Origin of the sequence: uncultured Algibacter sp., from assembly GCF_947490405.1 — a bacterium.
Classification (GTDB): domain Bacteria; phylum Bacteroidota; class Bacteroidia; order Flavobacteriales; family Flavobacteriaceae; genus Algibacter_B.
This window is the reverse complement of sequence record NZ_CANLGU010000003.1, coordinates 346,028-403,698: the sequence shown is the minus strand read 5'-3', so window position 1 is coordinate 403,698 and position 57,671 is coordinate 346,028. Positions and strand designations below refer to the sequence as shown.

Sequence of the window (57,671 nt, the reverse complement as noted above, 5' to 3'; positions counted from 1 at the left end):
CTTTATTGGAAAAGTTTAAGTTAAATGGAATGAGATTATCTCTGGATATTCAGAATCCATTTATTTTCACAGATTATGAAGGACCAGACCCAGAAACAGGTTTACAGAACTCTTATAGTTCTGCTTATTTGACTAAAACCGTGTTATTTGGATTAAATGTATCACTATAAATATTAAATTGTTAATTAAGATGAAATCAATTTTTAAAATACAATATATAATCATAGCTCTGGGGTTAATGTTTACCGCATGTGATGATTATATTGAAGAGGAGTTTTACGGCGGTTTAGTTGTAGAAAACTCAATAGACGAAAATAATGCGGATGAATTGGTTGTAGCGATTTATGCTAATTTAAGAAACCTTTATAAGCAATATAACATCATGTTTTCTGGAACAGACATGTTTACATCACAAGATGATGTTAGAAGCAATACTCCTTTAAACGATTATTTCGGGCTTACTGCAAGTGATGGTGACTCTGGCAATTTTTGGGCGGCTAATTATGCTTTAACTTCAGAGGCGAATACTGTTATTAATCGTTATGAAAACCAAATTTCTTGGAGTGAAGCTACTTTAGATGATAGAGATTATGGTATTGCTCAAGCAAAAGCTTTAAGAGCTTTAGGATTTTATAACCTAGCGAAACATTTTGGAGGCATCGTATTAGAGCTAAATGAAACAAATTCTATTCGTACTGATTATGTAAGATCAACTGAAGACGAAACTTTTGCACAAATCATAAAAGATTTGGAAGAAGCAATTCCTAATCTATTAGATAACCCACAGACTGGAAGGTTCTCAAAAAGAGCAGCACAACATCTATTGGCGGATGTGTATTTAACTAGAGCGTATAAGTCTTTTGGTAGTGCATCAGATTTTACAACTGCATCAACTTTGGCAGAACAGGCTATAGGGTCTTTTGATATTAGAAGCCAAACTTATGCTCAAGTATTTGATTATGGCAATCAAGTAAACCCAGAAATATTATTTGCAGTACAATACGGACCTGGAGGTAATTTTGACGATAGGAATAATTCCAAGCATGGTATTTTTATGAATCCTGTTAATGATTATGTAGGTATAGGTCGAGGTAATCCTTATGGAGCTAATAATACAAGCTTAATGCCAACACCACGTTTTTATGAATTGTTAGCAGATAATGATTCCAGAGATGAAGTTACATTGCACAGAGTGCTATTTGCAGACGAAGCAGGTGAATTTACTTCTCCTGAAGGAACAGATAACATAACTGTTGGTGATACCATTGTGTATTATCCTAAAACACCTATAGATGCTACTGAATTGGCAGATAAATTAGACCGTTACTGGGTATACCAACCTGACCAATATCTATTTGGACTTCCAGATAATATTCCGGGTGTGGTTTATCAATATTCTTCAAATGTTATCAGGACTAATTTTCCAATATTTAAAAAGTTTGATGATATAGGTATTGATGCTGAAAATGGGGGGTCTCGAGATACTTTTGTATTTAGAATTGCAGAAACTCACTTAATTGCTGCGGAAGCACATTTAGGAGCAGGAAATACAGGTAATGCTTTAAATCATTTAAATAGAGTTAGAGAACGTGCTACAGGAGTTGTAAATCATTATACTTCTGTGGATATCGATACTATTCTTGATGAGCGGGCTATAGAACTTGCTGGTGAGGAAGATCGATGGGCAGTCTTAAAACGAACAGGTAAGTTACAGGAGCGTATAAACATGCTTAATCCTCACAATATAGATCATGGAGCATTTAATGCGAATACGCATTTGGTAAGACCAATCCCTGATAATGAAGTAGGTCTGTCTGAGGGGTCCATAAGTCAAAATCCAAATTATTAAGACAATTTTTTTCCATATGTAATACAAATTTTGTGTTACATCAGTTTTGAGTTAGTTTAGTTTTATAAAGGCAGATGAATTTAGTTTGGTTGTCTGCCTTTATTTTTTAACTTCATTATGCGCATATACCTTACACTTGTTTTTCTTAGTTTATTCTGTTGTAAAAGACAAAATAATACAGTTCCTCAACCAGAGGAAAAGCAAAGCAATGCAGTATATATTAACCCTTTTATTTCTACCGCTAACGACCATGGGCAAACAGATGTTGCTGCCAGTGTTCCTTTCGGAATGGTAAAACCATGTCCAGATACAAACCCAATAGCACATTCTGGGTACGATTACAGTGCTAAAGAAATTATTGGTTTTTCAAATACCAGATTTTCTGGTGTTGGATGTAGAGGCGTTGGAGGGAATTTAAGAATATTACCTTTTGTTATTTCAAAAGGAGATTCAATTCCTAAAGGTTTAACATATTCAAAAGAAAGTGAAAAAGCTAAAGCTGGATATTATTCAGTGAACTTAAACAACGGTGTAAAAACGCAGCTTACTGCAACTAGGCAAGTAGCATTTCATCAATATACATTTCCAGAATCTAACAATGCTGGATTTACCATAGATTTAGCAAGTAGTTATGCAGGTCCCGTATCTCATAGTTATCATATAGAAAATGGTATCATTAGTGGCAAAATAACAAGCGTTAATGTTTGTAGAAAAGGTAAATACACATTTTACTATGCCATTAATTTTAATCATGAAGTGTCAGAAGTAACTGAAGATGATTCTAAATTGATTTTTAAGTTTTCAACTAAAAATAATCAAGATATTTTATTACGATGTGCTTTATCGGTTGTTGATGAAAACAGTGCCATTCAAAATTTAAATTTATCAGAAAAATTAAACTTTTCTGAAGTTAAAGAGCAAGCATTTAAATCATGGAACAATCTTATGGATGTTGTTCATGTAGAGACTGAAAATGATACACTAAAGGAATTATTCTATACACATTTGTACCACGCAACACAATCGCCATTTATTATAAATGATGAAAATGGAGTGTTTAGAGGTAGTGATGGTAATCAATACAAATCTAATTCATCGCATTATCACGGTTGGTCTGTATGGGATACGTTTAGAACAAAACTTCCTTTATTTTCATTTTTATATCCAAATAGATATAAAGACATGTTAACGTCTTTAAAAGCATTGTACAAACAAGGAAAACCTGATTGGGCAACAGAAACAGAACCTTTTTTAACCATTAGAACAGAGCATACCATAGCTATTGTATTAGATGCATATGAAAAAGGAATTTTGCCATTTCCATTATCTGATATTTATGAAGAAATGAAAGTAGAAGCTGAACATTTACCGTTTAAATCGCCAGATAATGTACTAGAATCGAATTATGATTTATGGGCGCTTTCAGAAATTTCTAAAATCTTAGGAGAAGATGCAGATGCTAAATTTTATAGAGATAAAGCTTTTGAATATAAAACCCTTTGGAAAGACAAGTTTTTAACTATGGATGAAAATTCAGATATCATGCATGGAGACGGATTATACGAAGGCACGTTGTGGCAATACCGATGGTTTGTACCTTTTGATATAAAGGGAATTCAAACCATGATAGGTGGTAAAGATGAGTTTGAAGCTCAATTAGATTATTTCTTTGAAAACGAATTATTTAACATAGGTAACCAACCCGATATTCAAGTACCGTATTTGTATAATTACACAAATTCACCATGGAAAACGCAAAGATTAGTCGACCAATTGTTAAACAAGAAAACGAATAATTGGTACGGAACACACCATAAATTAGAACAACCCATTACGCGTAAAATTTTTACTAATACGCCCAATGGTTATATCAAAGAAATGGATGACGATGCAGGCACTATGTCGTCATGGTACGTATGGTCTACAATGGGGGTATATCCTATTTTTCCAGGAAGTACTCAGTTGGCATTAACTACACCACAATTTGATAAAATTACTATAAAAACAAATGATAAACCGTTGCAAATAATTACAAACGGTAGAACATCAAAAAAGATATACATTCAAAAAGTAACATGGAATGGAGAAGAAATTAACTCAAGTATTATAGACTTTAATTTAATTTCTAAAGGCGGCATTTTGCAATTTGAATTAACAGATACACCCAATAAAGACTGGGGTAAACAAAATTAAACATGGCATACAAGACAAAATGTAGTACTTCTGTTTTATATGTTTTTTTACTGATTTTATTTTTTTGGTCATGTAAAGAAGCAACTGAAACAACTGTAAATGTCTCTCAAAGTGAAGTTAAAAAAGAGTATCTAAAAAAGACTAATAATAAAGAATATTTGGTTACAGATTATGGTATAGTTGGTAACAGTAAAATATTAAATACAGTTGCTTTACAAGAATTAATAGATAAAGTTCATCAAGCCCATGGTGGTACTTTAGTATTTCCTAAAGGAGAATACCTTTCTGGTAGTCTTGTAATGAAATCTAATGTAAGCTTGTATTTAAAAGCAGGTGCTGTTTTATTAGGGAGTACAAATCCTTACGATTATAAAGATGTGCCAATGCCAGAACGACCTGAATCTCCAAAGAGAGACGATTACTCGAATATGGCATTTTTAGTAGCCTATAAAGCCAATAATTTTAAAATTTACGGCAAAGGTAAAATAGATGGACAAGGGAGAGCTTTGGCACTAAGTATAGATAGTTTACACCATTCAGGAGAACGTATAGACCCAAAGTATAATTACAGACGTATGCGTCCCAATGAAACGGCAAGACCTAAATTATTCAGGTTTTCAATGTGCAAAAATGTAGATGTCTTGGATTTAAATCTTCAAAATGGAGCATGCTGGGGACTTTCTTTTGAGCTATGTGAAAAACTAAAATTGGATAACCTTAAAATAATTAATAGAGCCTTTTGGAATAATGATGGGATGGATATTACCGATTGTAAAAATGTACAAATAACCAATTGTGATGTAGATTCTGCCGACGATGGCATTTGTTTAAAATCGTATTTTCCAAAGTATTATAATGATAGTATATATATTGCAAATTGTACGATTAAAAGTAGTGCAAGTGCACTAAAATTTGGAACCGCTTCTTACGGTGGATTTAAAAATGTAACTATCGAAAATATTAATGTTTTTGATACATTTCGTTCTGCAATAGCTATTGAAAGTGTTGATGGAGGTGCTATAGAAAACATTAAAGTATCCAATATTGTTGCTAAAAATACAGGTAATGGTATTTTTATTCGCTTAGGTCATAGAGGTGGAGAACAACCGGGAACCATAAAAAATGTACATATAAAAGATGTAAAGGTTGAAATACCTTTTGGAAGACCAGATATAAATTACGATTTAAGAGGACCAGAGGTCGATTTTTTCCATAACCCTTTTCCATCTTCAATTGTAGGTATTCCTGGGCATAATATAGAAAATGTAATTATAGAAAATATAGATATTACGTATCCTGGTAGAGCATCAAAAGGAATGGCTTATGTGCCTTTAAGTAGATTAGAACAAGTGCCTCATAAAATAAAAGATTATCCAGAGTTTTCAATGTTTGGAGAACTGCCTGCTTGGGGGTTTTACGTTCGCTATGCAAAAGATATTACTTTTAAAAATGTAAATTTAAAACTAGAAAACAAAGATTTTAGACCAGCATTTGTATTTGATGAAGTAAACGTTTTAAATATAGAAAATGTGGTTTTACCAGAAACTAATCACAAACAATTTGCATTAAAAGGAACGCATGAGGTAACAAAAGATGATGAATTGAAAACGGCTACTGCCATTATTAAATAGGCCCAATGAGATATTGTAAATTTTTTATATTGTTTATACTATTATCAGTTTTTGCTTGTAAAAATGATAGTAAACAAATAATCACAGATGAGGTTTATAAAGAGGTCGATTTTTCAAATATGGTCTATCCTCAACTAGATACAGAAAATTCTAGATGGTTTTTCTTTTCGTCTGCATGTCGTCCTTTTGGAATGGTAAATTTAAGTCCAGATAACGAAATAGATGGAGCTTGGGGCAGTGGTTATCGTTATAAAACAGATACAATAAAAGGATTTAGCCATATTCATGGTTGGCAAATATCTGGTGTTTCTGTAATGCCAGTTACCTTTTCCGAAGAAAATAAAAATAGCATTTTTACCGATTTTTATTCAAAATTTAGTCATGATAATGAAGTGGTAAAACCAGGTTATCATAGCTTAGAACTTCAACGGTTTAATATTAAAACAGAATTAACAAGTACCAAACGTGTCGGTTTTCATAAATATACATTTCCTGAAAAATCTGAAGCAGGAATCCTATTAAATTTAAATACCGTTTTAGGGCCAAGCGATAATGCAAATGGCATATTAAAACAAATTAACGATAAAGAATTTATTGGCTCTGTAGTAGCTACGCCAACGCATAGGAGACCAAAAGATTTAAAAGTATTTTTTAAAATAGCTTTAAATCAGTCTGTAAATCATCTTCAAAAAGATGAAGAAACAGGGAATTACATGTTGCATTTTAAGGATTTGAATACGCCGCTTTTAATGAAAGTTGCTATTTCATATACCTCAGAAGAAAATGCTAGTTTAAATATGAAAACAGAATTACAACATTGGGATTTTAATGCTGTAGTTTCAGATTCAAAAGACGAATGGAATAGCCTTTTAGGTAGAATAAAAGTTGAGGGTAATACCGAAAAACAACAAAGGAGATTCTATACAGACTTGTGGCATGCGCTTCAAGGAAGACGAACCATAAGTGATGTAAATGGTGCATATCCAGATAACACGGGAGAAAGCTTTAGAATAGGGCAATTGCCTTTAAAAGAAGATGGAACGCCTAAGTTTAATCATTATAACTCAGATGCTTTTTGGGGCGCGCAATGGACAATAAATACTTTATGGGGCTTAGTATATCCAGAAATTTATGAAGAATTTACATGGTCTTTATTGCAGTATTACAAAGATGGTGATTTAGTTGCTAGAGGACCATCAGGAGGAAATTATACTTATGTTATGACGGGAAGTTCGTCCACACCATTTTTTGTGAGTGCCATTCAAAAAGGTATTCTAAAAAATAATTTAGAATATGTATACGAAGCTTTAAAGAAAAACCATATGCCAAATGGTATTATGGAAAAGGCGGGCTATGAGCATAAAACACAAAAAGGAGGTGGTCTTAAATATTATTTAAAAAATGGTTTTGTGCCACATCCAAATCCAGAAGGTAAATTTGGAGGGCATCAAGATGGTGCAGGTTTAACTTTAGAATATGCGTATCAAGATTGGACGTTAGCCCAATTGGCATTAAAGTTAGGCAAGAAAGCAGATTACGATTATTTTATGAAGCGTTCTAAAAACTATCAGAACCTATTCAATAAAAAAATAGGGTGGATGCAACCCAAAAATATAAAGGGACAATGGCAAGCTGACTATAGTCCTTACAATTACGAGGAAGGTTTTATAGAAGCCAATGGCGCACAATCCACATGGTTTGTACCTCATAATATTCCAGAATTAGGAGAATTAATGGGAGGAAAAGATGTGGCTGCCGATAAATTGAATACCCAATTTGAAGAAGCAGAAACCTTAAACTTTACCTCTGGAACGTCACATGCATCAGAATTACATCCAGAATATAGAAAGATTCCAATAAACTATGGTAATCAACCCTCTATACAAACAGCTTTTGCTTTTCATAAACTGGGCAGACCAGACTTAACACAGTATTGGTCTCGAAAAGTAACATCTACCGTTTTTGGAGGTTTAGCACCATCAACAGGTTATAATGGAGACGAAGACCAAGGATTAATGGGAAGTCTTGCTGTGTTAATGAAAATCGGTTTATTCCAAATAAATGGCGGAACAGATGCAGATGCAGAATATCAAATTGGAAGCCCTATTTTCGATAAAATTTCCATTCAATTGCATCCCGATTATTATTCAGGAAAAACCTTAGAAATTCTAGCCACTGATAATAATGAAGCCAATGTTTTTGTAAAAGAAGCAAGCTTTAATGGTAAGTCATTAAAAGAATTTACCTTGTTTCATAAAGACATAACAAGTGGTGGTGTGCTTAACATGAAAATGGAAGCCAGAGATAATTAAAGTGTATTATCTTTAGTGTATTAGGATGATATCTATTTTCTTAGAGGCACTATCCTTATTTTATTCGTACCATTTTCAGAGGCTAATTCTTAAATAAATGACAACAAGAAGAAAATTTATAAAACAAAGTGCTTTGGGTGTTGCTGGACTTACAGCATTAAACTGTTCTGCTTTAGGAGTAGCTCATAATTTTCAAGCGTATCCTACCAACAGACCCATTCCTTCTAAAAGAACATTTGTTAGTGATGCTGTTGAAAAAACTATAAAAAATGTAAAAAAAGGAATCAATAATAAAGAATTGGCGTGGATGTTTGAAAACTGTTTTCCAAATACTTTAGACACCACAGTAGATTATGAGATTATTGATGATAAACCAGATACATTTGTTATAACAGGCGATATTGATGCCATGTGGTTGCGAGATTCTACAGCTCAAGTTTGGCCATATTTACCTTTGGTTCATAATGATGAAAAACTAAAAAATTTATTTAAAGGCTTAATAAATAGGCAAACCAAATGCGTGTTGCTAGACCCTTATGCCAATGCATTTTACAAAGATGTTACAAGACCAACAAAATGGAAAGACGATAAGCCAACGCCACAGTCAGGTATTCACGAACGTAAATGGGAAATAGACTCTTTATGTTATGCCGTTCGTTTGGCTTACGGATATTATAAAGAAACAAGAGATACTTCTGTTTTTGATGCAGATTGGGATAAGGCCATGCGATTAGCAGTAGAAACCTTAAGAACAGAACAACGCAAAAACGGCACAACACCGTATTATTTTGAGCGTGTTAGAAGAAATAAAAACGTTACAGCACCTTTTAGTGGAAAAGGCAGACCAATAAAACCAGTAGGACTCATTTGTTCTGCATTTAGACCATCTGATGACGGCACAATGTACCCCTTTTTAATTCCATCAAACCTGTTTGCAGTAGAGTCTTTAGCACAATTAAGTAAGGTTTATAAAACGGTTTTTAAAGACGATTTGTTTTCTAAAGAATGTGCTTCATTTTCTAGCGAAGTATTGCAAGCAGTAAATAAATACGCTATTTCAGAACATTTACACTATGGCAAAATATATGCCTACGAAATAGATGGTTTTGGTAATAAAGTATTTATTGACGACCCTAATATTCCGTCATTAATCGCTATGAAATATTTGATGAATGAAGCGTTTTACGATTCCGAAGTCTATAAAAATACAAGAGCCTATTTGCTAAGTGATGATAACCCTTATTATTTTAAAGGGAAAGCAGGCGAGGGGCAAGGTGGTCCACATGCAGGTTTAGATACCATTTGGCCTATGGGCATTATTTTAAGAGCTATGACGAGCGATAGCGATGAGGAAATAGTTTGGTGTATCAAACAATTGATGAATACGCATAATGGTTCAGGGTTTATGCATGAAACCTTTCATAAAGATGATGCTTCTAAATTCTCTAGGTCTTGGTTTGCTTGGGCGAATACCTTATTTGGGGAGCTGATTTTAAAGCTATACAACGAAAAACCGAAACTTTTAAAATCTATTTAAATGAAACAACGGGCTCTTTTATGTCTGATTATTGTTATCTGTTTTGGGTGTGCAAATGAAACACATTTAAAACTGAATGATATTCAAGTTATTGGAAGTCATAATTCATATAAAATAGGTATAGAAAAACCATTGTTAAATTATATTGAAACTATTGATTCTAGCAAAGCAAAATCTTTAGAATATGAGCATATTAGTATTAAAGAACAGCTAAATCTAGGTTTGCGAAATTTAGAATTAGATGTGTTTTACGACCCAAAAGGTGGTCATTTTTCCAATCCGAAAGGTTTAGAAATTGTAAAACAATCTGGAGCTATTCCAATGCCTTATGATGAAGATAATACTTTAGAAGCATCCGGATTTAAATTGTTTCATATTCAAGATATCGACTTTAGAAGTCATCATTTGCTATTCAAAGATTGTTTAAGCGTGATGAAGCAATGGTCGGATGAAAACCCAACACATACACCGATTATCATTTTAATGAATACGAAAGATAAAGCACTACCACAGTTAACAAAGCCATTGCCATTTTCAGTCAAAGCCTATCAAGAATTAGATGCTGAAATACGTTCGGTTTTTTCAAAAGACGATTTGATAGTGCCAGATGACGTGCGGAAAGATTTTAATAATTTAGAAGAAGCAGTCCTAAAAAACGGCTGGCCAAAATTAGAAGACTGTAAAGGGAAATTCCTTTTTGTTTTAGATGAAAAAGAACAAAAAAACAAGCTTTACATTAATGGTGATAACACACTAAAAAACCGCGTATTTTTTGTGAATAGTAAAGAAGGAAATCCTGAAGCTGCGTTTAGAATTGTAAATAATCCCATTACCGATTTTGAATATATAAAGCAGTTAGTTGCAAAAGGGTATATGGTGCGCACGCGTGCCGATGCAGGAACTAAAGAAGCTAAAGCAAACGATTACACCAAATTTGAAAAAGCAAAAGCATCGGGAGCGCAAGTAATATCTACCGATTATTATAAACCATCAACATTATTTAAATCTGATTTTGAAGTGAAGTTTGATGATGGCACTTATGAAAGGATTAAAAAAGCAGCAGAATACAATGACTAAACTATATAAACTCTTATTCTTAATGTTTTGTCTTTCCGCATGGGGGCAAAATACGGTTCAATTCCCATTGGTTAAAAATGGAGAAATAGCTTCAATACACATTGATAAAAAAGACGCAGAAGTGGTTAGAATTGCTTCTGTAATTTTAGCAAACGATGTAAAAAATGTTTCAGGAAAAACAGTTGCAACTCATCAAAATAAAGCAGCATACCAAATTATAGCAGGCACATTAGGGAAAAGCAAAGTAATTCAGCAATTCGTTAAAAATCATAATATTGATGTTTCTCAAATTAAAGGCAAATGGGAAACATATAACATTCAAGTTATAAATAATCCTTCAAAAGGAATAAAAAAAGCATTAGTAATTATCGGTTCAGACCGAAGAGGAACTGCCTACGGACTGTTAGAAATATCTCGAAAGATTGGTGTATCTCCGTGGGAATGGTGGGCAGATGTTAATCCAGAAAAGCAACAAGAATTAGTTTTAAACATAAAAAACAAGATTTATGGTGCGCCATCAGTAAAATATCGAGGCATTTTTTTAAATGATGAAGATTGGGGCTTACAACGGTGGGCTGCATTAAATTACGAACCAGAAACGGGAGATATTGGTCCGAAAACGTATGCAAAAGTATTTGAGCTTTTATTGCGTTTAAGAGCCAATACCATTTGGCCTGCAATGCATAAATGTACAAAGGCATTTTATCATTATCCAGAAAATAAAATAGTTGCCGATAATTATGCTATAGTTATTGGGAGTTCGCATGCAGAACCCATGCTGTGTAATATAAACGCAGAATGGCATCATGAAACTATGGGAGATTATAGATACGATACGAATTCAGAATCCATAAAATCATTATTTAAAAAACGAGCAAAAGAAACGGCAAATTTTGAAGGTATTTATACCGTTGGAATGCGTGGAGAACACGATTCACCTATGATAGTTGGCGAAGATGATACCGATTCTCAAGTAAAATTATTAGAAAAAGTAATAACCGATCAACGCGAAATTCTTAAAGCTAATACAACGCGAGGAATCACAAAACCACAGGCATTTGTGCCTTATAAAGAGGTGTTGCATTATTACCAGAGTGGTTTAGACTTGCCCGAAGACGTTAGTTTGGTTTGGACAGATGATAATTACGGATACATGCGCCAATTGAGTAATGAAGATGAACAAAAAAGAAGTGGAGGGGCAGGAGTTTATTACCATACCTCGTATTGGGGAAGACCCCACGATTACCTATGGTTAAATTCTACAAATCCTGTTTTAATGTGGGAGGAAATGACGAAAGCTTATGAGTTTGGGTCTCAAAACATTTGGATTCTGAATTGTGGTGATATCAAACCACACGAATATAATATCGAGTTATTTTTAGATATGGCTTGGAATATTGATGCTTTTAAAAATGATGATTCAGTTAGAAAACACCATCTAAATTTGAGTGCTAATGCATTTGGAAAAGAAAACGCAAAGGCTATTACCAATTTGATGTTTAAATATAACCAATTGGCCTTTCAACGCAGACCAGAATTTATGGCTTGGAGTAGTGTAGAACCGGTTACCAAATCAGGAGAAACGGAGTTGACACAATATCATTATGGAGATGAAGTTGGTAAGCGCATTCAAGCGCATCAAAATTTAATTAGTGATGTAAATGAAATTCAAAAGAATATTTCAACATACCGAAAAGATGCCTTTTACCAACTAATTCATTATCCCATTACAGGCGCATCAAATTTAAATCTTAAATGGCTTTACAGTTATAAAAATAAATTTGTTGCAGCTCAAGGAAGAGAGAGTGCTAGCGACTTTGCTACAAAATCTTTTGATGCATTTAAAGCAATTCAAAAAGAAACGGACTATTTTAATAATACGCTTCAAAATGGAAAGTGGAAGCATATTATGACTATGGCGCCAAGGCACTTGCCTGTGTTTGCTGAACCAACGGCAACAATACCTTTAAAAGAAAAAACGAGTACTTTGGGTATGGCTTTAGAAAGCTATCAAATGGAGGTAAATGATGAGGTTATAAACTCCTATGCCGATGTTTTACCCGTTTTTAATGCATACACCAAAAACAAGTATTACATCGATTTATTTTTAAATGGAAAAGATGAATTGGAATGGGAAGCAGTGCCTAAAGCAGATTGGATTATAATCTCGAAAACATCAGGAAAACTAAATAAAAACCATTTAGAAGAGCGTATTTGGGTAACTATAGATTGGGATAAAGTCCCGAAAGGAGAAAGCAAAAAAGAAGCACCTTTGGGGCACGATTATCAACTGATACCACCAAGTTTTAAAGTAAATTCTGGAATAGATTTTCTTTCAAAAGAAAAGAAAACGCATATTGGGGTGTCTGTTTTTAATCCAAAATTAAAGGAGTTGGAAGATTACAAAGGATTTGTTGAAGACAAAGGATTTGTTTCTATAAATGCAGAAAATTTTTCTCGTAAAGTTGATGGGAAAGAAGCAAAATGGACTGTTTTTAATGGTGTCGGTTACACAGGAAATGTGAGTGTGGCATTACCACGAAAAGCAAAGTCTGAAACAGAATTGGAAGCTATAAAACAAAATAGTCCTATTTTAGAATACGATTTTTATGCGTTTAATTTTGGAGAGGTTGATGTGTTTTTACAAGCCATTCCAACACATGCGCCTAATAACAAAACAGGTGTGCGTTGTGCTATAGCTATTGATGATGCAGAACCTGTTATAGTCGATTTTCAAACTTTTGGGAGAAGTGATGCTTGGAAACAAAATGTATTAAAAAATGCATCCGTACAATCTGTAAAGCAAATTGTAAATACAGCAGGAAAACACAAATTAAAAATTTGGATGGTAGATGCTGGCGTAATGATAGACCAAATTTTAATCGACTTTGGAGGATGGAAAAAGTCGTATGCATTTCCTTCAGAAACTAAAATGTAGTATCTAAATGTTCAAAAGACTTACTGTCATTTTTATTGGTTTGCTATTGTTTACTTGTAATGAGAAGCAAGGAAAAATAGATAAGAGTTTTAAAGTGGCTTTTATGGCAGATGTGCATTTGCAAGATATTTACGGAACGTTTTCAGATAATGAGTATAAAGGTGTTTTAAATCCAGCAACAGGCAAATATACCTTGGTAAGAACCATGCAATCGCAATTGCAATCTACGCGATTATTCAACGAAAACTATTTTGCTTTTTTAGCTGCTTTAGATGATGTAGCGTCTCGTAACATAAAATACGTGGTGCTGCCAGGGGATTTTAGTGACGACGGACAAATGCTGAATATAAAAGGGCTAAAACAAATATTAAAAAAGTATTCAGAAGCGCATGATATTGAGTTTATACTTACAACAGGTAATCATGACCCTGTGCGCCCGTTTTACCAAGAGTCGGGTAAATACGATTTTCTTGGAGAAGGCGGAAAACAACAACCTATTTTTAGTTCCGAAAAAGCGTTTAAAGCTGAAGAAAATCAAGAATTGAACCCCATTTTTACCAAAGATATTGCTAAGTTGGGGTATAAAGAAATACTTTCCGAATTAAAGGATTTTGGCTTTTTTCCAAAGGAAAAAGATGTGTATTGGGAAACACCGTTTTCAGATTATACGTATTCAAATTATCAATTTAATGAGGCAATACAACAGGCCGATTTATTGAACAGAAATTATGAAATCCTGCCTTTTGGCAACAAAATTCCAGATGTAAGTTATTTAGTAGAACCCACGGATGGACTTTGGTTTTTAGCTATTGATGCGAATGTTTATGTGCCAAAAAATTCAAATAATTATGGTAGTGCAAGTATTGGTTATAATAATGTTTTAACCCATAAAAAACACTTGTTAAATTGGATTAAAACTGTTACACAACGTGCAGAAAAATTAAATAAAAAACTAATTGTTTTTAGTCATTATCCAACTGTAGATTTTAACGATGGTGCCTCAAAACATATTCAAAATTTATTAGGAGAAACTAAAATGCAATTGCACAGAGTACCTAAAGAAGCTGTAGCAAAAGCTTTTATAAATGCTGGTGTAAAGGTCCATTTTGGCGGGCACATGCATATTAACGATACGGGCGTTGCAACTTTTAAAAATGGTAGTTTGATAAACGTTCAAATTCCATCATTAGCAGCATATATTCCAGCGTATAAAATAGCAACAGTAACAGCCAAAGAATTTAAAATAGAAACTATTGTAGTGGATAATGTTCCTAGATTTAGGGAGTTATTTCCGCTATACAAACAAGAGTATGAATATTTGAAAGAGAGTAATTCAAAAACAGTATGGAATTCTACTATTTTACAAGCTAAGAGTTATAAAGATTTTACCCAATTTCATTTAAAAGAATTGGTACGATTACGATTTTTAGAAGAAGATTGGAATATTTCTTTTACTGATTTTCTAGTAGAGGCAACAGAGGAGGATTTACTAAAATTTGCTTCAGAGGATACTAAAAATAATACTGAATTTAAAACTTGGACAGGTTTTGATATGCTTTTTGATTTGTATTGTTTACGTTCTGCCGATGCTCTTGCTTTTAGTGATATTGGAGAAAAAAGATTAGATAATTACAAACAAATCATTGAACTGTTTCAGGATAAATTCCAGCATTTAAAAACACCTTCTAATAGACAAAAAGACTTCAATCAGTTTTGTTTCATCTTTAAAAAGTTTTTAAATGGTGAGCCATCTGAAAATTTTGTGATAAATTTAGAGGAGCACAAAATTATAGTTAACTAAATATCGAGCACTAATTTGAAAACGAATAGACTGTTTATATTTTTCATTTTTATTTGTACTTGCATAACAAGTGCTCAAGAACTCGTTTTTGAACATTATAATGAAGTAAATGGACTGTCTCATAACTCAGTAAGATCTATTGTACAAGATAGTAAAGGCTTTTTGTGGATTGGTACATTTGGAGGAGTAAACAGATTTGATGGTTACGATTTTAAAACCTTTGAAGTTAAAGTTGATGATCCTAATTTTCTGAATAGTGATGATATTTTAGAGATTGTTGCAGACAAGCACGATAATCTTTGGATTGCAACAGACTTTGGTTTAACTAAATACAATATTCCTACACACACATTTAAAACGTATCATAGCAATAAAAAAAAGAAGAATGCAATTGTAGGAGATAAAATCAGGTCTATTTTTATTGATAACTCAGATAGACTTTGGGTGGGTACCATGCAAAATGGAATATGTTATTTTAATAAAAAAGAAGAACGTTTTTATAAAGTCAATGCAGATGGAGCTAAGAATATAAGGTCAATTTATCAGACTAGCGATGGTAAAATATGGTTTACAACTTTTAATAAAGGTGTTTTTAGTCTTACCATAGATGAAAATAATAATATATCTAATTTTAAAAATTATAAACTATCTCCAAAAAAAGAAGCGTTTATTAATGATTCGGATGCGTATTTTATTTTAGAAGATAAATTACATGACTTATACGTAGGAACAAAAGATGGATTATATCAATTTGATAATAATGATAATGAGTTTAGCCTGATTCATAAAGATAATTCTGCAGATTATTTTAGATGTTACACTATAGCACCAGACGGAAAATACTGGTTTGGAACACTTAATGGTATTATAGAATGTGAAAGTATTGATGATATAAAAAACAATACATTTAGCCGTTATGTTCCAGATATTAGAAACACAAGCTCTTTAGTAAATAACTATATTCTTTCACTTTTTTTTGATCATTCAGGAATATTATGGATAGGAACTGAAAACGGTTTAGATAAGTTAGATCCTTATGAAAATCAATTTAAAACCATAAAAGCAAATTTTACTACTAGTGGTAACATTCCGGTTATAAGTTGCTTTGCAAAAACATATAATAATAAAGTTTTAGCAGGAACTCACTCTAATGGATTATACATTAAAGATGGAAATCGATTTAGCCAAATACTAAAAAAATATAAAAAAATTAGTAGTATTTATACAACTAATAATGTTGATTTTTTTATTGGATTATGGAATGGAAAAGTTCTGAACTATAACATAAAAACAAACAAACTCAAAGAATTAGATGTTGGTTTTAAATCATCCCCAATATCAACCTTTTATAAGATATCTAACACAAGATTATTAATAGGCTCTGTGGGTGAAGGTTTAATGGAATACGATTTAAATAGAAAAACGTTTTCTAAAATTAATCCAGAACTAAATGCCATGCAAGACATCAATAAAATTGTTCCAGATAGCGAAAATGTTTTATGGCTGGCTACAGAAGAAGGTATTATTAAATATAATATCGTTAACAAAGAAACAAGACATTATAAATCTGAAGAAAATAAAAGAAGATTATCTAGTAATAAAGTAAAAGATATTATTATTGACAGCAAGGGGACAGTATGGGCTGGAACAAGAAAGGGGCTCAATTTCTACGATACTTCAAGAGATGATTTTTTTGTAAAAGAAGACCCTGTTGAATTAAAAAATAGTTGGATAACAGACATGACTACTGATGTTCACGGTTGTTTATGGCTAAACATGAACTACAATAAAATTGTAAAATATGTTCCTGAAAAAAACGAATACAGATCATTTCATATTAATAACGGTGTGCGTTCTAATCTTATTAATAAACGTGGTTTTTTACAATATGATAATACTAGAATTTATATAGGTGGAGATAAGAATATTATCTATTTTTCTCCCATTGATATAAAGGAAAATACAAATGCCCCTCAACCTTTAATAACAGAATTTAAAATACAAAATAAAGAAGTATTACCAGGCATTGAAATTGATGATCAAATAGTTCTTAATAAAGATTTAAATTATAATAATTCAGTTGAATTAAAATATCGAAATCGCAATTTTTCAATAAAGTTTACAATACCGTCTTATGCCAATGAACGTTTAAATACATATGAATATAAACTAGAAGGTTTTGATGATACTTGGAATATTACTCCAAGCAATGCAAGAACTATTCAATACACAAATTTATATCCAGGGAATTATATTCTAAAGGTAAAAGGTTCAAATAATAATGGTTATTGGAGCGAAGTATCTACATATAAAATAACCATATCTTCTCCTTTTTGGTTAACATATCAGTTTTTTATTTTGGTACTAATAGTACTTTCAATTTTAATTTATTTTTTAAGAAAACAAATAAAATATCGTATTAAATTAAAGCAAGAACTTTTGCTTGAAAAGGTTAAAAGAGAACGAGATGAGAAATTGAATAACGAAAAGTTACGTTTTTTTACAAACATTTCTCATGAGCTGCGTACACCATTAACGCTTATTTTAGGTCCTGCAAAGCAATTGTTAAAATCACAAGATGAAGAGCATCAATCGAAACATAAAATTGGACTAATTCATCAAAATGCCAACAGACTTTTAAGATTGGTAAATCAAATACTTGATTTTAGAAGAGCAGAAACAGGAGAATTAAAATTAAAAGTTTCTGAAGTTGATGTTATACAGAGTACTAAAAGTATTTTTTATTCTTTTATAGAACTAGCACAATCTAAAGATATAAACTTCAATTTTAATACCGAGGATGATTCAATTATATGTTGGGTAGATATAGATAAGTTGAATAAAATACTTTACAATCTCTTGTCAAACGCCATGAAGTTTACAAACAATCATGGGAATGTAGATTTATTTATTGGTATTGGAGGCAAAAAAAAGAAATCCTTAATCATTGAAGTTAGTGACGACGGTATTGGTATTCCGCTTGAAAGTCAGGAGAAAATATTTTCAAGATTTTACCAAGCTAAAAACAGTATGAAAAGTACCACTGGAACAGGTATAGGCCTTTCCTTAGTTAAAGCTCTAGTCGAAATTCATAAAGGTGCTATAAAGGTAGAAAGTGCTACAAAAAAAGGAAGTGTTTTTACCATAGAATTACCTGTTTATAAAAATGCGTTTACAATAGATGAAATTCAAGAATTAGATAATGAAGACATTCAGAAAGGGACAAATGAAATCATAATTGAGGCACCTTTAGCTTTAAGTAAAACAGGTAATACAAGTTCAAGTTTAAATACAAATATTAAACATAAAATTTTAATAATAGAAGACAACTCTGAACTTCGAAAATATGTAGTAGGCTATTTATCTGAATTTTATACAGTTTATGAAGCAGAAAATGGAAAAGAAGGTTTAGAAATATGTAAAAAGATAAAACCTGCTTTGTGTGTGGTAGATGTTATGATGCCCATTATGGATGGTTTTAAATTTGTGGAAGCTTTAAAAAGTGATGAAAATATAAGTCACGTTGCAGTAATTTTACTTACTGCCTTGGCAGAGAATGAAAATAGAATTAAAGGTTATAAAATTGGAGTAGACGGTTATTTAGTAAAACCTTTTGACCCTACCTTATTAAAATCGAGAATAGACAATGTTATAAAAATTCATTTTGATTTAAAACAACGATTTTCAGGAGTTGCAGAAAGTGATGTTATGACCTTGGCACATTCTCAAATTGATATCGATTTGGTATCTAAAATTAAAGAGGTTATTGAAACTAATTTAAATAAGCCTAATTTGTCTCCAAGTTTTATCTCTGAAGAAATGGCAATGAGCTCTTCTAAACTATATAGAAAAATAAAACAACTTACAGATTTATCTCCCAATGAATTTATAAGGACCATCCGCTTAAAAAAATCAGCAGAACTTTTAAAAACCAAAAACTATAATGTATCTGAAGTTTCAGATATGGTTGGATTTAATGACCCATTATATTTTAGTAGAGTTTTTAAAAAACAGTTTGGTTACGCACCAAGTAAGCTTATTAAGTAAGAGTAAACAAGTATGTTTTATTTTTTTTCTTACTTATTTGAATTAGAGTTATTTAAGTATTAATAAATCCATGAATTTGATTAAAATGTCTGTATAAAAAAGCATTGTACTTCTGATATTTGTAGTTATTAGGAATATTAAAAATAAAACAATAATCCAAATTATGAATAAAAGTAAGACATCTATAGTGCCCAAAAACATGTTAATACCATTTATTCTGGTTACTTCATTATTTGCGCTTTGGGGATTTGCAAATGCTGTAACAGATCCCATGGTACAAGCATTCAAAAAGGTGTTAGAACTATCTAATTCTCAAGCTGCATGGGTTCAAATGGCATTTTATGGAGGTTATTTCTGTATGGCTTTACCAGCAGCAATGTTTATGAGAAAGTATTCTTATAAAACAGGAATTCTAATTGGTTTAGGTTTATACGCTGTAGGTGCTTTATTATTTTATCCAGCTGCTACAACAGAGCAGTTTTGGTTTTTTTGTTTAGGGCTTTATGTACTAACTTTTGGGTTGGCATTTTTAGAAACCGCTGCGAACCCTTATGCTCTGGCAATGGGACCAAAAGAAACAGCTACACAACGATTAAATTTAGCACAAGCTTTTAATCCTGTAGGTTTAATACTAGGGTTGTTTGTTGCACAGCAATTTGTGCTTAAAAACTTAAAATCTGATGATGTAGAAAACTTTAGTGCTTTAGATGAAGCCTCTAAAATTCTAATAAAAACATCAGACTTGCTAGTTATTCGAAACCCTTATGTTATTCTAGGACTTGTTCTTGTCGGGATTTTTATTTTGTTTTTAGTAGCTAAAATGCCACAATCTAAAGCAGAAGGAGCTATGCCCAGTATTGGAGACACATTTGCCAATTTAGCTAAGAATAACAAGTATGTTTTGGGCGTTTTAGCGCAAATATTTTATGTAGGAGCACAAATAATGTGTTGGACTTATATTTATCAATATGCAGAAGCTATTGGTATGGATAGTGTAACAGCAGGATATTATCAAATGGCTGCTTTTATACTATTCACCTTTGGTAGAGCTATTGGTACTTACATGTTAAGGTTTATTGGTTCTGGTAAGTTACTTATGTTATTTGCCATATTAGCGATGTGTTTTGTTTTAGGAACTATCTTCATAAAAGGTATTATTGGTTTATATGCTTTAGTTGGTGTGTCTTTTTGTATGTCTTTAATGTTTCCAACAATTTATGGCATCGCTCTAAAAGATTTAACCGAAGAACAATCTAAAGTAGGATCTGCAGGTTTAGTAATGGCAATTGTGGGAGGCGCTTTGATGCCTAAACTACAAGGTATGATTATAGATTTAGGTGGTAATGGCGTAGCAGATATAAAAATATTAGGTGTCTCTGAAGTATCTTTTTCTTTTATACTACCACTTCTTTGCTTCTTGTATATTACTTGGTACGGACATTCAGTTAGCAAGTCAAGTATTTAAATTTATTGGAAATAGTTTTAAGAACGAAAACGATTTTATCCAATTATTAAGTTTTAAACCTAAACAATGTTTTTAAAAAGAAACTACATAAGTACACTACATATTTTAGTTATGTGTATTGTCTTTTTTCAAGCTTGTGATACAGGAAATAAGAAACATAAAGAACAGGTTAACTATTATGCAGAAAACAAAGAGACTTTTAAAGACGAAGGACAATATTGGCATTTAGAAATGAAGGTAAAACCAAAACGGTATTGGAGTTGTTCAGAAGTAGTGCCAAAAATAAATAAGAATGAGTTAGGGCATAAAGAACTAACAAAAGGATTGCAGTACCATTTACTTTGTCAGTCTATTGCTGGATTAACGAATAGAGCTGTAGATGAAGAAAAAAGCGAAATTGCAGTATGGTTACACGATTATAGTGGTAAAAAATCTTATCGTTTAATAAAAGAAACACTAGAGAATAGTGGGGTAGAAGAGCAAGGTATGCAAACAGGAATTGAATTAGCAACCAAATCGTATCAAGATAAAAATGGAGTAAAGCTTAGTATAAAAAACTTGTTTGATGGTTATGTTTTAACAGATGTAGAAAACAATCCAGAAAGTAATATGGTAGCTACAGTAGCTTCACATGTGTATAATTCTATAATTGTAGATGTAAGAGATAGAGGTTTTTTTGAAAAATCAGGTTATAAAATGACATATGATGCATCTAAAAAAAGTACTATAGATGCATGGAAAGAATTTAAAGATAATTGTAGTAATAAAGCGTTGGTAATAATGCCAGTAGCAACTGGAGAATTAAGAGAATTGGCAATAAAAAATAATTTATTTGCTATTAATTTGAATAAGGAATACAATAATTCTAAATCTGGACAAAATGTAGCATTATTTGAAGAGATTTTAAAATGGTTGGTTCCAGGAGCGCCTATTTATGGTTGGGAACAAGATGTTTCAGAAGATTTGTTTGTAGATAAGGTTTCTGAATACGGACATATTATGATGCCTGCCGACTGGGTATACAATACAAGTTTGGCATCATTAAACTACAAAAACAGGCAAAAAGGAAGTGTAAAAGTACTAGACCCTAGTACTATTAATTTTAAAGAAGAAGGTAGAAAATACGTGTCTTATTATTTGTCTGATGGCGATAATGTGCAATGGATGTTTAATGGTTTTTATTCAGATAATTATTATACCCATCCAGATGCAAAAGCAACAAAAATGGGTTTTGGTTTACCTATAGATAACTTATCTATGATGGCCCCTGAAATGTTACAATTACTTCTAGAAAAACAAGCCCCAGAAATGTCTATTATACAAACTTTTGGTGGAGGCTACAATTATGCTGATTTATACGGAAAAAAGGCAGACAGAACTAAAAACTTAAATCGAATAGCTAAAAATATAGCTACTCACATGAAACAGCGTAATGCAAAAATTTTAGCATTAATGGCAAAAGATGTTCGCTCTCAGTCAGCTATGGAAGCATATCAAACCTATGTTAATGCAAACGATAAGTTAGAAGGTATTGTAGCAGTTCAATATTCTCCTTATGCAGGAGGAGAAGGAAACATTATGTGGGTTACCAATACTAAAGGGTATCATATTCCTGTAGTTTGTGTAAAATATGCTATCTGGAATTTTGGAGACACTAATACTCAATACGAGGGAAACCCAACACACATTGCTAAAAAATTGAATTCAGAAAAAACAGAAAATCCATTTAGTCTAATTTCTATACATGCATGGAGTAGATTTACAGATATAGGAGCCTCTAGTAATGCTATAGATGAAAATCAATTAGGAGGAATTATTGGAGCAGGAGCAGCAAAACTCAATATAAATAAATTAGATAAAGTATTTAAAATAGTAAATGTAGAGGAATTAATTTGGCGAATAAGAATGCATTATAAACCAAAACAAACTTTAAAACGAATAGAAGAAATTAAAAATTATAAAGTTCTTGGGAGTAACTAGTCTTTTTTATATTTTAGCGACTAAATCGGTTTAGTTATGAAGAGTGGCAAAAAATATTCTTTAAAAGATATTGCTAATGATTTAAACATTTCCAAAACAACAGTATCGCTTGTACTTAACAATAAGGGTAATGAAAATAAAATTAGTGCAGATACCCAAAAAAGAATAAAAGACTATGCTAAGAAAAATGATTACGTACCAAATCAGTTAGCACGAGGATTAAGTATAGGAAAGAGTGAAACTATTGGATTAATTATACCAAATATTTCAGATACATTTTACTCTAAAGTAGCTGGAATAATAGAAAGGGAAGCTCAAGAACAAGGGTACACGGTACTTTTTAGTAGTTCTTATGAAGACCCAAAAAAGGAAGGAAAATTGATACACTCTATGTTAAATAGACAAGTAGATGGACTAATTATAGCATCTACACAGCAGAATCAAAAAGAAATCGATTTTTTAAAAAAAGAGAAATTTCCTTTTGTTTTGTTTGATAGGTATTATCCAGATAAGGATACAGATTATGTTGTGGTAGACAATTATTTAGGAACAAAAAAAATTACAGAGCATCTTCTTAATTTAGGAAGAAAACGAATAGGATTAATAACATTAAAACCAGGTTTAGAACCCATTGCACAAAGATTACAAGGTTATAAAGATGCCTTGACTCAATTTAACATAAAGTCTGAAGAATCCTATATAGTAGAAATTGAACGTGAATCGTATTTTAAGGAAATAGAAAACGCGTTGGTAGGTTTAGTATTAGCCAAAGATCCAGTTGATGCCATTGTGTTTTCAACACATTATTTGGCTTCTCAAGGCTTAAGGGTACTTAAAAAGTTAGCTATAAATGTACCAAAAGACGTGGCTATTGTAAGTTTTGATGAGTTAAGTGCTTTTGATATTGTAGAGCCACCAATTACATCAGTAATTCAACCTACTAATGAAATAGGGAGTGCAGCAGTAAAAATATTATTAAATAAGATAAATGGAACAACCCTTAAAAAAACTGAAACCAGAGTATTGGAAACTAAACTTGAAATTAGAGGGTCTTGTGGTCAACTATAATGGCTAACAATACTTTTTTTGATCAATAACTAAACCGATTTAGTAAAGAAAAAATAAAATAAGTAATAATGAAAAAACATTCAATTTTAATACTGATGTTAGTTTGTGGTTTTGCGTTTGGACAAAAAGCTATAAACATTAATTATGTAGAACCTTACGAATATAAAGAGGTTACAGGCAATTTATTGGCTAAAGCCAGTCTAGATATCGAAGACATTCAATTGTTTAAAAAAGTAGTTTTTGAAAACGGAAAAACTATTAATATAAAACAAGAAGAAGGTAAAGCATGGCTTTGGTTGCCGGTTTTTGGTATGCCAGAAGATATAACGTTTGTTGCCAAGTCTAAAAAGAATTCAACAAAGCAGTTATTCACACCTTTAGTTACAACAGATTGGGGCTATTTTAAAGAAGGAACATTTCATGTTATTTCTTCATCACACCAAGATATTGCATGGATGGATACACCAGCATATTGTAGGCATGAGCGCATACACGATATTATTACACCTGCCTTAGATATGATGCAGGACGACAAAGGATTTCATTTTGGAATGGAACAAACGCTAAACCTTAAAGAATTTATAGAAGAATTTCCAGGTAGAAAAAAAGAGGTCATGTTACGTTCCACAGAAGGAAGATTTACGTGGGGAGCAACCTATAATCAACCTTATGAAGGGATGCAAACCGATGAACAATTGATTCGCGAAATGTATTTTGGAAGACGTTGGCTTAAAAAGAATTTTGAAGGTAACGATGTGGTTACCGCTTTTAATACAGATGTTCCAGGTAGAACATTACAGTTCCCTCAAATACTGGCAAAATCTGGAGTAGAAAACTTATTTGTTTCTAGGATGAAAGAAGGCTTCTATAATTGGTATTCACCTGATGGTTCATCAATACCAACATATAGCCCAGGAAATTATGGTTGGGCGGTTATGTTTTATAAGCTTTTTGAACAAGATGCCATTGAGGCGATGCACAAATTGCAATCAAGAGTAAAAATGTGGGGCGACTATTATAAAGAACGTAATCTGCCACCTCATTTTGCAATATTAATTAGTAACGATGCAGCAGGACCTGCAAATTATGGAAATATTGTGTCTGAATGGAACGCTATTATAAAGAAAACAGGTGTAAAAATGCCAATACTAAGGCATTCTACGGTAACCGCATTAATGAATGAAGTAAAAACACCAGATGCCGTTTTTGAAACAATTTCTGGAGAAAGACCAAATATATGGTCTTACATTCATGGACCAGGACATGCAAAGGCAATTACTGCTTCAAGAAAAGCAGGACGTTTGTTGCCTTCAGCAGAAATTTTTGCTTCAATAGATGCGGTTTTGAAAGGATCATTTGATGATTATCCAACAGAAGAAATTTCTAATGCCTTTGAAGAGTCCATTTATCCAGACCATGGTTGGGGAGGAAAGAACGGACATATAACCGATAGTATTTTTCGTTCTAAATTAGAATTTGCCGCTTCTGAAGCAGATAGATTAATTGAAAAATCACTTCAATCTATCACTAAAAATGTAAAAACCAAGCGTAACAACGCCGTTGTTGTTTATAACGACCTTTCTTGGGCAAGAACCACTACCGCAGCTGTAGAATTAAAGGATAATTCAAATTATTACGTTGTTGATGCCAACGGAACAGCTGTTGCTTCACAAATAACGAAACGAGACGGAAAAAGAACACTGGAGTTTGTGGCTCCGAACATTCCATCTTTAGGATATGCTACATTTTACTTAAAAAAAGGAAAAAAATCTATTAAGGTCAAAAAATCAGTATCACCTAACGCATTAAGTAATCAATTCTACACATTACGATTAGGGGATGGTGGTCTAACGTATTTGTTTGATAAGAAGTTAAATAAGGAAGTAGTAAAAACAACAAGATTTGCAGGTGGAGATGTTATTACTATGAAATATGATGGTAATGGTGCAGGGGAGTTTACCCAAATGACAGAACCTAAGATGGACGGTTTTAATAAAACAAGTCAACATATATTAAATTGGGAAATAGTAGGTGATGGGGCAGTTTATACCGAGTATAAAAACAAGGTTAAGTTTAAACATGCAGATATTGTTCAATATGTAAAAGTGCATCACCATATTAAAAAAATCGATTTTTCAGTTGATATTTTAAACTGGGATGGCACCCACAACCGTGAGTTTAGATTCATGCTGCCTTTAGATATGGAGGATTCCACAATTAAATATGAAGTACCTCTTGCAATTGCAGAAGTTGGAAAGTCAGAAATGAAAGAAGCACCACGCGGATGGGCATGGGGAGGAACTTACGATCAAAAACCTGTAGAGATTCATCCAAGAGAAGTAATGAATTTTATTTCTTCAGAAAAAGATGGTTTTGAAGTAACCTTAGCTACGGATGTTTCTTTGGCAGATTGGATAGATCCAACAAGAGAATCGGTAGAATATACGGTGCTTCAAGGTATTCTTATGGCATCACATAAAAGTTGTCATGGAGAAGGAAATTGGTATCATCAAACAGGAGATCATCATTTTGAGTTTTCAATAACATCTCATGAAGCCAATGATAAAATTTCTTATCAATTTGGAAATGGTTCAAACCACCCATTACAAGTTGTAAAACAAGACAAGAAAAACAACTCAGGTACTTTACCGTCTAGTAAAAGCTTTTTCAATATTTCTGAACCTATGGTGCGTGTTAGTACCATTAAAAAAGCTGAAGATGATAATGCACTTGTTTTAAGATTGGTAGAACTTAACGGTAAAAATAGTCAGCCAACAATCACTTTGCCTAAAGCAGCTTCAAAAGTGATTAAAACGAATCTAATTGAGGAAGAAGTTAAAACACTTGATGTAAATGGTAAGCATATAAAAATTGATTTAGGTAATAACGCTATTGAAACCTATAAACTTCTACTAAATAACTAATTGTAAATCAGAAATATGAGTGCCACTAGCAAAATTTGGAAAAATGATAAAGAGCTATTTACTATAGCTAAATCAGAATTGTTTGTTGCCTTGGTTGGCGATATTTTAGATACGCTTGGATACCAACATCAATTTCTTCCACCAAATATTAAACCGTTAAACACAGACTTTGTTTTAATAGGAAGAGCAATGCCTGTTTTGGAAGCCGATGTGTTTGAAGAATCTGCAGAAAACACGAATAATCCCATCATGAAAAAGCCTTTCGGGATTATGTTTGAAGCCTTAGACGATTTAAAGGAAGATGAAGTTTACATCTGTTCAGGTTCATCTCCAAGATACGCACTTTGGGGTGGATTAATGAGTACAAGAGCTTTAAAATTGAAAGCTGCCGGTGCAGTACTTCACGGATACTCTAGAGATACAAATGAGGTGTTAAGTCTTAATTTCCCAACCTTTTCTTATGGTGGTTATGCGCAAGACCAAGGTCCAAGAGGAAAAGTCATAGATTACCGTGTACCCATAGAAATTGAGGGCACGCGCATCAATCCTGGTGATATTATATATGGTGATAGAGATGGCGTAATTATAGTACCTAAAGCTGTTGAGGAAGAAGCATTTATGGGTGCCATAGGAAAAGCTAGAGGCGAACAGTTAGTTAAAAAAGCTTTAGAAGAAGGTATGAGTACTGTTGATGCTTATAATAAATTCGGAATTATGTAATCTATAATTCAAATTAACTAAACTAAAACCAAACATGTATGAGTACTAAAAAATCTAACTATTTATTGGGAATCAGTTTTGTATCTACCATTGGAGGATTTCTATTTGGATACGATACAGCGATTATTTCTGGGTGCAATTCATTTTTAGAACAGCACTTTCAATTGTCTGCGGCTATGTTAGGTTTGGTAGTATCATCTGCATTATTAGGTACCATTTTAGGCTGTGTTATCGCAGGCACTATAACGGATAAATTTGGCAGAAAAAAGGCGCTTATTTTAGCGGCACTTTGTTTAACCGTATCTGCCTTAGGTTCTATGCTTCCACCACAATTTTTGGGAGATTTAGATCATAGCTTTTGGATTGCATCAGACGTTACTACATCTTTCAATTTCTTAATAGTAGTCAGGTTAATTGGTGGTATCGGTGTAGGTATAACATCGGTGGTGGCACCAATTTATATTTCAGAACTATCTAAACCCGAGAGTAGAGGTAAAATGGTGTCAATGTATCAGTTATCGATTACTCTAGGAATCCTTTTGGCCTTTTTAGTAGATTGGATTGTACTAAGCAATGCAGGCGATGCGGCAGGAATTATCTCCAGTGAATCATCTTCATTTTGGAGTTGGTTATTTGTAGATGAATTATGGCGAGGCATGTTTGGAACAGAAGTACCAATCGCATTACTATTCTTGTGTTTGCTTTTTATAGTACCAGAAACCCCTAGGTGGTTAATTACCAAAGGAAGGAAAGTTGAAGCGCTAGCGATAATGGAAAAGATACTTGGTAAAGAAGAAGCGCAAGTGGAGATGAAAGAAATAGAGGCTTTGGAAAAAGAAGAAACAGGAGGCTTTAAAGAATTATTTCAACCGTTTTTAAGAATTCCACTTTTAATAGGCATTCTGCTTCCAATGTTTGCGCATTTAAGTGGTATTGCGGCAATTATGTACTACGCACCAAACATAATTAACGAGTCTGTTAAAAGTGTAGAAAGTGCTTTTTTAGGTGCGGTTTTAGTAGGTGTTGTTAATAGTGCATTTACGTTTGTAGCCATTTCTCAGATTGAAAAGTTTGGTAGAAAAAAACTACTACTTATAGGAGTTGTAGGCGCTTTTATTTCATTATCTGGTGTTGGTATATTGTTCGCTATTGGTTCACAATACGTTATCATACCGTTACTAATGTACGTCGCAAGTTTCGCATTCTCATTCGGTCCTATTGTTTGGGTTATTATTAGTGAGATTTTTCCAACAAGAATAAGAGGTTTAGCGGTATCTATTGGAAGTTTTTCATTAATGGTCACTGGTTTTGTAGTAACACTTACCAATCCTGTTTTAATAGAAACTATTAATGCCTCTGGAACCTTCTTTCTATATGCCTTTTTAACCATGCCAGCCATTTGGTTTATCTGGAAATTTGTTCCAGAAACAAAAGGAAAAACCTTAGAAGATATAGAGAAGTATTGGCGTTCAAAAATTAAGTCTAGTAACAAATCATAAAATGATTGAAACATATAAAATTGAAGGCGATGGGTATCATCCATTTTTAATAAGAGATGGATGGCAAGTAGCTCAGCTTAACTACCAAGAAGAACAGCATATAAACAATATAAAAAAATTGGATGTTCATCTACAAACAGATGAGGTTTTTGTTTTAACTAAAGGAAACTCAGTATTAATTGCAGCCAAAATTGAAGAAGGGGAGCCTGTTTTTGAACTGGAACTTATGGAACAGCATAAAGTTTATAACATTCCACAAGATATGTGGCATAATATAGCCATGGAAAAAGGGAGCGAAGTGATAATCATAGAAAAATCGAATACACACATTTCTGATTTTGAATTCTTTGAATTAAGTGAAGAGAAACAAATTGAATTAAAGGAAAAGGTTGAAGTTCTTATGAATTCAGTTAATTGTTTAGAAAAAAAGTAAACGTAAGCCTATGAAACATATTGATTTAACAGGAAAAACGGCTTTAGTTACGGGAGGAAGTCAAGGTATAGGAGCTGAAATTTGCAAACAACTAGCAGCCTGTGGTGCTAATGTTTTTATAAATTATTATAGTAATAAGGAAAAGGCAGAACTTGTTGCCAAAGAGATAAGAAAGTCTTTTGATGTAAAAGTAGCTATTGGTAGAGCAAACGTATCTAAATCTAGTGACGTTAAAGCTATGTTTAACAAACTAGATGAAGAACTCGGCAGTTTAGATATTTTAGTAAATAATGCGGGTAGTGAGAGCGTAGAGCATGTTTTAGATTTAGAAGAAGATGAATGGGATAGAGTAATAAATATCAATCTAAAAGGACCTTTTTTGTGTGCTCAAGAAGCAGGGCGAAGAATGGAATTAAATAAATCGGGTGTCATTATAAATATATCCTCCATTCATGATGCTGTACCAAGAAAAGGCTTAATTCATTATTGTTCTGCTAAGGCAGGATTAAAAATGTTTTCTAAATGTTTGTCTTTAGAATTAGCAGAGAGCAATATAAGGGTGGTTTCGGTAGCTCCGGGTGCCATAGAAACCAATATGAATAGAGAAGAAATCAACAAATTTGGTCGAGAAAAATTCAACAATTGGATTCCGTCCGGTAGAGTTGGTAGTGTTACCGAAGTTGCCAATACGGTAGCTTTTCTTGCTAGTGATATGGCAGCGTATATTAATGGTTCAGACTTGTATATAGACGGTGCGTATATGAATCAGACCATACAGTACGATCCACGCCCACCACGTAAAAAATAGGAATTCATAATTTTTAATAGAATCAATTCTCATAACAATAATGCTAAAAAATAAGGCAATATTCTATACAGGAAGTTACACACAAGCAGGCGCACCTGCCGAAAACCCAACAGGAGCTGGTATAGGATGCTTTCAATTAAACATTGAAACAGGAGAAATTAAAAACCTGCATTATACAAAACAACGTAACCCCAGTTATCTAACCATTTCTGAAGACAAAAAATATCTCTATGCTCTTGAGGAAATGTTTGAAAATTTAAATCCTAAAGTGTATGCGTATAAAATTGAAAAAGATGGGGCATTAACACTTTTAAACTCACAAAAAATAGATGGCGATTATGCATGCCATTTAGCTATTATTAAAGATAGGTTGGTACTGGCTAATTATGTTTCAGGAAATTTATTGTCTTTTCCAATTCTAAACGATGGGAGTTTAGCCCCTTGTTCACAAGAGATTAAACACAAGGGTACAGGACCTAATACAGAACGACAGGAAGCTGCACATGCCCATATGATATACCCTTTTGGAGAAGATAAAATGTATGGCGTAGACCTAACTTTAGATACTGCCATAGCCTATCAACTAAATAACACTTCTAAAGCTTGGGAGGCTAAACCAAATCTTGATATTACAATTGAGAAGGGTAGCGGTTCAAGACATATGGTTATGGATAACACCGAAGGTTTTGCTTATATATTAGGGGAATTAACAGGAGAAATTTCTGTGGCTGACTTACGAGGAAGTAAACCTGAAATCGTACAAAAACTAAGTTTTATTCCAGAAAATCATACGGGAGCTATTGGCGGCGCTGCGATTAGAATACATCCAAATGGGAGGTTTTTGTATGCTTCAAATCGAGGTTCAGAAACGATTACAATATTCAGAATTGATAATACTTCTAAACAATTGAGTTTGGTCGAACATCAATCCACTCTAGGTAAAACACCAAGGGATTTCAACATTGATAGAACGGGTAACTGGCTCATAGCAGCAAATCAAGATTCGAATACATTGGCGGTATTTCAAATCAATCCAAAAAATGGACTGCTACAGGAGAAATCAAAATTAGAAGTACAAACACCAGTAAATATTTGCTGGTTGTAAAACACAAGTAAAGCAATCTAAAATGATTGAATTAAAAGGCATTGCGTGGGATCATCCAAGAGGTTACGAACCCTTAATCGCAACAACTAAAGCATTTAAAAAGACAAATCCCAAGGTAAATATTCAATGGGATGTTCGCTCTTTAAAAGAATTTGGAGATACGCCTATAGAAGATTTAATCGATAAGTACGATTTTATAACTATTGACCATCCTTACATGGGGCAAGCCGATAAAAATGGATTGTTACTTAAATTGGAAACATGTATTCCATCAGAAGAATTGCAAATATTAAAAGCTGACGTTTTAGGCAAATGCTATGATATTTATAATTATAACAGTTGTTTTTATGCAACACCAATAGATGCAGCGGCTTTGGTGGCTTCATATAGAAAAGACCTTCTTAAAAATACAGGTTTAAACTTGCCAAAAAACCGTGACGAACTCAAAGCGTTTTATAAAAAATTACCATCACAGTTTTCAGTAGCATGGGCACTATGTCCAACCGATATCTGGTGTACATTTCTAAGCCTTTGTGCTCAGAATTATGGTAAAGATTTTATTCAAAACAAACATATAAACACGCAAGTTGGAGTGGAGGCATTAGACGATATAAAGTTTCATGCAACGCATAGTCATCCAGAGTCTTTAAATTGGAATCCTATTCAAATATTATACAAAATGGGTAATGAAGATGAAATCATTTATTCACCGTACTTATTTGGATACACCAACTATTCCCGAAAAAATTACACCAAAAACATCGTGCATTTCACCAATAGTCCAGTTGGCCGGCAACAAAACGTGTCAACAATAATGGGAGGTGTAGGACTAGCAGTGTCAGCTTTATGTAAGCACCCTTCAATAGCTGCAAATTTTGTGATGTATGCCGCAAGTGCAGCTATTCAAAAAGGTGTTTTTACTTTAAATGGAGGGCAACCCGCAAGTAAAATTGCTTGGGAAAATGCAGAGAACAACGTGCTGTGTAATAACTTTTTTAAAGACACTAAGTTAACCATTGAAAACGCTTATATACGCCCACAACATCCAGGATGGAATCAATTTCAAGAGCAAGGTGCAGATATTATCCATGAAGGGATATTGAAAAATATAAGCTCTGAAATTATCATGAAAGATTTAAACGAATTTTATAAATCGATTTAATAAATGAAAGTATTTAAAACGATACAAATTGAAGTTATAGATAAAATAGCTGTCTTGAAATTTAATCGTTCAAGTCAATTAAATGCCATGAATCGCTTGATGATGGATGAAATTGTTGAAGGTATCCGATGGATCAATTCAAATAATAAAGTAAACGTCGCTGTCATAACCGGAGAAGGAAGAGCGTTTATGGCTGGAGCCGATATTAAAGAATATGGCAGTCAAACTGCTGAAGAGTTTGATGCGTTTCAGGAAAAAGGAATGCAATTGTATGATGCTATAGAACATGCATCAAAACCATGGGTTGCCGCCGTAAACGGTTTTGCGCTAGGGGGTGGTTTTGAAATTGCCTTGTCTTGTGATATGATTGTAGCTTCAGAAGATGCCAAAATGGGGTTGCCAGAAGTGTTTTTAAGATTAATTCCTGGTGGTGGTGGCACACAACGATTGATTCAAAAGATAGGCGTAAACCGTGTTAAGGAAATGCTGTTTTTAGGAGAGCAATACGATGCTAAAACCTTAAACAATTGGGGTATTGTTAACGTCATATTTTCAAATGATGACTTTCTTTCTCAGGCTATGGATTACGCGAGTAAATTATCTAGAAGACCACGGCAGTCTATTGCGCAGTTGAAACGCTTGGTAAACTTGAGTACTACGGCAACCCCTTTTGAAGAACGCATAAACAATGAAGCACGCACCGTTAAAAAATTGTTTTTGCATGATGAAGCACAACAGGCCATTCAAAGTTTTATAAAAAAATCAGAAAAATAACTATGGAACAAAACGGACCATTAAAAGGATTAGTTGTTGCCGATTTTTCACAATTAGCACAAGGCCCTTGGGCAACACAGATGTTAGGAGACATGGGTGCGGAAATCATAAAAATAGAGCCTCCAAAAGGCGATTGGTTAAGGCATTATGCGTATGGGAATTTGTATCCAAAAGGCGAGAGTATTTCGTTTATTAGCTTCAACAGAAATAAAAAAAGTATTGCCCTCGATATGAAAACGGATGAGGGCAAACAAATAGCAAAAGATATTATTGCCAAAGCGGATATCCTTCTAGAAAATTTTCGCCCTGGCGTTATGGAGCGTTTGGGATTAGGCTATGAAGATATGAAAGTATTAAATCCCAAATTGGTGTATTGTTCAAGCTCGGGTTACGGTGCATCTGGCCCTTATTTAAAACGACCAGGGCAAGATTTACTGGCACAATCTATTAGTGGTGGGCCATTTCTAAATGGAAGAAAAGGAGATTTACCCGTAGTGACTGCCGTTGGACAAGCAGATTTATTAACGAGTTTATTTATTGTACAATCGATTTTGGCAGCTATTTATTCACGCAGCGTTACAGGAAAAGGACAGAAAATAGAAGCTAATTTATTGAGTTCGGCAGTAGGATTTCATACTCAGGAAATTACGGCGTTTTTACACAAAGGCGAAAATCCTGAACGTAGTGAAAGTGGTATTCCAAATCCGTGGCTTGGAGCGCCATATGGATTGTACGATACAAGTGATGGCTATATTGCTATAGGCATGAATTCTGTTCGAAAATTAGCCCAGGTCATCCGTTTGGATAAGTATGATAATGAAGCATTCGATTCAAATAATATTATAGAAGGAAGGGATGAGATTCGTAATGACTTCAATGCTATTTTTAAAACAAAAACTACTACCGAATGGTTAGATATATTGCTAGCAGAAGATATTTGGTGTTCCCAAGTTAATAGTTTTAAAGAGATGGTAGAAGACCCTCAGATACAGCACAACAACATGATTTTAGAATATGAACATCCTACGATAGGTAAAGTGAAAACTACAGGTTTTCCTGTTCAATTTAGTGATACACCACAAAAAATTGATAAACCAGCGCCATTATTAAATCAACATGCCGAAGAGATATTGAAACACTTTAGTAGCTATACAGATGAAGAGATTAAAGCATTTTTAAAACAAAAATAGTATAAGATGAAACTAGGATTTGGATTATACCGTCACATGCTCAATGAACAGCATTATAAGTTTGCAAAACAATGTGGTGCTACACATTTAGTGGTACACATGGTAGATTATTTTGGTAATGCAGACAACAGTAAATCTAACGCCAACCAACCTATTGGAGGCGATAGAGGTTGGGGTAAAGCAGGTAATGGCGAGCTATGGACTTTAGAAGAACTTCTTAAAATTAAAAAAGAGATAAATAGTCATGGTTTGGAATGGTATGCTATAGAAAATTTCGACCCTTCTATTTGGCATGATATTCTTTTGGATGGCCCGAAAAAAGCAGCACAAATAGAATTGGTTAAAGAGCAGATTCGTATTGTTGGTAAAGCAGGAATACCTGTTTTTGGATACAATTTTTCTTTAGCAGGCGTCTCTAGTAGAGTTGAAAAACCATTTGCCAGAGGAGGCGCTGTTTCTGTTGGGATGGAAGGTTCAGTAGATGAAACCCCTATTCCTAATGGGATGGTTTGGAACATGGTCTATGATGAAAATGCTCCGGAAGGAACAGTAGAACGCGTATCTCATGATACCTTATGGGAAAGGTTGCAGTATTTTCTAGATGAAATTATACCTGTTGCAGAAAAAGCGGGTGTGAAAATGGCGGCACACCCAGACGACCCACCAATGCCCTATGTTAGAAACACACCGCGATTGGTTTATCAACCAGATATGTATCAGCGTCTTATAGACATGCAACCCAGTGAAAGTAATAATCTTGAATTTTGCTTAGGCACCATAGCAGAAATGACAGATGGCAGCGTTTACGAAGCAACAAATCAGTATAGTAAACAAAATAAAATTGCTTATATCCATTTTAGAAATGTAGTAGGTAAGGTACCTAATTATAAAGAGGTATTTGTGGATGAAGGAGATATTGATATGTTTAAAATTTTAGAAATTTTAAAACAGAATAATTTTGAAGGCATTTTAATTCCCGACCATACACCGCAAATGAGTTGTGATGGTTCTTGGTACGCAGGTATGGCTTATGCAATGGGCTTTATGAAAGCAGCTTTAAGGGCTGTGAATGAGTAATAAAAGTAACAAATAAGCTATACATTTAGAAGAAATTTAAAAGTCTAAAAAAGAAGTTTAATATGGTTACTAGCGCTTTTAAAAATATTAAAAATAAAATCTTGGTAGTTCCTGGAATTTAAAAAAGCCAAGAATTAAATTCTTGGCTTTTTAGTAGCGAGAGGGGGGCACGATCCCCCGACCTCCGGGTTATGAATCCGACGCTCTAACCAACTGAGCTACCTCGCCATTTTGAGGTTGCAAATATAACAACAAATTTAAAGTGCGCAAACATAACTTGTGCAAAATATTATGAAAAATAATTGTAAATCTTATCAATTAATGTATATATTGAGCAACGCTTAATTTTAAAAACAAATAATGGACGACAAAGTTAAATTTGAAATAGAATTTCCTATTCATGCTTCACCACAATTATTATATCAATACATATCTACACCGTCTGGTTTATCTGAATGGTTCTCAGATAATGTAAATTCTCGTGGAGAGTTGTTTACATTTATTTGGGATGATAGCGAAGAACAGGCAAAATTATTAAGTAAGAAAAGTGGAGAGCGTGTTAAGTTTAGATGGTTGGCTGATGAAGAAGATGATTTATCATGCTATTTTGAAATTAGAATTCAAGTAGATGAAATCACTAAAGATGTCTCTTTAATGGTTACAGATTTTGCTGATGATGATGAGGTTGATGAAGCAAAAATGCTTTGGGAAAATCAAATTTCAGATTTAAAACAAGTACTAGGTTCTGTATAATTAAAACCTATTTTAATCTTATATTTGTCCGCGCTTAACGTATTAAAGTAGCGGACTTTTTTTATGATAAATTTTGATGGCTCTATTTTAGAGAATAATACTCACGTTTCCATAGCCAATAGGGGTTATGCTTATGGAGATGCTTTGTTTGAAACAATCAAAGTAGTAAATGGAAAGATATTATTTTGGGAAGATCATTATTTTAGATTAATAGCTTCAATGCGTATTATGCGCATGGAAATTCCTATGAACTTTACCATGGAATTTTTAGAAAGTGAAATTCACAAAACCATAGAGGCTAATTCATTATCTCAGGTGTCATCAAGAATTAAGCTACAAGTACACAGAAAAGAGGGTGGTTTATATACTCCAGAAACAAATCATATTAATTTTGTGATTTCAGTAAAACCTATATCTGAAGACTTTTATTTATTGAATGAAGATTTTTATGAAGTTGACTTATTCAAAGATTATTATGTGTCTCCAAGTTTGCTTTCAACTTTAAAAACGAATAACAAGGCTTTAAACGTTGTAGCTAGCATTTATGCAAAAGAAAATAGTTTGAATAATTGCTTGTTATTAAACACCAATAAACAGGTTGTTGAGGCCTTAAATGGTAATGTGTTTTTGGTAAAAGGCAATAAGATAAAAACAGCTCCTTTAAGTGATGGGTGTTTAAAAGGAGTAATGCGAACTCAAGTTTTAGGTATTATTGAAAAAACTCCAGAATTTGAGTTAGTTGAAGATTCTATCTCTCCGTTTGAAATTCAAAAAGCTGATGAATTATTTATAACAAATGTAATCACAGGCATTCAACCCGTTAGTAAGTATAGAAAAAAGATATTCAGTAATTCTACAAGTAAGACTATACTTCAGAAGCTAAATGTAAAAATAAGATTAACTTAGTTATAACTAGGGTTTTCTGGAGCATTAGACCAGATGCTGTATTCGCCTCCAAACTCAAGCATTTTTTCTTTCCAAAATGTTTCGTAGTCTTTTTCTATGATATTCTTTTTGTAAATATTTTCAGTTACAACCCAAGAACTTGCTTTTAGCTCATTCTCTAACTGACTCGATTCCCAACCCGAGTAACCCAAGAAAAACTTAATATCGTTTTCCTTTATGGTATTGTTTTTAATAAGTTCTGCAACTTTTGTAAAATCTCCACCCCAAAAAATACCTAGAGATATTTCTATGCTATTTGGAATAAGGTGTGGTATTTTATGAATAAAGTATAAGTTGTCTTGTTCCACAGGGCCTCCGTTGTATACCTTAAAAGTGGCCTCAACTTCAGGGATTAAATCATTTATATTGTATTCAAGAGGCTTGTTAAGAATAAAACCAATAGAACCTTCATCAGAATGGTCAGCAAGCAAAACGATAGAACGATTAAATGAAACATCACCTATAATTGCAGGTTCAGCGATTAATAAATCTCCTTTTTTGGGTTTTGTTGTAACCATGTTTTTTGAGGAATTAATAATTAAATCTAATATTTATTTATTAAAAATGCAACTCAAAGTAAAATATATAAAAAAAGCTTCCAATATATGGAAGCTTTTTATATGGTATAATAACTAATTAATTAGTTTACTGCACTTGATAAATCAGATCCAGCTTTAAACTTAACAACGTTTTTAGCTTTGATTTTGATTGTAGCACCAGTTTGAGGATTTCTTCCTTCTCTTGCTGCTCTTTTAGACACTGACCAAGAACCAAATCCTACTAAAGAAACTCTATTACCTTTTTGTAAAGAACCTTCAATTTCAATTAAAGCACATTCTAATGCTTTTTTTGCAGCTGCTTTAGTAATTCCAGCGTGTTCTGCCATTGCGTCGATTAAATCTGTTTTGTTCATAATATAAAATTTAATTATTAATAAATCGGTTAAACATTTTTGTTAAATCCTTTACAAATTTATACGGATTATGCAATCACGCAAGTACAGGCAAGGGAAAAACACAGTTTTGTTGATAACTTGAGACATTTGTTAATAAAGGAAGTGCTTTTTATCGATTTTTTGTCAATATCAACAGGGGTAAGGGTTTAGAGCATTTTAGCATTTTCATGAAAGGTATAACCATTTAACAGCGATTTTACATCCATAGCACGTTTCCCCGGAAGCTTAATTTCATTAATAATTATATAACCTTTTGTTACGGCAACCTTTAATTCTTTTTTTGATGCTACAATAGTCCCATTGCTTAGAGCATGATTATCCAATTCTTTATCAACTTTATATACCTTAATATCTAAATCATCATCTCCATTAATTAATGTACACCACGCAGCAGGATAAGGCGATAGTCCACGAATATGATTATAAATGTGATCAATAGAAGCCGTCCAATCAATTTTACAATTATCTCTATTAAGTTTGTAAGCCGTTTTTATGTTTTTCGTTTCAGTTTGAGGTATCGTTTTTACATCACCTTCCTCGATAGATTTTACCGTTTTTAAAACCAATTGGCTACCAATAGCCATGAGTTTATCATGTAGGCTCCCAGCATTCTCATCTGGTTTAATGTCAATATCTTCTTGAAGAATCATATCGCCAGTATCTATTTTCTCATCAATAAAAAAAGTTGAAACCCCAGTTTTTGTTTCCCCATTAATAATAGCCCAATTTATTGGTGCCGCACCTCTATAGTTAGGTAATAACGAAGCGTGTAAATTAAACGTCCCAAATTCTGGCATTTGCCAAACCACTTTAGGTAACATCCTAAAAGCTACAACTATTTGTAGGTTTGCACGTAACGCTTTTAATTCTTCAAGAAAATCTTCGTTTTTTAAGTTTGTAGGCTGCAAAATATTTAAGTCTTGAGATTTTGCATACTTTTTTACAGCACTTTCATTAAGTTTTCTACCACGTCCAGCAGGTTTGTCAGGAGCCGTAATTACACCTACAATATCATAATTATGTTCTACCAGAGTTTTTAAAGTAGCCACCGCAAAATCTGGCGTACCCATAAAAACAATTCTTAATTTTTTCATTTATTTTTATATTTTAAAATTTGGGCGTTACCCCGAAAAGGGGGCGGGCTATCCGTTACAAGTCCTCGCTTTTGCGCTAAGGCGAAAAAGCTGTGGGCTTTCCTCTACTATCCCTAACGCGGGCATATCTGCAAACTTCTGTTTTTTATTTGGATTTTTTTAATTTTTGGAGAGTTTCGTTTAGCGTTCAGTATAAGAAACGTAGGGCAGGTGAAAAGCACTATCGTTTGGGTTTATTACTTAGCCAAATATAATATTTTGCTTTTATCTTTTTTGTTGAAAATGCTATATTTTATATTTGGCGACTTTAAAAAATAAAAGGACATTCGATTAAGTACCAAATGCCCTATGTTTTTTATACATTGTTGTGTGTAGGTTTTTATTTAATACCTCCAAACGCACCAAAGCACATATTTTTGTGTAAAATTTCAGTCTTTTTGAAACCTACTTTTCTCATTAATTCTAGCTGATAAGTCATTGACCTAGGTGAATCTTCTTTCTCTACATAATCTAGAACTTTATCTCTGTATTCCTTTCCGTCTATACTTTCTAGATAATCGCCATAGCGTTCCCAAGTATATTCATTAACAGTATTAGTTTCTTGAGTTATTAAGTCTGAAATCATTAAACATCCCCCTGGTTTAAGTAAATTATATAGTTTATTAAAAGTAGTTTCCCAGTCGTTGTCATCTCGTAGATGGTGCAATACTGCTCCAGCTAATATAATGTCAAAACTTTTTTCTTTTAACTCTACTTCACGAATGTCTCCTTGGATAGTTTCTACTTTATTGTTGGTTTTGGCAGAGACTCTTTCCTTTGCTTTATCTAACATAGGTTTGCTCAAATCAACTAAAGTACAGTTTAAGTTAGCTATTTTAGTTAACATTTTCAAACTATAATTCCCTGCTCCACAACCTATATCTAATAAGTTTTTAGCATTAGGTACAATTCTTTTAGAAGCTTCGGTTAAAAGTTCAAGAGATATTTTTGCATCAATTGTAGCTACTTGACCAGTATCTAGATTTGAAAATCTTTCGACATCATTATCAAAACGTTCTTTTATTTCTTTTACTGTTGATTTTATCATTGTTTATTTTTTTATTCAAAACCTCCTGAAACACCTATTTTTTGCCCTGTAATCCAAGAAGAATCATCGGAAGCTAAAAAGACAGCTAATTCAGAGATGTCCTTAGGCTGTCCAATTCTCCCCAATGAAGTGTTTGCGACTACAAAATTTTCTATCTCTGTTCCTGCAATTTGATTTCCTTCTGTTTGAGTTGGACCAGGCAAAATTGAATTTACGCGAATGTTTTTTGCACCTAATTCTTTTGATAATGTTTGAGTAATAGAATCTACAGCACTTTTACTAGCAGAATAAACTACGGACATAGGTGTAGGTTTAACACTTGCAATAGAGCTAATATTTATAATGCTGGCACCATTTTTATTGAAAATTTTTAATGCCTCTTGAATACAAATTATTGTACTTAAAACATTGTTGCTAAATTGATGGTAAAATTCTTTTTCGGTAACAACCTCTATGGGTTCAAAATTATATACCCCAGCATTATTTATTAGTATATCAAGATTTCCAAATGCTTTATTGGATTGCTCAAATAGATTTTTTACATCTTCTGATTTTGTGATGTTAGCTTTTATAGCTATTGCAGTACCTCCGTTTTTTTTAATCGTTTTCACAACAGATTCAGCTCCGTTATGGTCTGAAAAATAATTAACGATAACTTTTGCTCCTTCTCTTGCTATTGCTTTTGCTATTTCAGCTCCAATACCTTTTGAAGCACCTGTAACTATTGCTGTTTTATTTTTTAATTTGGTCATTATCTAATTTTATTAATTTAGAATAAAACTAGAGTAATAAAAAAACAAAAAGTTTGCTCTATGACAAAAAATTACTTTTTTGCTCTTATTCGACTAAGAGTATATTGAGTGATCCCTAAAAAAGACGCAATTTGATTTTGAGGAATACGTTGAATTATTGATGGGTGTCGTTGTAATAATTTATTATATTTTGTTAGTGCGTCATCTACAAACATTTCACTTTTTAAGTTATATTTTTCAAGTAATGCTTGTTCTTTAATTAAACTTATTATTTTAGAAAAATTAACAATTTTATCTTCAAATAATTTGAAAGAGTTGTCTGTTATTGTTAGGACTGAACACCTTGTTAAAGCCTTAATGTATTCTTTTGATGGTGTTTTATTAGTAAAACTGTCTATATCTACAGCAAAATGTCCTTCTGTAGTAAAATATTGTATAAATTCATCGTCATTAGAGTTTGTTCTAACAACTTTAAACACACCATCTAATACGAAACCCAATTTTTGGCAAATTTTCCCGCGTTCAGAATAAATTTCACCTTTATTAATAGTTTCTAAATTAATATTATTTTCTATTAAATTTTGTTCTTCTAATGAAATAGGTAAGACAGAGTTTAATTTTGTTATTAATCTATTCATTTTTGGTTTTTCAGGTTTTTTTCAGCACTTATACACAGTGTTTTTACGGATATGCGTCGTTTTAATACTGAAACAAGTTCAGCACAGGTGTTTTATATCCGATGTTAAACGAAGGTAGCTGAATTTTTTACAAAGTCAAGTCATGTTATATTTTATAAATGACTTAATTTATAGGTGTTTGATGGTGTAATGCTAATAATTTGGTGCTCTAATAAGAGCTTTAAAACCGTTTTTATATCCTTGTCTTCACAATCTAAATGGGCTACTATGGCTCTGGAAGATTGTTCTCCTTTTTCTAGTAATTGAATGATGTCTTTTTTTACACTTTTTAAATCTTGTGGCTTCTTTTTCCTTTTTGTGTTTATGCAAACAGAACACACACCACAAGGTTCTAATTTTTTTTCTCCAAAATAGGCGAGGAGTTGCATACTTTTACAAACCGAATCATCCTCAATATAATCAAGCATTGCCTTAACTTGGCGTTGCTTTAGTTTGTTTTGTTGGTTTATTATAGAGGCAATTCTGTTGATGGTTTTATCATCTTCTCGCGGTTCTAAAAACGTAATTTGTGCATCGGTTTTTGCTAAGCTTAAATCAATAATTTTATCGCTTTCTAGTTTTTTAAGTGTTTGAATTATAGTGTGTTCTGTAACCGAAGCTTTTTCGGATATTTTAGATAAATCTATTTTGGTAACATGATCAAAAATACCTCCATACAAGCGCAAAATGGATTTTACTATAATACTTATATTATCATGTGTTTCTAGATATCTAAAAAGTACATTATTTGATGTTGTAAATTGGACAGTAACCTTGTTTTTAAACTGTTTGGATAAGCTTATAATGCTATTTCTGTCTAGTAACAAAATGGCATTATAGCATAAAATTGAGCTAAAATTATAGGTTTTACAAAAAGTGTTGAAATCAAAATCGAAGGTTTGGTATTCACCCTCTCCATAAGAAATTTGAAAATAGCTACAGAGTTTTCTATACACCTGTTTTACCAAATCTACATCTGGTAAAACACTTAAAAATTGATTTTTAACTAACGCTTTATCACTATCGTTTTTTAAAATTAAGGCAAAGGCTTTTTCTCCATTTCGTCCAACTCTACCAGCTTCTTGAAAGTAACTTTCTATACTTTCTGGTAAGTTTAAATGTATAACTGTTTTTACATCTGGCTTATCAATACCCATACCAAAGGCATTAGTAGCGACCATAACTTGTTTTTGGTTGTTTAACCACCCCAACATGTTGGTGTCTTTCTCAATATTTGAGAGTCCACCATGATAGTGGGTTGCTGTAATGTTTTTTGAGTTTAAAAACGCACTAAGCTCTAAGGTTAGTTTTCTGTTTCTAACATATATAATAGACGATTCGGGATTCTTTTTTAAGATGATTTCAAGACGATGATGTTTATCGTTTTCATGAAACACCATGTATGCCAAATTGGGTCTTAAAAACGATTGCTTAAAGATTTTTGGGTTTATAAAATCGAGTTCTTTTACAATGTCTTGTACTACATCTGGTTTTGCAGAAGCTGTTAAGGCTACCACATTTACACTAGGCTGTAGTTGCCTTAATATGGTTATGTTTTTGTATGCTGGCCTAAAATCGCTTCCCCATTGTGAGATACAATGTGCTTCGTCTACTGCAATGAGGTTAACATGCATTTGTCTAATCCTATCTTGAACGAGTTCTTGTTGTAAACGTTCTGGCGAGAGGTAGAGAAATTTATAGTTGCCATATATACAATTGTCTAATAACGTGTCTAATTGCTTATAACTGATACCACTTGTAATGGTCATGGCTTTGATGCCTTTGTTGTTTAAGGTTTGCACTTGATCTTTCATGAGTGCAATAAGCGGCGATACCACAATACAAATGCCTTTTTTAGCTAATGCTGGGATTTGAAAACATAATGATTTTCCGCCACCTGTTGGGAGCAGAACAAAAGTATCTTCGCCCTCAATCACTGAATTGATTATGGCTTCTTGCTCTGGCCTAAAACTAGTAAACTTCCAATAACGCTCTAATATGTTAATGGGGTGTGCCATACTACATGTTTAGTGTTTTGAGAATAAAGTTTGTTCGGTTTTCTACCGTGTCAAAAGGCACATCAATTAACTCATAATTGTAGTTTTGGTAAGTGTTTACTAAATGGTCGTGTATTTTTAAAGCTTGCTCAAAATTTTCGTAACGTTCGTTATCACTTTTATAGATGGCTTCCCAGGGTTTTAAAATAAATACACTGTTGTATGTTGAATTTTTACAGGCTTGTACAAAGTTTTTTGGATAAGCATCTCCAATATAATCCATGTATGCTAATACATCTGGAATACCTCTATCGAAAAAAACGGTTTGGTTTTTATAGATGTTTGCATCGATATATTGTTTTTGTCTGCCTTTTAATAGGAGTTCGCTAAATAGTAATGGGTTGGTTAAAAACAATTGGTCTATACCTTGTTTTTGGGCATCGAGGGTGACTTGACGTGAAATTTCTTCAAGACAAATGTGTCCTTTTTCTATCAGGTTATTGATTAGTGTAGATTTTCCAGTACCTGGTCCTCCAGTGATGACTATTTTTTTTGTGCTCAACCTTAAATATTTGCTGTAAAAATCGGTATTTATATGTTGAAAAAAAAGTGGAGTAGAAACTAATGCAAATATGTAGTGACTTTTGGTTATGTTTTTGTTGGCAGGTTTGTGCGCTAAGGATTGAAGCGGCATCCTTTTTTGAGGCACGAGAAAAAGATATAGCGTAAAGCCAGACCCCTTTTTTGGGGTAGCGCCCAAATAATTAATTACTTAATATTTTAAAATGTATTTTGGAGCCGTATATTTGCACTTTATTTTTACATTTATGAGCACACCTCCAAATTCTGAAGAGTTTTACAAGAAATTAAAAACGCAATTGCAAGATACGGCACTATGGCCTACCGAGTATTTGTACAAATTTATTGTGATTTCTGATAAGATGAAGATTAAGGATATTGCTTCTATTTTTAATCATTTAGGTGCTGTAATTGAGACAAAAGAATCGAAAAACGGTAAGTATACAAGCGTTTCTATAAACGTGAGAATGAAAAACCCAGATGCAGTAATTGAAAAATACAAAGAAGTGGCAGAAAAAGTAGAAGGCGTAATTAGTCTTTAGTTTTTTTTTGTATTTTGCGCAGGCACAAGAACTACGTGTAAAACATTTAACTCTACACATTTATTTTGATAGATAACTTAGAATATAACACAGAGCGTGAACATTTAATTATTCCCGAATATGGGCGTCATTTGCAAAAAATGATTAATCATGCTAAAACTATAGAAACTAAAGAGGAACGTAATAAGGTGGCTAAGGCTATAATTTCTGTGATGGGAAATATGCAACCACATTTAAGAGATGTTCCAGATTTTCAGCATAAACTTTGGGATCAACTTTTTATAATGGCTAATTTTGAGTTGGATGTAGATTCTCCTTATGAAAAGCCTACAAAAGAACTGTTTGAAGAGCGTCCAGAACCTTTAAAATACCCGCAGAATCATCCAAAATATCGTTTTTACGGAAACAATATTAAAACTATGATTGATGTAGCTAATACTTGGGAAGAAGGAGAATTAAAAGAAGCTCTGCTTTATACCATAGCAAACCACATGAAAAAGTGTTTTTTAAATTGGAATAAAGATACCGTTGAGGATGATGTGATTTTTGATCATTTATTTGAACTTTCTGGAGGGAAAATAAATTTGAAAAACTCTGATGAAGATTTATCTGAGTCTTCTAGTTTGCTTCGAACTAAGGGGAAATACTCCAACAACAATAACAATAATAATAAGAAGCACCACAAGAAAAATTCTAATAACCGCCAAAGAAAACGCTACTAAATAAGCATGGGAACATTTAAAATTGAGGGTGGTCACCGTTTAAAAGGGAAAATTCAACCGCAAGGTGCCAAAAACGAAGCATTACAAATTTTATGTGCTGTTTTATTAACTCCAGAACGTGTAACAATAAATAACATACCTGATATTGTTGATGTTAATAAGCTAATTAGTTTATTAAAAAAGCTTGGTGTTAAAGTAGAGAAAATCGGTAAAGGGTCTTATACGTTTCAAGCCGATGACGTTAATTTAGAATATTTAGAATCTGATCAATTTAAAATTGATGGTCGCGGTTTACGGGGATCTATCATGATTGTTGGACCACTTTTAGCACGTTTTGGTAAAGGTTATATTCCAAAACCAGGAGGTGATAAAATTGGTAGACGCCGTTTAGATACGCATTTTGAGGGTCTTATTAAGTTGGGAGCTAAATTTGGGTATAGCAAAGAAGAACAGTTTTATGGTGTTGAAGCTGAAAAACTTAAGGGAACTTATATGTTGCTTGAAGAAGCTTCAGTAACAGGGACTGCAAATATTTTAATGGCTGCGGTTTTAGCTGAAGGACAAACTACTATATATAATGCGGCTTGTGAGCCTTATTTACAGCAACTATGTAAAATGCTAAACAGAATGGGCGCCAAGATTAGTGGTGTTGGTTCTAATATGTTAATTATTGATGGTGTTGCTAATTTAGGTGGAACAGAGCATAGAATGCTTCCTGATATGATTGAAATAGGAAGTTGGATTGGTCTAGCCGCTATGACAAAAAGTGAATTGACCATTACCAATGTATCCTGGGAAGATTTGGGTTTAATACCTGAAACATTCAGAAAACTCGGTATTACGGTTGAAAGAAAAGGTGATGATATCTATATTCCTGCTCATACTGATGGTTACGAAATTCAGAGTTTTATTGACGGTTCTATTTTAACGATTTCTGATGCGCCTTGGCCAGGATTTACACCAGATTTATTAAGTATTATTTTGGTTGTTGCTACCCAGGCTAGAGGAAGTGTTTTAATCCATCAAAAGATGTTTGAAAGTCGTTTATTCTTTGTGGATAAATTGATAGACATGGGAGCAAAAATTATTCTTTGCGACCCACATCGTGCAACTGTAATAGGTCATGACTATAAATCTACATTAAAAGCAACAACCATGACGTCGCCTGATATTCGTGCAGGTGTATCGTTATTAATTGCTGCATTATCGGCAAAGGGAACTTCTACTATTCAAAATATTGAGCAGATTGATCGAGGGTATGAAAATATTGATGAACGCTTAAGAGCTATTGGTGCTAGAATTGAACGTGTGGATTAATTTCTAAAATTAGAATGCACTACTTTTAGGTAAGATTCAAAAGACTCGCTATCCTCTGATAGAATATCATCATATTTTAGAGCTTCTACATAATCTTTTATAACTTTTAAAGGAATATTAATATGCTGTGCTGTATTGATATGATGCTTAAATTCTATTTCTAGTGTTTTGTCTTTTTTGTTGAAGTTTAAATTTTTTATAACTGAAGGTTTTAAGTTGAGGCGTATCATAATGCATTGGTTTATAGTGCAATATATTGCTATAAACATTCAAATCAAATACGTATATATACTTATTTTGTAGTAGGTTTTCTAGCTATTTTATTTTTATCATTTCTAAAAATAGGTCTTTGGGTTGAACATCATTGCGTTTAGACACACACTTGTAACGTTCTTTAGATGTTTCTGTAATAGACACATGAAACACTTTACCTATAATGTTTGTTAAGTTTGTGGTAGATACGCTTTTGCAAGTTAAAATATAACTACAATCAGATATCCAATCAATGGTGCTTATAATCTCAATACCCGTTTTGTTATTTGTTTCTATTTGAGTGCTATCTGTTCTTGTAATTGTCCAATTGGTATATTCAGGATTTGAATATATATATTTACCTGTTTTAAATTCAAGACAAGATGTGTTTTGACAGAATAGTGTCGAGCTGAAAAGTAAGACAATTATAGAGAAATTGATTCTCATACACTGTATAGGTTGGTTGGGTAATCAAATATAAGGAATTTCTTATAAAAATACTATGTTTTTATCAAAAATAGAACCTGTTTTTATTGTTAAAATATTTATTTTAAGTATTTTCTTAGTGAGTTAAAAATAACTTGCGCCGCCACAGTAGTCCCTTTTTTTGATGGGTGAAAACTATCTTCACTGTAGTAATCAAATTTTTTGGTTTTATCGAAATATGTCTTCCAAACTTTTCCAACAGGGCATAAAATAGCGTTGTTCTCTTTAGCTGCTAGTTCATAGTTTTTAATAACATCATCAAATGTATCATAATATTGTAATGATGGCCATACCATAAAATAGGCTAAAAGGGTATTGTTTTCTTTACAGAGTTCTTTGTACTTTTTTCCATAGTTAATAAGGGTGTTTTTTCCTTTGGATTGTGAAGAAGGTCCTTGTTGAATGATAACAATATCAAATTTTTTACTAGAAATAAGTTTTTGAACTTTTCCCTCTCTCCAATGGTCTGAAAATGCATAATTTGGTAATGCAACCATTTCAAAATTTATATTATATCCAGAATACTTAGCTTTCTTTTGTATTAAAACAGGAAGGCTATTGGTATATGTTAAACTATTTCCTATATATAATATGGTGTTTATCTCAGATTTGTTTTGCGCTTCAGCATTAAACTTAAAACAAAAAAATAGTGTTAATAGAAAAAATTTTTTCAATGTATTGAAAGCCATATAGCAAAAATTATCGTTTGCTTTTTTATGTGATACATAAGTGTAGTTTATGTATTACATAAAAAATATAAATAAAAATATATTAATAGTGTGTGCTATATTTGCTTAGGGAAACGAAATATAATTTAATAATAAATAAAAATAAAATTTAGTTTAGTTTAGTTTGAGTTGATTATCAATAAGCCTTAAGAATTTTACTTAAGGCTTATTTTTTTTGGTTTTAAATTCATCAAATTCAGAAACTGATTCACTTTTTGGGAATGTATTATTATCCATATTTGTATCAGCAAATTCGAAATTTGGATCTAGATTTACTTGCTTAACTTCTTTGTCTTTAATGAAAGTTTCTTGAATTTCATATTCATTTCTTCTCCAAATGTCGGCTGGCAATGTATCTATTTCTTTGGTGCCATCTGTAAATACCCATTCAATGGTTACAGGCATTACTAATCCACCAAGGTTTTTTATAGTAACTTCATAAATGTTTTTTCCAGATACTTGCTTTCTTAAAGCGGGTTCGTCTAGCCTTGATAAAAACTGACCATATGAATTGTCTGGAGTCGATGTCATGGTAATAACTTCGGGGCCATTACTGAAGTCTTTGGAGGCTTCTTCGGCATTATTGCCATTTGCAGCTATTTTTGTTTGCGATTTACTTTTCTGATCTTCAATATTAGTGTCTTGCTCATAAACCTTAAACCATTTTACATTGCTTAATTCCATATCAACATTATCCGTTGAAAAAAACCATCCTCTATAAAACCAATCTAAATCTGTTGCTGATGCATCCTCTAAAGTTCTAAATAAGTCTGCAGGGTTTGGGTGTTTATATTTCCATCGGTTAGCATATTCTTTGAAAGCTTCATCAAAGAGCTCTTTCCCCATAACTGAGTTTCTTAATATTTGTAGGCCAACAGTTGGTTTTAAATAGAAGTTTGCGCCAAATTGAGATAATAATTCATTATCAGAATTCGTCATTATGGGTCTTAATATATTCTTGTCTCCACTCATAAACGGTACAATAGATTTTGGAGTAACACTATTCCAGCCAGGGTAACGTTCAGCAACTGTACGTTGGTGTAAAAAGGTGTTTAAACCTTCATCCATCCACATCCATTTGCGCTCATCAGAACTCACAATCATTGGAAACCAATTGTGCCCAACTTCATGAATTATTGTACCAACCATTCCTTGCCTAGCACCATCGCTAATTTTTCCATTTTTTGGTCGTCCTCCATTAAAACTAATCATAGGAAATTCCATACCTATATTAGAAGTGTTCACTGAGATGCAAACAGGATAAGGATAATCAAAGGTAGCTTCAGAATAGACCTGTAAACCATGCATGATAGCTTTGGTAGATTCTTCCTGCCATACCGGCAAACCTTCTTTTGGATAAAATGACATGGCCATAACATTATTAGATGATAGTTTTACAGCCTGTGCATCCCACATAAATTTTCTTGAAGAGGCAAATGCAAAATCTCTAACGTTTTTTGCATTAAACTTCCAAGTTTTTTGTTTTGTAGATTTTTGTTTCTCATTAGCCTCTGCTTCTTCTTTAGTAATTACCATAACAGGTTTGTCAAAAGATTTTTTAGCTTGCTCTAATCTTTTACGTTGTGTTTTGGTTAAAACAGATTCAGGATTTAGTAATGTTCCTGTTGAGGCGATAATATGATCTTCAGGCACTGTAATTTCAACTTCATAATCACCAAACTCTAGAGCAAATTCTCCCAATTTTTGAAATTGTTGATTTTGCCATCCTTCAGTATCATTATAAACAGCCATTCTTGGGAACCAATGTGCAATTAAATACACTGTATTATCATCCTCTGGGAAATATTCATAACCTTCTCTGGATAATAGATACATGCTTCTATCTGTAATAGGGTAAGACCAACTTATAGATAGTTTGGTAGTTTCCCCAGATTTTAAGACATTATTTAGTTTTACTTTCATCATGGTGTTATTCACCATGGTTTTTATGTTTTTTCCATTACCATCTTTTACAGATTTTATAGAATAACCAGCAGGAAAATCTATAGCCCTAGTTAAAAATTGTAATTGTCTAGTTGTCATAGAATCTCGCATTCTGTTATTGATGCTACCAAAATCCTCATTCTCTTTTTTATTTACATTTTGTTCTAATTGAATCCAAACGTAAGTTAAATCATCAGGAGAGTTGTTGTAATAGGTTATAGTTTCTTCACCTGTAATAGTATTATTCTTTTCATCCAGAATGGCTTTAATTTTATAGTCTGCTCGTTGTTGCCAATAGGCACTTCCTGGAGCACCACTAGCAGACCTGTAAGCGTTTGGAGGAGAAATCATATTATCGATGGGCTCAAATTTACCTTTCCAGGGTTGATTTTGAGCTTGAATACTTAATGAAAAAAGAAGAAAACAAATTGTTAAACGCATGATTAATTAATTATTTAAGTTAGTCATGCACAATATAACAAATAATGAGTTGAGATTGTAGGAATTATTCAATTTGAATATGTTAAAATTATACTTATGTGAAAAGAATATTAAGCTTTATTTAATAATTGTTTAAGGTTAAAGCGTTCTGTACATTTGCAATCTTAAATTAATGAACAATAAACCTAAGTTATAGATTAAAATATATTGAAATGAGTAATAAAAAGAAAAAAACGGTAACATTTGATGTTTTAATTGAAATCCCAAAAGGAAGTAGAAATAAATATGAATATGATTTTGCATTACATAAAATTCGTTTTGATAGAACTTTGTTTTCTTCAATGATGTATCCAGGGGATTATGGATTTGTACCCGAAACTTTAGCTTTAGATCAAGATCCTTTAGATGTTTTAGTACTTTCAACAGAACCATCTTATCCCATGGTGGTAATGGAAGTGAGACCCATTGGTGTTTTTCATATGACAGACGAGAAAGGACCAGATGAAAAAATTATTTGTGTTCCAGTTTCTGATCCTGTTTGGAGTAAAAGAAGCGATATTTCAGATTTGAATCCACATAGACTAAAGGAAATTGAACATTTTTTCCAGGTTTACAAAGATTTAGAAGAGAAAAAAGTAGATACAGGCGGATGGGGAAATGCTGAAGAAGCTATTAAAATTTACCACGAATGTATAGAACGCTATAATAATAGTGAGCATAAGAAAAAGAGAACATTTACAATTTAGTTGCTCTCTTGTAAATTATAAAAAACCACCATATATAATTATGGTGGTTTTTTGTTTATGTGTTGTTTTGTTTTTACCTTTTTTAGTATTAATAATATCTATTTAATAGTTTAAAAGTTATTTTAAAATTCAATCGATAAGAACTTAAAAACTAATAATTGTCATAGTATTATTAATATAATAATTTAATGGCTTATTAAATATATTATCTTTAATTTATGTAGGCTTTTTTTATCACTTATATTTTCATATTTTGGTCGAGTTAAAAAAATAATTAATTAAAATTAACTAACTAATATGGAATTAATAGTAAAATTTTTACCGCTTTTTGGTGTTCTGGCTTTAGCGTTTGTATTTATTAAAAATGTTTGGGTTTCTAAGCAAGACGTTGGAGAAGCTAAAATGGCACGAATTGCTAAAAACATCTCTGACGGTGCCATGGCTTTTTTAAAAGCCGAATATAAAGTTTTAGCAGTTTTTGTTGCTGCAGTAGCGGTTCTGTTATACTTTAAAGGAAATGCGGAAGAAGGCTCTAACGGGATGGTAGCTGTTTCATTTATTGTAGGTGCTATTTGTTCTGCACTTGCTGGATTTATAGGAATGAAAGTAGCAACTAAAGCCAATGTAAGAACCACACAAGCTGCAAGACACTCTTTAGGTCGCGCATTAGAAGTTGCTTTTGCTGGAGGTGCAGTTATGGGCTTAGGTGTTGTAGGTCTTGGTGTTTTAGGACTGAGTGGTTTATTCATGATATATAGTGGACAAGGCTGGGAAATAGGAGAAATTCTTAATGTACTTTCTGGTTTTTCTCTTGGTGCTTCTTCAATTGCTTTATTTGCTCGTGTTGGTGGTGGTATTTATACTAAAGCTGCCGATGTTGGAGCTGATTTAGTTGGTAAAGTTGAAGCTGGTATTCCAGAAGATCATCCATTAAATCCTGCTACAATCGCTGATAATGTAGGTGATAATGTAGGTGATGTTGCTGGTATGGGAGCCGATTTATTCGAATCATATGTAGGATCAATTATTGGTACTATGGTATTAGGAGCTATTTATGCAACGTTACCAGAGTTTCAAGGAGCTTTTGATGGTTTAGGCGCTGTTTATTTACCTCTAGTGCTTGCAGCGGTAGGTATTGTAATGTCTATTCTAGGAACATTTTTTGTACGAGTTAAAGATGGTGGAAACCCACAGACAGCTTTAAACATTGGAGAATTTGGTTCTGCCGGTTTAATGTTAGTAGCATCTTATTTTATAATTAATGGTATGTTACCAGAATCATGGGTTGATGCAGGAACAACATACACATCTATGGGTGTGTTTTGGGCAACTATTGCTGGTTTGGTAGCTGGTTTAGCAGTAGGTAAAATAACTGAGTATTATACTGCAACAGGAAAAAAGCCTGTATTATCTATTGTAAAGCAATCTGAAACAGGGGCTGCAACGAATATTATTTCTGGTTTGGGTGTTGGTATGATGAGTACAGCAATCCCAATTCTTTTAATTGCTGCTGCTATTATGGTGTCTCATCATTTTGCAGGGTTATATGGTATTGCTATTGCGGCAGTAGGTATGTTAGCAAATACAGGAATACAATTGGCTGTTGATGCCTACGGACCAATTTGTGATAATGCTGGAGGTATTGCTGAAATGGCAGAATTGCCAAGTGAAGTTAGAGAGCGTACTGATAAATTAGATGCTGTTGGAAATACAACTGCTGCTATTGGAAAAGGATTTGCTATTGCTTCTGCAGCATTAACTGCTTTAGCATTATTTGCTGCGTTTATGAAAACAGCTAATGTAACTTCAATTGATGTGTCTAGACCAGATATTATGGCTGGTTTATTAATAGGTGGTATGTTGCCATTTGTGTTTTCTGCATTATCAATGAATGCTGTAGGGCGTGCAGCTATGGCAATGATTGAAGAAGTTCGTCGTCAATTTAGAGATATTCCTAAATTAAAAGCTGCTTTAGAAGTTATGAGAGCAGTTGATTCGGATATGACAAAAGCGACTGCAGAACAAAGAAAAATATTTGATGAAGCTGATGGTGTTGCAGATTATGGAAAATGTATAGATATTTCAACTAAAGCCTCTATTAAAGAAATGGTATTACCTGGTTTATTAGCTATTGCTGTTCCAGTTGCTGTTGGTTTTTTAGGAGGTGCAGAAATGTTAGGAGGTCTTTTAGCTGGTGTTACTACTTGTGGTGTGCTTATGGCAATTTTCCAGTCTAACGCTGGTGGTGCTTGGGATAATGCTAAGAAAACTATAGAAGAAGAAGGTAGAAAAGGAACAGATGCACACAAAGCAGCTGTTGTTGGTGATACTGTTGGAGACCCTTTTAAAGATACTTCAGGCCCTTCTTTAAATATTTTATTAAAATTAATGTCTGTTGTAGCTTTAGTTATAGCACCAAGTATCGCTATTTCTGCGGATAGCTTAACGGCTTATGCTGATACTACTAATGCAACAGAACAGGCAGAAGTTTTAAAAGAAGTTAAAGTAGAAATGACAAAAAATGATGATGGAACTACAAAAGCAGTTGTTACAACAGTTACCACTAAAAATGGAGAATTATCAACAGCTTATGAAACTTTTGAAGGTACTGAAGCAGAAGTTAAAGCCAATATTAATGCTTTAAAAGAAGATGGTAGAGATATTATTGTTGAAACAAAAAAGATTGTAAAAGAGTTAGAGGAAGCGGTTGTAAACTAAAACCTTTTACTTTTTTAAGATGATATAAAACCACGCTACAAAGCGTGGTTTTTTGTATTTTTAAATTGAAAAAATAATGCTGTTTTAATGTTTAAAAAAGACCCACTTCAAATCATAGGTTTTCAAACCTATGGCACTAAAAACCATTTGTATTTAAGAGGGAGAGCTTTAGAGGATGAAAGTATAAACTTAGAAAAGCGCGGTGCATTTAAGTTGTTTATTAATGCGTGGAAACGTTTTGAGACTGATGAAATAAAGTATACAGCGCTTAGTGTAAAAATTGGAAAAGAGAAAACATTTTATGCGAAAACAGATAACAGAGGTTATTTTCTAATAGATGAACAGGTTGAAGATATAAGTGTTTATGCAAATAAAGAAGGGTGGATACAATTAGAGTTTTCATATCGTGAAGAGCAACTTAAACGTGTCATACAATCTGATAATCGTTTCTCAGGACAGATGTTAATTCCTTCAAATAAAGCAGCTTTTGGGGTAATTAGCGATATTGATGATACGATTCTTCACACAGGTTTAACTTCCATATTAAAATGGCGTGTTTTAATTAATACTTTGTTGACTTCGGCAGATCAAAGATTGCCTTTGGAAGGTGCTCCAGAATTTTATAATTTACTGCATCAAGGTAAAACAGGGAAAGAGGCAAACCCCATATTTTATGTAAGCCATAGTCCTTGGAACCTATACCGATATTTAGAATTTTTTTTAAAAAAGAATAATTTTCCCAAAGGACCTATTATACTCAGAAATTTTCCTAAACCTTTTGCTAGAAGGCAGAAAGACGAAAAACCTCAAAAGCAAAAAGAGATTATTAATCTTTTAAAGACGTACCCTAAGCTTGAGTTTGTTTTAATTGGAGATAGTGGCGAACATGATCCTGATATTTATATGGAAGTTGCAGAAATGTATCCAGGTAGAATTTTGGCTATTTATTTAAGAAGTGTTAATCATAAAAAGAAAATGTTAAGGGTGATTAACTTATATAAAGATTATACAAAGATTCCTGTTTTATTGGTTGATAGTACCAGTGATGCTATTAAGCATGCTAAGATTAATGGCTTTATTGCTTGAAAAAGTAAAATGTTTTTTGGTAAAGCAATAACCTAAGTTGGTAAATGCGTTAGGGATTGTAAAGGATAGCTTTTGGCGAGGCATGCATCGAGCCAAAACTAGTAATGGAAAGCCCGACCCTTCTGGGTAACGCCATAATTAAAACAACCCGTTTATCTCAGCGTCTATGGTATTAATAACGTTTCCTAAGTCTTCAGGGTTATCCACAAAGTTTAAATTATCGACGTCTATGATTAGTAATTTACCTTTATAATCGTGAATCCAAGCTTCATAGCGTTCGTTAAGCCTGCTTAAATAATCAATACTTATTGAGTTTTCGTAGTCACGACCACGTTTGTGAATTTGCGAAACTAAATTAGGTATTGAGCTACGTAAATAGATTAGAACATCGGGACCTTTTACAAGAGATTCCATTAAATCGAAAAGAGATTTGTAGTTTTCAAAATCTCGATTAGTCATTAAGCCCATGGCATGCAAATTTGGTGCAAAAATGTGGGCGTCTTCATAAATGGTACGATCTTGAATAATGTCTCTACCGCTTTGACGAATTTGTAAAACCTGACGAAATCTACTATTTAGAAAATATACCTGTAGATTGAAACTCCAACGTTCCATTTGATTGTAGAAATCATCTAAGTAAGGATTATCCACTACATCTTCTAATTGCGCTTCCCAGTTGTAATGTTTTGCTAATAATTTAGTGAGCGTAGTTTTTCCAGCCCCAATATTTCCGGCAATAGCAATGTGCATGGTTAATCGATTTTTAATTGAAATTCCTGCAAAAATTCAGAGTTGTAAATATACAAGGTTTCGTTGGTTACAAAAAACTGATTTATTAACAAATTTCCTGTTTTTATAGGAAAAATATTATCTGTGTTTTTTTTGTTGTATAAGAGTTTGTTTTCTTTTTTAAGGATTATATCCCCGTTAGTTTCAGCTAATTCTGTATACCCTATATTTTTAATTTTTTTAACTAAACTCCCGAAGTAATTATATTTATACAAATAGTTTTCTGTAAGCAACCAACAAAAATTATAATTACTTTTTAAATCAAGTACTGAACTTTGCACAGGTACAGTTTGTGCTCTTGAGGTTCTGCTCTTATAATCAAATAATTCTAGCTTTTGTAAGTCTTGATTAAATACCCAAATGGTATTATCGTGCCCAGTTGAAATATGAGTGACGTTCTTGTATGGAATTAAACTGTTAAAATCTATTTTAAATATTTCTGCTAAACGATTATCAAGAATGATTACGGTATTAAAATCTTTATAAAGTAAATTGATTTTTAAAGGGTTGAATGCGTTTGCAGATGCAATATTACCAAGTTGTAAGTTATTATAAGTAATCAAGGTATTCTCTACTTTTTTTAGAATAACATCATCTTTCAAATAGAAGATTGTTCCAAAATTATCTATGGCTACAAGTTTATCGAATACTATATCTGTTTTTTTTATTGAAGTTGTTTCTATAGGCTTTTGTGCACTTGTATAAAGTGTAAAAAACAGGAACATGTAAATTATAGCTCTCATAGCAGCTTGAAAAGTACAAAAATCAAACCACTTTTTAGTAAATTAGTTTATAGCCAAAGCCTCTAACATTAATTATTTCAATATTAGAATCTTGCTTTAGCTTTTTTCTAAGCTTGGTTATAAATACATCCATACTTCTTGCACTGAAAAAATCATCATTTCCCCAAAGTTTATTTAAAATTAAAGAACGATTTAAGACCTGATTTTTATTTTTTACAAGATGAAACAGTAAATGAGATTCACGATGCGTTAATGGAATTTTGTCTTCGTCTTTAAACTGAAGCGTTTGCTTTGGGAAATTAAAAGTATACTGGCTAATCTCAATGAGAGCTGAATGTTTTTGCTTTTTACTTCGGTTCAATAGGTTATTGATTCTAACGATTAACTCTTCCATGCTAAATGGTTTTTTTAGATAGTCGTTACCACCAATAGAAAACCCTTCTACAACATCCTGTGTTTGCGATTTTGCTGTTAAAAATATAATAGGAATGGTATCATCAATATTTCGGATTTCTTTGGCTAATGTAAAACCATCTTTTTTTGGCATCATTACATCTAAAACTAATAAATCTGGTGTTTCAACTTGATATTTTTTTAATGCAACCTCGCCATTTTCGCAAAGTTTAACTTCAAAACCCCTAGTTTCAAGACTTTCTTTTATAATTTGTCCAAGAGCAGCTTCATCTTCAGCTAATAAAATTTTTACAGGCTTATGCATGAGGTATAGA

At 32.8% G+C, this 57,671-nt stretch carries 47 protein-coding genes and 1 tRNA gene (2 of these 48 running past the window's edge); 31 read left to right on the top strand and 17 right to left on the bottom strand.

Annotation, left to right across the window (positions count from 1 at the left end):
• The 23 genes from Q0772_RS09560 to Q0772_RS09450 all read left to right on the top strand — a co-directional run.
• Window positions 1–170, top strand: partial view of a TonB-dependent receptor gene (locus Q0772_RS09560; protein ID WP_298343522.1) — the end only. It extends 2,887 nt beyond the left edge of the window; the window shows 170 of its 3,057 coding nt (coding positions 2,888–3,057); its start codon lies off the left edge, out of view; the stop codon is at window positions 168–170.
• A gap of 20 nt (window positions 171–190) precedes the next feature.
• Entirely contained in the window at window positions 191–1,849 is a 1,659-nt protein-coding gene (locus Q0772_RS09555) for a RagB/SusD family nutrient uptake outer membrane protein (RefSeq protein ID WP_298343519.1), read from the top strand.
• 117 nt (window positions 1,850–1,966) lie between these two features.
• A complete protein-coding gene (locus Q0772_RS09550) occupies window positions 1,967–4,042 on the top strand; it encodes a GH92 family glycosyl hydrolase (protein WP_298343516.1) in 2,076 nt (691 codons plus the stop codon).
• 2 nt (window positions 4,043–4,044) lie between these two features.
• Window positions 4,045–5,673, top strand: coding sequence for a glycosyl hydrolase family 28 protein (locus tag Q0772_RS09545; RefSeq protein WP_298343514.1), 1,629 nt, complete (start codon window positions 4,045–4,047; stop codon window positions 5,671–5,673).
• Window positions 5,674–5,678: 5 nt separating this feature from the next.
• The gene (locus tag Q0772_RS09540; protein WP_298343511.1) at window positions 5,679–7,985 is read left to right on the top strand and encodes a GH92 family glycosyl hydrolase; all 2,307 of its coding nucleotides are present in this window, start codon (window positions 5,679–5,681) and stop codon (window positions 7,983–7,985) included.
• Between the two features lie 97 nt (window positions 7,986–8,082).
• Entirely contained in the window at window positions 8,083–9,522 is a 1,440-nt protein-coding gene (locus Q0772_RS09535) for a glycoside hydrolase family 125 protein (RefSeq protein ID WP_298343509.1), read from the top strand.
• Window positions 9,523–10,599: a phosphatidylinositol-specific phospholipase C1-like protein gene (locus tag Q0772_RS09530; RefSeq protein WP_298343507.1), complete on the top strand. Its 1,077-nt coding sequence runs from the start codon at window positions 9,523–9,525 to the stop codon at window positions 10,597–10,599.
• A complete protein-coding gene (locus Q0772_RS09525) occupies window positions 10,592–13,537 on the top strand; it encodes a glycosyl hydrolase 115 family protein (RefSeq protein ID WP_298343505.1) in 2,946 nt (981 codons plus the stop codon). The genes Q0772_RS09530 and Q0772_RS09525 overlap by 8 nt, the downstream gene beginning before the upstream one ends.
• A gap of 7 nt (window positions 13,538–13,544) precedes the next feature.
• On the top strand, window positions 13,545–15,338 hold the full coding sequence (locus tag Q0772_RS09520) for a metallophosphoesterase (RefSeq protein WP_298343502.1): 1,794 nt from the start codon (window positions 13,545–13,547) through the stop codon (window positions 15,336–15,338).
• Between the two features lie 15 nt (window positions 15,339–15,353).
• Complete coding sequence (locus Q0772_RS09515; RefSeq protein WP_298343500.1) at window positions 15,354–19,385, top strand: two-component regulator propeller domain-containing protein; 4,032 nt, start codon at window positions 15,354–15,356, stop codon at window positions 19,383–19,385.
• Between the two features lie 163 nt (window positions 19,386–19,548).
• The gene (gene fucP, locus Q0772_RS09510; protein WP_298343497.1) at window positions 19,549–20,850 is read left to right on the top strand and encodes an L-fucose:H+ symporter permease; all 1,302 of its coding nucleotides are present in this window, start codon (window positions 19,549–19,551) and stop codon (window positions 20,848–20,850) included.
• A gap of 66 nt (window positions 20,851–20,916) precedes the next feature.
• Window positions 20,917–22,830, top strand: a complete 1,914-nt coding sequence (locus Q0772_RS09505) for a GxGYxYP domain-containing protein (protein ID WP_298343493.1) — start codon at window positions 20,917–20,919, stop codon at window positions 22,828–22,830.
• 36 nt (window positions 22,831–22,866) lie between these two features.
• Window positions 22,867–23,898: a LacI family DNA-binding transcriptional regulator gene (locus tag Q0772_RS09500; RefSeq protein WP_298343490.1), complete on the top strand. Its 1,032-nt coding sequence runs from the start codon at window positions 22,867–22,869 to the stop codon at window positions 23,896–23,898.
• Between the two features lie 68 nt (window positions 23,899–23,966).
• Complete coding sequence (locus Q0772_RS09495) at window positions 23,967–26,822, top strand: glycosyl hydrolase-related protein (protein ID WP_298343488.1); 2,856 nt, start codon at window positions 23,967–23,969, stop codon at window positions 26,820–26,822.
• Between the two features lie 15 nt (window positions 26,823–26,837).
• Window positions 26,838–27,542 carry an RraA family protein gene (locus Q0772_RS09490; protein ID WP_298343485.1) on the top strand — a complete coding sequence of 235 codons (705 nt, stop codon included), beginning with the start codon at window positions 26,838–26,840 and terminating at the stop codon, window positions 27,540–27,542.
• Between the two features lie 38 nt (window positions 27,543–27,580).
• A complete protein-coding gene (locus Q0772_RS09485; protein ID WP_298343482.1) occupies window positions 27,581–29,041 on the top strand; it encodes a sugar porter family MFS transporter in 1,461 nt (486 codons plus the stop codon).
• Window position 29,042: 1 nt separating this feature from the next.
• Entirely contained in the window at window positions 29,043–29,474 is a 432-nt protein-coding gene (locus Q0772_RS09480; protein ID WP_298343478.1) for a hypothetical protein, read from the top strand.
• 10 nt (window positions 29,475–29,484) lie between these two features.
• Window positions 29,485–30,282, top strand: coding sequence for a glucose 1-dehydrogenase (locus Q0772_RS09475; protein WP_298343476.1), 798 nt, complete (start codon window positions 29,485–29,487; stop codon window positions 30,280–30,282).
• Window positions 30,283–30,322: 40 nt separating this feature from the next.
• Window positions 30,323–31,387, top strand: a complete 1,065-nt coding sequence (locus Q0772_RS09470) for a lactonase family protein (protein ID WP_298343473.1) — start codon at window positions 30,323–30,325, stop codon at window positions 31,385–31,387.
• Between the two features lie 22 nt (window positions 31,388–31,409).
• Window positions 31,410–32,549, top strand: a complete 1,140-nt coding sequence (locus Q0772_RS09465; protein ID WP_298343470.1) for an ABC transporter substrate-binding protein — start codon at window positions 31,410–31,412, stop codon at window positions 32,547–32,549.
• 3 nt (window positions 32,550–32,552) lie between these two features.
• Window positions 32,553–33,323 (top strand): enoyl-CoA hydratase/isomerase family protein, encoded by a 771-nt coding sequence (locus Q0772_RS09460; RefSeq protein WP_298343467.1) that lies wholly within the window; start codon window positions 32,553–32,555, stop codon window positions 33,321–33,323.
• A 2-nt stretch (window positions 33,324–33,325) separates the two neighbouring features.
• The gene (locus Q0772_RS09455; RefSeq protein WP_298343464.1) at window positions 33,326–34,513 is read left to right on the top strand and encodes a CoA transferase; all 1,188 of its coding nucleotides are present in this window, start codon (window positions 33,326–33,328) and stop codon (window positions 34,511–34,513) included.
• Window positions 34,514–34,519: 6 nt separating this feature from the next.
• Complete coding sequence (locus Q0772_RS09450) at window positions 34,520–35,590, top strand: mannonate dehydratase (protein WP_298343461.1); 1,071 nt, start codon at window positions 34,520–34,522, stop codon at window positions 35,588–35,590.
• A gap of 154 nt (window positions 35,591–35,744) precedes the next feature.
• Here the strand turns inward: Q0772_RS09450 and Q0772_RS09445 are convergent.
• Window positions 35,745–35,818 (bottom strand) — tRNA-Met (locus tag Q0772_RS09445).
• Window positions 35,819–35,950: 132 nt separating this feature from the next.
• Between Q0772_RS09445 and Q0772_RS09440 the strand changes: the two genes are divergently transcribed.
• The gene (locus Q0772_RS09440) at window positions 35,951–36,343 is read left to right on the top strand and encodes an START-like domain-containing protein (protein ID WP_298343458.1); all 393 of its coding nucleotides are present in this window, start codon (window positions 35,951–35,953) and stop codon (window positions 36,341–36,343) included.
• A 63-nt stretch (window positions 36,344–36,406) separates the two neighbouring features.
• Window positions 36,407–37,249, top strand: a complete 843-nt coding sequence (locus Q0772_RS09435; protein WP_298343455.1) for an aminotransferase class IV — start codon at window positions 36,407–36,409, stop codon at window positions 37,247–37,249.
• Here Q0772_RS09435 and Q0772_RS09430 read toward each other — a convergent pair.
• The 8 genes from Q0772_RS09430 to Q0772_RS09395 all read right to left on the bottom strand — a co-directional run bounded on the left by Q0772_RS09430 (window position 37,246) and on the right by Q0772_RS09395 (window position 44,412).
• A complete protein-coding gene (locus Q0772_RS09430; protein WP_298343452.1) occupies window positions 37,246–37,806 on the bottom strand; it encodes a YqgE/AlgH family protein in 561 nt (186 codons plus the stop codon). The genes Q0772_RS09435 and Q0772_RS09430 overlap by 4 nt on opposite strands.
• 122 nt (window positions 37,807–37,928) lie before the next feature.
• A complete protein-coding gene (locus Q0772_RS09425) occupies window positions 37,929–38,201 on the bottom strand; it encodes an HU family DNA-binding protein (protein ID WP_298343448.1) in 273 nt (90 codons plus the stop codon).
• A gap of 188 nt (window positions 38,202–38,389) precedes the next feature.
• The gene (gene fmt, locus Q0772_RS09420; protein WP_298343445.1) at window positions 38,390–39,337 is read right to left on the bottom strand and encodes a methionyl-tRNA formyltransferase; all 948 of its coding nucleotides are present in this window, start codon (window positions 39,335–39,337) and stop codon (window positions 38,390–38,392) included.
• Between the two features lie 379 nt (window positions 39,338–39,716).
• On the bottom strand, window positions 39,717–40,424 hold the full coding sequence (locus Q0772_RS09415; RefSeq protein WP_298343443.1) for a class I SAM-dependent methyltransferase: 708 nt from the start codon (window positions 40,422–40,424) through the stop codon (window positions 39,717–39,719).
• A gap of 11 nt (window positions 40,425–40,435) precedes the next feature.
• Entirely contained in the window at window positions 40,436–41,176 is a 741-nt protein-coding gene (locus Q0772_RS09410; RefSeq protein ID WP_298343440.1) for a glucose 1-dehydrogenase, read from the bottom strand.
• A gap of 71 nt (window positions 41,177–41,247) precedes the next feature.
• Complete coding sequence (locus Q0772_RS09405; RefSeq protein WP_298343437.1) at window positions 41,248–41,814, bottom strand: cyclic nucleotide-binding domain-containing protein; 567 nt, start codon at window positions 41,812–41,814, stop codon at window positions 41,248–41,250.
• A 152-nt stretch (window positions 41,815–41,966) separates the two neighbouring features.
• Entirely contained in the window at window positions 41,967–43,871 is a 1,905-nt protein-coding gene (locus Q0772_RS09400; protein ID WP_298343433.1) for a RecQ family ATP-dependent DNA helicase, read from the bottom strand.
• Between the two features lies 1 nt (window position 43,872).
• Entirely contained in the window at window positions 43,873–44,412 is a 540-nt protein-coding gene (locus Q0772_RS09395; protein WP_298343430.1) for an ATP-binding protein, read from the bottom strand.
• 265 nt (window positions 44,413–44,677) lie between these two features.
• Between Q0772_RS09395 and Q0772_RS09390 the strand changes: the two genes are divergently transcribed.
• From Q0772_RS09390 to murA, 3 genes are all read left to right on the top strand, one after another.
• Window positions 44,678–44,971 (top strand): DUF493 family protein, encoded by a 294-nt coding sequence (locus Q0772_RS09390; protein WP_298343428.1) that lies wholly within the window; start codon window positions 44,678–44,680, stop codon window positions 44,969–44,971.
• Window positions 44,972–45,036: 65 nt separating this feature from the next.
• Window positions 45,037–45,693, top strand: a complete 657-nt coding sequence (locus Q0772_RS09385) for a DUF4290 domain-containing protein (protein ID WP_298343425.1) — start codon at window positions 45,037–45,039, stop codon at window positions 45,691–45,693.
• 6 nt (window positions 45,694–45,699) lie between these two features.
• Entirely contained in the window at window positions 45,700–47,010 is a 1,311-nt protein-coding gene (gene murA / locus Q0772_RS09380) for a UDP-N-acetylglucosamine 1-carboxyvinyltransferase (protein WP_298343422.1), read from the top strand.
• On the opposite strand, the gene Q0772_RS09375 is transcribed toward murA, so the two are convergent.
• The 4 genes from Q0772_RS09375 to Q0772_RS09360 all read right to left on the bottom strand — a co-directional run bounded on the left by Q0772_RS09375 (window position 47,007) and on the right by Q0772_RS09360 (window position 50,861).
• On the bottom strand, window positions 47,007–47,240 hold the full coding sequence (locus Q0772_RS09375) for a hypothetical protein (RefSeq protein ID WP_298343420.1): 234 nt from the start codon (window positions 47,238–47,240) through the stop codon (window positions 47,007–47,009). The two genes, murA and Q0772_RS09375, sit on opposite strands and share 4 nt — an antisense overlap.
• An 85-nt stretch (window positions 47,241–47,325) precedes the next feature.
• A complete protein-coding gene (locus tag Q0772_RS09370) occupies window positions 47,326–47,709 on the bottom strand; it encodes a hypothetical protein (RefSeq protein WP_298343417.1) in 384 nt (127 codons plus the stop codon).
• A gap of 98 nt (window positions 47,710–47,807) precedes the next feature.
• Window positions 47,808–48,437, bottom strand: coding sequence for an SGNH/GDSL hydrolase family protein (locus Q0772_RS09365; protein WP_298343415.1), 630 nt, complete (start codon window positions 48,435–48,437; stop codon window positions 47,808–47,810).
• A 198-nt stretch (window positions 48,438–48,635) separates the two neighbouring features.
• Complete coding sequence (locus Q0772_RS09360; protein ID WP_298343412.1) at window positions 48,636–50,861, bottom strand: M1 family metallopeptidase; 2,226 nt, start codon at window positions 50,859–50,861, stop codon at window positions 48,636–48,638.
• A gap of 212 nt (window positions 50,862–51,073) precedes the next feature.
• Between Q0772_RS09360 and Q0772_RS09355 the strand changes: the two genes are divergently transcribed.
• From Q0772_RS09355 to Q0772_RS09345, 3 genes are all read left to right on the top strand, one after another.
• Complete coding sequence (locus Q0772_RS09355; RefSeq protein WP_298343408.1) at window positions 51,074–51,607, top strand: inorganic diphosphatase; 534 nt, start codon at window positions 51,074–51,076, stop codon at window positions 51,605–51,607.
• 297 nt (window positions 51,608–51,904) lie between these two features.
• Window positions 51,905–54,325: a sodium-translocating pyrophosphatase gene (locus Q0772_RS09350; RefSeq protein WP_298343404.1), complete on the top strand. Its 2,421-nt coding sequence runs from the start codon at window positions 51,905–51,907 to the stop codon at window positions 54,323–54,325.
• 87 nt (window positions 54,326–54,412) lie between these two features.
• On the top strand, window positions 54,413–55,411 hold the full coding sequence (locus Q0772_RS09345) for a phosphatase domain-containing protein (protein ID WP_298343402.1): 999 nt from the start codon (window positions 54,413–54,415) through the stop codon (window positions 55,409–55,411).
• A gap of 138 nt (window positions 55,412–55,549) precedes the next feature.
• Here the strand turns inward: Q0772_RS09345 and Q0772_RS09340 are convergent, their stop codons facing one another.
• The 4 genes in view from Q0772_RS09340 to Q0772_RS09325 are tightly spaced (at most 34 nt apart) and all read right to left on the bottom strand, a layout consistent with a single transcriptional unit that may run on beyond the window.
• Window positions 55,550–56,161 (bottom strand): deoxynucleoside kinase, encoded by a 612-nt coding sequence (locus Q0772_RS09340; RefSeq protein WP_298343400.1) that lies wholly within the window; start codon window positions 56,159–56,161, stop codon window positions 55,550–55,552.
• Between the two features lie 2 nt (window positions 56,162–56,163).
• The gene (locus Q0772_RS09335; protein WP_298343398.1) at window positions 56,164–56,943 is read right to left on the bottom strand and encodes a hypothetical protein; all 780 of its coding nucleotides are present in this window, start codon (window positions 56,941–56,943) and stop codon (window positions 56,164–56,166) included.
• A gap of 34 nt (window positions 56,944–56,977) precedes the next feature.
• Entirely contained in the window at window positions 56,978–57,661 is a 684-nt protein-coding gene (locus Q0772_RS09330; RefSeq protein WP_298343396.1) for a response regulator transcription factor, read from the bottom strand.
• Window positions 57,654–57,671 carry the final stretch of a HAMP domain-containing sensor histidine kinase gene (locus Q0772_RS09325; RefSeq protein WP_298343394.1) on the bottom strand. The gene runs 1,449 nt beyond the window's last position, so 18 of the gene's 1,467 nt are visible here — the last part of the coding sequence; the start codon falls outside the window, past its right edge; the stop codon is at window positions 57,654–57,656. The genes Q0772_RS09330 and Q0772_RS09325 overlap by 8 nt, the downstream gene beginning before the upstream one ends.

What these genes read in the sequence shown, in the direction of transcription:
- Q0772_RS09370 (WP_298343417.1), bottom strand. Translation starts at nt 47,709, where the DNA reads ATGAGAATCAATTTCTCTATAATTGTCTTACTTTTCAGCTCGACACTA.
- Q0772_RS09480 (WP_298343478.1), top strand. Translation starts at nt 29,043, where the DNA reads ATGATTGAAACATATAAAATTGAAGGCGATGGGTATCATCCATTTTTA.
- Q0772_RS09465 (WP_298343470.1), top strand. Translation starts at nt 31,410, where the DNA reads ATGATTGAATTAAAAGGCATTGCGTGGGATCATCCAAGAGGTTACGAA.
- Q0772_RS09470 (WP_298343473.1), top strand. Translation starts at nt 30,323, where the DNA reads ATGCTAAAAAATAAGGCAATATTCTATACAGGAAGTTACACACAAGCA.
- Q0772_RS09345 (WP_298343402.1), top strand. Translation starts at nt 54,413, where the DNA reads ATGTTTAAAAAAGACCCACTTCAAATCATAGGTTTTCAAACCTATGGC.
- Q0772_RS09440 (WP_298343458.1), top strand. Translation starts at nt 35,951, where the DNA reads ATGGACGACAAAGTTAAATTTGAAATAGAATTTCCTATTCATGCTTCA.
- Q0772_RS09330 (WP_298343396.1), bottom strand. Translation starts at nt 57,661, where the DNA reads ATGCATAAGCCTGTAAAAATTTTATTAGCTGAAGATGAAGCTGCTCTT.
- Q0772_RS09530 (WP_298343507.1), top strand. Translation starts at nt 9,523, where the DNA reads ATGAAACAACGGGCTCTTTTATGTCTGATTATTGTTATCTGTTTTGGG.
- Q0772_RS09495 (WP_298343488.1), top strand. Translation starts at nt 23,967, where the DNA reads ATGAAAAAACATTCAATTTTAATACTGATGTTAGTTTGTGGTTTTGCG.
- Q0772_RS09505 (WP_298343493.1), top strand. Translation starts at nt 20,917, where the DNA reads ATGTTTTTAAAAAGAAACTACATAAGTACACTACATATTTTAGTTATG.
- Q0772_RS09355 (WP_298343408.1), top strand. Translation starts at nt 51,074, where the DNA reads ATGAGTAATAAAAAGAAAAAAACGGTAACATTTGATGTTTTAATTGAA.
- Q0772_RS09475 (WP_298343476.1), top strand. Translation starts at nt 29,485, where the DNA reads ATGAAACATATTGATTTAACAGGAAAAACGGCTTTAGTTACGGGAGGA.
- Q0772_RS09405 (WP_298343437.1), bottom strand. Translation starts at nt 41,814, where the DNA reads ATGAATAGATTAATAACAAAATTAAACTCTGTCTTACCTATTTCATTA.
- Q0772_RS09540 (WP_298343511.1), top strand. Translation starts at nt 5,679, where the DNA reads ATGAGATATTGTAAATTTTTTATATTGTTTATACTATTATCAGTTTTT.
- Q0772_RS09455 (WP_298343464.1), top strand. Translation starts at nt 33,326, where the DNA reads ATGGAACAAAACGGACCATTAAAAGGATTAGTTGTTGCCGATTTTTCA.
- Q0772_RS09430 (WP_298343452.1), bottom strand. Translation starts at nt 37,806, where the DNA reads ATGGTTACAACAAAACCCAAAAAAGGAGATTTATTAATCGCTGAACCT.
- Q0772_RS09435 (WP_298343455.1), top strand. Translation starts at nt 36,407, where the DNA reads ATGATAAATTTTGATGGCTCTATTTTAGAGAATAATACTCACGTTTCC.
- Q0772_RS09365 (WP_298343415.1), bottom strand. Translation starts at nt 48,437, where the DNA reads ATGGCTTTCAATACATTGAAAAAATTTTTTCTATTAACACTATTTTTT.
- murA (WP_298343422.1), top strand. Translation starts at nt 45,700, where the DNA reads ATGGGAACATTTAAAATTGAGGGTGGTCACCGTTTAAAAGGGAAAATT.
- Q0772_RS09485 (WP_298343482.1), top strand. Translation starts at nt 27,581, where the DNA reads ATGAGTACTAAAAAATCTAACTATTTATTGGGAATCAGTTTTGTATCT.
- Q0772_RS09450 (WP_298343461.1), top strand. Translation starts at nt 34,520, where the DNA reads ATGAAACTAGGATTTGGATTATACCGTCACATGCTCAATGAACAGCAT.
- Q0772_RS09555 (WP_298343519.1), top strand. Translation starts at nt 191, where the DNA reads ATGAAATCAATTTTTAAAATACAATATATAATCATAGCTCTGGGGTTA.
- Q0772_RS09520 (WP_298343502.1), top strand. Translation starts at nt 13,545, where the DNA reads ATGTTCAAAAGACTTACTGTCATTTTTATTGGTTTGCTATTGTTTACT.
- Q0772_RS09525 (WP_298343505.1), top strand. Translation starts at nt 10,592, where the DNA reads ATGACTAAACTATATAAACTCTTATTCTTAATGTTTTGTCTTTCCGCA.
- Q0772_RS09410 (WP_298343440.1), bottom strand. Translation starts at nt 41,176, where the DNA reads ATGACCAAATTAAAAAATAAAACAGCAATAGTTACAGGTGCTTCAAAA.
- fucP (WP_298343497.1), top strand. Translation starts at nt 19,549, where the DNA reads ATGAATAAAAGTAAGACATCTATAGTGCCCAAAAACATGTTAATACCA.
- Q0772_RS09335 (WP_298343398.1), bottom strand. Translation starts at nt 56,943, where the DNA reads ATGAGAGCTATAATTTACATGTTCCTGTTTTTTACACTTTATACAAGT.
- Q0772_RS09460 (WP_298343467.1), top strand. Translation starts at nt 32,553, where the DNA reads ATGAAAGTATTTAAAACGATACAAATTGAAGTTATAGATAAAATAGCT.
- Q0772_RS09500 (WP_298343490.1), top strand. Translation starts at nt 22,867, where the DNA reads ATGAAGAGTGGCAAAAAATATTCTTTAAAAGATATTGCTAATGATTTA.
- Q0772_RS09425 (WP_298343448.1), bottom strand. Translation starts at nt 38,201, where the DNA reads ATGAACAAAACAGATTTAATCGACGCAATGGCAGAACACGCTGGAATT.
- Q0772_RS09350 (WP_298343404.1), top strand. Translation starts at nt 51,905, where the DNA reads ATGGAATTAATAGTAAAATTTTTACCGCTTTTTGGTGTTCTGGCTTTA.
- Q0772_RS09550 (WP_298343516.1), top strand. Translation starts at nt 1,967, where the DNA reads ATGCGCATATACCTTACACTTGTTTTTCTTAGTTTATTCTGTTGTAAA.
- Q0772_RS09390 (WP_298343428.1), top strand. Translation starts at nt 44,678, where the DNA reads ATGAGCACACCTCCAAATTCTGAAGAGTTTTACAAGAAATTAAAAACG.
- Q0772_RS09375 (WP_298343420.1), bottom strand. Translation starts at nt 47,240, where the DNA reads ATGATACGCCTCAACTTAAAACCTTCAGTTATAAAAAATTTAAACTTC.
- Q0772_RS09490 (WP_298343485.1), top strand. Translation starts at nt 26,838, where the DNA reads ATGAGTGCCACTAGCAAAATTTGGAAAAATGATAAAGAGCTATTTACT.
- Q0772_RS09535 (WP_298343509.1), top strand. Translation starts at nt 8,083, where the DNA reads ATGACAACAAGAAGAAAATTTATAAAACAAAGTGCTTTGGGTGTTGCT.
- Q0772_RS09360 (WP_298343412.1), bottom strand. Translation starts at nt 50,861, where the DNA reads ATGCGTTTAACAATTTGTTTTCTTCTTTTTTCATTAAGTATTCAAGCT.
- Q0772_RS09400 (WP_298343433.1), bottom strand. Translation starts at nt 43,871, where the DNA reads ATGGCACACCCCATTAACATATTAGAGCGTTATTGGAAGTTTACTAGT.
- fmt (WP_298343445.1), bottom strand. Translation starts at nt 39,337, where the DNA reads ATGAAAAAATTAAGAATTGTTTTTATGGGTACGCCAGATTTTGCGGTG.
- Q0772_RS09340 (WP_298343400.1), bottom strand. Translation starts at nt 56,161, where the DNA reads ATGCACATTGCTATTGCCGGAAATATTGGGGCTGGAAAAACTACGCTC.
- Q0772_RS09545 (WP_298343514.1), top strand. Translation starts at nt 4,045, where the DNA reads ATGGCATACAAGACAAAATGTAGTACTTCTGTTTTATATGTTTTTTTA.
- Q0772_RS09415 (WP_298343443.1), bottom strand. Translation starts at nt 40,424, where the DNA reads ATGATAAAATCAACAGTAAAAGAAATAAAAGAACGTTTTGATAATGAT.